A 57671-nucleotide genomic window follows, 5' to 3' on the forward strand; every position below is an offset into this window, starting at 1 on the left:
ACGCCGGTGCGACCGACGAGGAGATCGACAAGATCACCTGGCAGAACGCCTGCCGGTTCTTCAACTGGGACCCGTTCTCCGAGATCCCCAAGGAGCGCGCGACCGTCGGCGCCCGCCGTGCGATCGCGACCGACGTCGACACCGCCATCCGCTCCCGCAAGGAATGGGCCCGCCTCTTCGCGGAGAAGCACCCCGAGACCATCTGAGAACGCACGCCCTGGCCGGCTCCCGCTCCACCGGAGTCGGAGTCGGCCAGCGGCACGAAAACGAAAAGACCCGGCGCGACGCACCCACCTCGTTGTGGCTGCGCCGCGCCGGGCGTCGTTTCCGGCCCCCCCTCGGGACGTCCACCACGCCGCCCCCGCGGTGGACGTCCCGGGCCGTGCTACGGGGCGATCTCCAGGACGATCTTCCCGATGGCGTGGCCGTCGGCCACATAGCGCAGCGCCGCCGCTGTCTCGTCGAAGGTGAAGCTGGCGCCGATGTGCGGCACCGCCTTGCCCGCGGCGAACAGTTCCATGAGCTCCCGCTCGTTGCGCTGGAGCTCGTCCGGCGCGTGCGTACCCAGGTCGCGCAGCTGCATCCCGCCGATCTGGATGCCCTTGAGCAGCACCAGGTTGAGCGGGATCCGCGGGATCGAGCCCGCGGCGTAGCCCACCGTGACGAACCGGCCGCGCCAGCGCAGCGAACGCAGCGCGGGCTCGGCCAGGTCACCGCCGACGGGGTCGATGACCACGTCGGCGCCGTCCGGGAGGGTCTCCTTCAGCGCCTTGCGGAGGTCGTTCGCGCGGTGGTCGATGAGGTGGGTGGCGCCGTTGGCGGCCGCCACCTCGAGTTTGCGCGCGGACGACGCCACCGCCGTCACCGTGGCGCCCAACGCCGCCCCGAGCTGGACGGCGGCGAGGCCCACCCCGCCACCCGCGCCGAGCACGACGAGCTGCTCGCCGGGCTGCAGCCGGGCCACCGACCGGAGCATGTGGTACGAGGTGCGGTGCGCCACGCCGAAGGCGGCGGCCACGGTGTCGGCGATGCCGTCCGGCGTGCGGGTGATGCCGGCGGCCCGCGCCACCGCGACCTCGCCGAAGGCACCGACCATGCCGGTGCCGAACACCCGGTCGCCGACGGACACGCCGGTCACGTCCGCGCCGACCGTCTCGACGACACCGGCGAACTCGCTGCCGGGGACGAACGGCGGCGGCACCTTGACCTGGTACTCACCGGCGACCAGCAGGACGTCGGAGTAGTTGACCGCCGCCGCGTGGACCCGTACGCCGATCTGGTCGGGCTGCGGCTCGGGAGTGGGGAACTCCTCGACGCGGACGACCTCCGGCGGGCCGTACTCGCGGCAGACCGCGGCGCGCACCTCAGCCCACCCCGCCGCTGGTGAGCGGGCGGCGCCCGGTCACCGGCCCTTCCACTGCGGCGTGCGCTTCTGGATGAACGCCATCGCGCCCTCCTTGGCGTCCTCGCTCTTGAACACCGCCGGCGAGAGCTGCGCCATGCGCTCCTGCCCGCGCGCGGGGTCGGCCGCGGCGGCCCGGACGATCTCCTTGGTCGCGGCGACGGCGAGCGGGCCGTTGGCGGCGATGCGCTCGGCGAACGCCAGCGCCGCCTCGAGCACCTTCTCCGGTTCGGCCACCGCGTTGACCAGGCCGAGCTGCTGGGCGCGCGCGGCGTCCACGGTGTCGCCGGTGAGGGTCAGCTCCAGCGCGAGGGCGAGGGGGATCCGGCTGGCGATGGCGACCGCGCCTCCGCCGGCCGCGAGCAGGCCTCGCTTGACCTCGGGCAGGCCGAACTTCGCCGCCGAAGAGGCCACGACGACGTCGCAGGAGAGCAGCAGCTCGAAGCCGCCGCCGACCGCGGTGCCGTTCGCGGCGCCGACGAGGGGGACCTTGACGTCGCCGCTCATCAGCCGGTCGAAGGCCGCTCGGCCCTCCTTGTCCTCCGGCGCGATCTGGGAGAAGCCCCCGCCCGAGGTGAAGGCCTTCAGGTCCATCCCGACGCAGAACGCCTTCTCACCCGCGGCGGTCAGCACGGCCACCCGGATGTCGGGGTCCGACTCCGCGGTGAGGATCGCCGAGCCGATGGCGCTGAGCAGCGCGGGGGTCAGGGCGTTGCGGGCCTCGGGCCGGTTGAGGCGGATGACCAGCACTGCCCCGACCCGTTCCAGCAGGATGTCCGCGGTGCTGGTGTCCGTGTCGGTCATCGCTTGTAGTCCGTGCTCTCCGCGAGGTCGGCGGCCTCCTGCATGGCGCCGAGCACGATCGGGCCGAACGTCAACAGCTTCTCGTCGTCACCCGCGCGCTGGTAGCCCTGCTCGAGGACGATGGCGAGCTTGAACTTGCAGAGGATCAGGTAGTAGTCGTAGTCGTCGACCTGCCGGCCGGACACCTCCGCGTAGTGCGCGAGGAGCTGGGACTTCGTCGGCATCGCGTAGAGATCCGCGTAGCTCTTGCCGATCAGGTCGGTCGAGCTGGTGTCCTCGGGCCAGCTCTGCAGCATCCAGGCCAGGTCGAGCTTGGGGTCGCCGACCGTGCCCATCTCCCAGTCGACGATGGCGGCCAGCTTCGCGGGCGCCCCGTGCTGGAACATCACGTTCGCGAACTGGTAGTCGCCGTGCATGAGCCCGGGGATGTAGTCGATCGGACGGTGCGTGCGCAGCCACTGCGCGGCCACGTCGAAGCCGGGCAGCTCCCGCTTCTTGATGCGGTTCAGGAAGGCCGTCCAGCGGTCGACCTGGCGCTCGTGGAAGTCGTCGGGGCGGCCGAGGCCCTCCAGACCGCGGGCCTTCCAGTCGACCTTCGACAGCAGCGCGATGCCCTCGGCGAGCTGGTAGGACAGCCCCTTGCGGAGTTCGAGGTCGGAGTTGAACGGCTCCGGCCAGACACCGCGCTGGCTCATCGGCGACCAGCCGTCCACGAAGCCCATGATGTAGAAGGAGCGGCCGAGGACGGAGGCGTCCTCGCACATGCCGAGCGCCGCGGTGTGCGGGACGTCGGTCCCGTCCAGGGCCTCGATGATGCGCCACTCGCGCAGGATGCCGGCGTCGCGGCTGGCGGGCGCCCCCGCCGGCGGGATGCGCAGCGCTCCGTGCAGGTCACCGCGGCGGATCTCGTAGATCTCGTTCTGCGTGCCACCGGAGACGTAACGGTGCTCGATCGGCTCGCCCTTGCCGGCGAGTCCGGCCTCGTCCATCCACGTGGCGAGGCGCTCGATGTCGATCACAGGTTCCCCACTTCGAGTTCCAGGTACTCGGCGTACTTCTCACGCGCCGCGGCGAGGCGCCTGGGCAGGTGCTCGGTGGGCCACAGGTCGTCGCTGGGCTTGTAGTCGCGCAGCACCTGCTTGGCCACGGTGACCTTGTGCACCTCGGTCGGCCCGTCGGCGAGGCCCATCACGAACGAGCCCATCACCATCTGACTGAAGGGCATCTCGTTGCTCGCGCCGAGCGCGCCGTGCACCTGCAGCGCCCGCGAGGCGATGTCGTGCAGGACCGCGGGCATGACCACCTTGACCGCGGCGATGTCCTTGCGGACCTTGCGGTAGTCCTTGTGCTTGTCGATCGACCACGCCGTGTAGAGCACGAACAGCCGGAACTGCGCCAGCTGGGCGTACGAGTCGGCGATGAAGCCCTGGACGAACTGCTTGTCGGCCAGCAGGCTGCCCTGCGTGCTCCGGCTCAGCGCGCGCTCGCACATCATGTCCAGCGCCTTCTTCGCCAGGCCGATCGTGCGCATCGCGTGGTGGATCCGCCCGCCGCCCAGGCGGGTCTGCGCGATGGCGAACGCCTGGCCCTCGCCGCCGAGCAGCGCGTCGTCCGAGACGCGGACGTCCTCGTAGTGGATGAGGGCGTGGTGCCCCTCGCCCAGCGGCTCACCGGGCAGACCCACGTTCCGGACGATGTTGATGCCCGGAGTGTCCGTCGGGATCAGGAACATCGACATGCCCCGGTACCGGCTGACATCGGGGTTGGTGACCACCATGACGATGACGAACCGCGCGGTGCTGGCGTTCGAGGAGAAGAACTTCCAGCCGTTGATCACCCACCCGTCGCCGTCCTTCACCGCGCTGCAGGTGAACTGGGTCGGGTCCGAGCCCGCCTGCGGCTCGGTCATCGAGTACGACGAGAAGCACTCGCCGTCCAGCAGCGGCTGCAGGTACTGCTTCTTCTGGGCCTCGGTGCCGTAGTGCGCGATGATCTCGGCGTTGCCGGTGTCCGGCGCCTGGCACCCGAAGACGATCGGCGCCCAGCTGGAACGGCCCAGGATCTCGTTGAGCAGCGACAGCTTGAGCTGCCCGTGCCCCTGGCCACCGAGCTCCGGGCCCAGGTGGGTCGCCCACAGGCCGTGGTCCTTGACCTGCTGCCGCAGGGGGTCGACGACCCGTTGCAGCGTCTCGCCGCGTGGCACGAACTGCAGGTCGGGCCAAGCCATGTCGAGGGGCTCGACCTCCTCCCGCACGAACTTGTTAGCCCAGTCCAACTGGGCCTGGTACTCGGGTTCGGTCTCGAAGTCCCACGACATCGTCGGTCTCCTCTCGGAGTGGTCAGAATAGCGTTCTGTACACAAAGAACGCAACTTCCGGATGATCGAAATATCGATCCGACGCTGGTCCGGTGATCACGGATCGCCGGGCTGGCCTCAGGGCTGGTCCAGTCCGTTTCATCAGGTTCGGACACTTTTGGAGTGATTCCAGTTCGGGGAGGTTCAGTCGGATTCGGGCCGGCTCAGGGCAGCGGGACGTTCAGGGCGGGCCGTGCCCGCCCTGGGCCCACCAGCTCAGGGGTGTAGACGGCCGGCTCCCCGTTGCGCCTGGCCTTGGCCGCGTACATCGCCAGGTCGGCGCGGTGCAGCAGCTGCTCGGCGGTGTCCGGAACGTCCGCGTCCGGGTCCGGGTCCGGCTCCGCGGCTGGGTTCGCGCCTCGGTGCGGGGCACCCGTCCCGGTCTCCGGGTCGACGGTCACCAGGCCCACGCTGGCCGCGACGGTGAAGGTGTGGCTCGCCAGCCGCACCGGCGCCCGGACCGCGGCCGCCAGCCGACGTCCGACTGCCTCGGGATCGTCGGTGTTGGCCGAGACGAGCAGGATCGCGAACTCGTCACCGCCGAGGCGGGCCACGGTGTCCGCCGCGCGGACGCAGCCGGCGAGCCGTGCGCCGGTGATCCGCAGCAGGTCGTCGCCCGCCGCGTGGCCGAGGACGTCGTTGACCCGCTTGAAGTCGTCGAGGTCGCAGAACAGGACGGCGAAGCGCTCGGCGGGGCCCGGCTGGCGGTGCAGCACCCGCTCGAGCCGGTCGATGAACAGGCTGCGGTTCGCCAGCCCGGTCAGCGGGTCGTGGAACGCCTGGTGCCGCAGCTGCCGCTGTTTCTCCTCCACCTGGCCGAGCAGGCGGATGTTGTCCGACATCGTCATCATCTGGCGCACCAGCGCGAGTAGGAGCAGGGCGAGCAGGGCCCAGATCTCCTCCCAGTGCTCGATGCCGTCTCCGGCGATCTGGAGCACCGTCGCCGCCCCGGCCGCGGTCAGCGGGAGGTACGGCAGGATCGCGTGCCACCGGCGGAGCCTGGCCGAGGCGGCCCGCCGACCCAGGCTGGGAACAGCGGCCAGCCCCACTCCCACGTCGTCGGCGTCGGCGTCGGCGTCGGCACCGGTAGCGGCACCCGTGTCGGGACCGGTGGAGATGGCGGCCAGGCCGATGAGCAGCGCACCGATGCCAATGGGCAGGTCGGTCAGCCGCGGGACGTCGTCCAGGCTGTGGATGAGCACCGCGAGCTCCCACATGGCGGAGATCGAGGCGGCGCACATGCCCGCGAGCAGGAGCGCGTGGCCGCGGCTGTCGCGCGGCTCGCGGAACACGGCCACCAGGATCAGCACGACGAAGACCACGAGCGAGACCGCGGCGAGGATGATCGAGTAGAGCGGGCCGGGGCCGAGTGGTTCGCCGTGCCCGACCGTGCGCTTCAGCACGGTGGCCCAGACCAGCAGCGCCACCGAGCCGACCACGATCATGCCGTCCAGGATCGTGATCGCGTACCAGCGGTAGGCGTGCAGCGGCCCGCCGTCCTCGGCGTCGTCGTGCTCGACTGGGTCGGTCGGGTAGAGCAGCACACCGGCGACACCCATCGCGAGCGGAATCAGATACACCAGCGAGGCCGGGGTCAGCTGGGGGACGGGAGATCGCCCCGCCGCCGTGTCCCGGAACACCGCGGCCGACGCCACCGCCACGGCGAGAACCATCACCGCCATGAGAAGCCGCCACCACCGCTCGGCGCCATGGCGACGCAGCCCGGCGACCACGCAGGTCGTCCCGCCGAGCAGCAGAAACCCGATCACCGTCAGCCGGACGGCGGGCAGCGCCAGGCTGTCGGGGAGCACCTGGGCGAGAACCACGCAGGCGCCCGTCAGCACCGCGGCGCCGACCGCCGCGCGGCGGAAGAGCCGGTCGCGCCGACGGCTGTGCCCCATCTCCCTCCCCTACCGTTAACCGACGCAAAATACACAGATCGTTACTTTGCGTGACGACCTGGTGGGAGGTCGGAGGCGGAGCCCGGTTTCAGTGGGCGGCGGCCGGCCCCGCCTGGAGGATCGAGACGCAGAAGTCGATGAGATGGCGCTGCTCGTCCTCGGTCGGCACCGTGCAGGGCTCCACATGGCGCTGCATCGTGCCGAGGACGGCGTCCTGGATCAGCCTGGCGTCGAGATCCGGCCGCGGTCGGCCGGCCGCCGTCAGCGGCGGGACGAGCAGCTGGCCGAGCTGCTGGTCGAGGGTGGCCCGCCCCGGCACCGAATCGCTGGCCCGGGCGAGCAGCCGGTTGACGGTGGCGCCCTGCTGCGCGACCGCCGGCCGGGTGATCTGCGCGATCATGCCGTCGACCCAGGCGGTCATCTGGCCGGCAGGATCGGACTTCTTCGACATCTGATGGCGAAGGTAGGAGCGCAGGATGACGATCCCGCGCTCCAGCACCGCGTGCATGAGCTCGTTCTTGCCGGCGAAGTACCGGTAGAAGGTCTGGTTGGACGTCCCGGCCTCGGCGACGATGTCGGCGACCTTGGGATCGGCCGGCGCGACACGGACGGCGACCCGCAGGGCCGCGTCGAGGATCTGCTCGACCTCGACGAGGGCGTCCCGCTGGTGCCGGTTCAGGGCCCGGTCGACAGCGGCCCGCACCGAGGCGGGGGTGCCCTCCCATTCCACTCCAGCAGTGTCGCTCATGGTCGAGGTCCTTTGGGTACGGGATGTTGGGAGGTGCGAAACTCGGTTCTTTAGATAATAGAATTATATTCTTCGCGGGGCGGGTCGGGAGGCTGTGGGGGGCGGTCAGGGTACCGGGCTCCGGCCGGGCGGATCACCACAACCGGGTGGTTCGCGGGCCGGTCACCTGGGCGGCGAAGGCGTCCAGCCGGTTCCACAGCAGGTGCCGGGTGCCGGCGAAATTGTGCATGTGCGCCATCCTCGGCGCGACGAACCAGGCGAGGTCGGTGGCCGAACCGAAGGCGGCCAGCTCGATCAGTGGCGGACCGGTCACGTCCCGTGTCCCGGTCGCGAACAGGACCGGGACGTCGATGCTCGCCGCCGCCTCGGCCACCCCCGCGGGCAGTACCTCGGCGCCGGTGAGCCCCGGGTAGGTGGTGCTGCCCCAGACCGGGGCGGTCCGCCGGCCCGGCAGCCCCCCGGTGCTGTCGGCCCGCACGAGTGACTCCGGCACGTCCTCCCAGAAGAACGCGTAGATCCAGTCGGCTGACGCCAGGACGACCGCCATCGCCTCGTCGGGGGAGGACCCGTCGGGGATCACCGGGCCGGGCGTTCCGGGACGCCACGGAATGGTCGTCGCCGTCATGCTGCTGCCCAGGATCGCCACGCCGTCGAAGGTGCGGTGGTGGGCCTGCATGGCGGCCAGGATGTGACCGCCCATCGACTGCCCCATGCCGATCACCGCCGACACGCCGACCGGCCCGACGCCCGGCGCCAGCGTGCCGGAACGCAGGCCGTCGACGACCGCCGTCACCGCGTGGTGGCCGGCCGCGGCGACCGTCGGCAGGTCGGTGACCTCGGTCGGCGGAACGCTGCTCTCCCCGACACCGAGGTGGTCGACCATGACGACCACCGCGCCCCGGCGGACGTGGTGCTCGGCCTGGCTGTAGCCGGGTTCGGGCAGGTCGAAGTACCGCCGGGCGTACCCACCGCCAGGAAGCCCGACCAGGACGGGGACACCCGGGCCGGAGCCGCCTGCGGCTGAGCCGCCTGGTTCCAGGCCGCCTGTCTCCAAACCGTCCGTGCCGGGGCCGGCGGCGGACGGGGATGGCGGCGCGGGCAGGCAGACGGTCACCGCGATCTGCCAGCCGTCCTGGTCGGCTCCGTCGTGCTGGCTGCTCTGGTTCTGACTGCTCTGGTCGTGGCCGCGCGTGGCGGGTACCGGGATGCGCAGGTCGAGTCGCAGCACGCCGCCGTCCGGCCGGTCCGCCGGCTCGGGCCGTCGTTGCGGGCCGGGCGCGGGAACCGTTGGCTGGTGCGGCACCGGCTCCTGGAGCGAGTCCGCCGAGTCCGCCGCGTCGGGTGCGTTACGCACTGTTGCTCCCGTTCCGTGACATCGGGCCCGATGCCGGCGTTACGTGGCCGATAGCCCGCATTCGTGGCGTTGGTCGGACAAGTATCCGAGCCGGTGGCGGGAAGCGGTAGCGCCTCGTTCCGGCCCGCCCCGACCACGGACGGCAATCCGATCACGGACAGTCACCTGGTCGCGGACGGTCGCTCTCGCTGGCGTTCGACGCGCGCGCAGCGTGACCTCGGCGGACCCACCGCGTATTGGTGATCTTTCTCGACATACACTCCTGGCGATCTCCCGGTCGGAGGTGGTGTGGAGGAAGGGCGGGCATGAACATCGTCGAAGCGGTTTTTCTCGGTGCCGTCGAGGGGCTCACCGAGTTCCTCCCGGTCTCCAGTACCGGTCACCTGACGATCATCGAGAAGCTGCTCGGCTACAGCATCGACGACCCGGACATCACCGCATTCACGGCGATCATCCAGGTCGGCGCGGTGTTCGCCACGCTGCTCTACCTCCGGCATGATTTCCGGCGGATCATCGCCGCCCTGGCCAGGGGCGTGACCCGGCCGGAGTACCGCGATCACCCTGATTTCCGGTTCGGTGTGGCGGTGATCGTCGGATCCATTCCCATCGGAATAGTCGGCCTGCTCTTCAAGGACCAGATCGAGACCACGCTGCGCAGCCTGTGGTTCGTCGGCACCGCCCTGATCGGGTGGAGCGCGGTGATGGGTTACGCCGATCGCGTCGCGACCCAGAAACGGCACGAAGACGACGTGACCTGGAAGGACACGCTGGTCATCGGTGTCGTCCAGTGCATGGCGCTGATTCCGGGAATCTCGCGTTCGGGGTCGACGATGTCCGCCGGGCTGCTGCGCGGGATCGACCGGGTGACGGTCACCCGCCTGTCGTTCTTCCTTTCCATCCCGGCGCTGTTCGCGGCGGCTCTGCTGCAGGTCGTGACGGAGTCGTCCAACATCGAGCAGGGCGTCGGCTGGACCGTCACCATCACCGCGACCGTGGTGAGCTTCGTGACCGCCTACTTCGCCATCGCGTGGCTGCTCAAGTTCGTCGCCCGCCACAGCTACAGCGTCTTCATCTACTACCGGCTCGCGCTCGGCTCAGTGATCCTGTTCCTCCTCGCCACCGGGATCATCTCCGCGACCTGACGCCGGGTTCGGTGCGGGATCACGCCCCAGGATCCGCGCCGCCCGGCGCCCTTTTGTCCTTCCGTCCCGGATGCGTGTGTTAGGGCCTCACCATCGGGGAGGACCCCACCCGTCCGACGTCGAAGTCGATGGGAGGAACCATGACGAGCACCGTGCAGGAATCGATCGATGTGGCCGTCCCGGTCCGGACCGCTTACAACCAGTGGACCCAGTTCGAGTCGTTCCCGAACTTCATGGAGGGGGTCGAGTCCGTCCAGCAGACGGACGACACCCACACCCACTGGCGGATCAAGGCCGGTGGCACCGAGCGCGAGTTCGACGCCACGATCACCGAGCAACTCCCGGACGAGCGCGTCGCGTGGAAGAGCACGGAGGGGACCCGTCACGCCGGCGTGGTGACGTTCCACCGGCTGGCCGACGACGCCACCCGGGTGACAGTGCAGATGGACTGGCAGCCCGAGGGGCTCGTGGAGAAGGCCGGCTCGGTACTGGGCGCCGACGACCGCCGGGTGAAGGACGACCTCAAGCGGTTCAAGTCCTTCATCGAGGAGCGTGGCCAGGAGACCGGAGCCTGGCGGGGTGACGTATCGCGCCCGGACGCCGCCGGCCAGCCCGGCCAGCCCGGCCAGCCCGGTCAGTCCGGTCAGTCCGGTCAGTCCGGTCAGCCCGGTGAGTTCGGTCAGCCCGGTGAGTTCGGTCAGCCCGGTCAGCCCGGTGAGTTCGGTCAGCCCGGTGAGTTCGGTCAGCCCGGCCGGTTGGGTTCGTCGGAAGCCCCCGGCACGGGTGGCGCCGGTGGTCCGCAGCGGGATCAGGGGACCGGCGGGGCGACGTACTCGCAGCCCGGCGGCGGCGAGTTCTGACCTGGCGGGTCAACCCCGCGACCGGGTCGTCAACCGGCCGCACCGGCTGATTCGGCGGTCTGCGCCTCCCGCACGGCGGCGCGCAGCGCCGGGACGGCCGGCCCGGCGACCGGTTCCAGCAGCGCGAGCCGACCCTTGAGTGCCCGCCGGGCCCGGCCGCTTTTCATCGCCCCGATCTGACCGGCGGCGAGGAGCGCGGCCAGGCTCGCCGGGCCGGGGTCGGCCCGGCCGGCCGGGCCTCCGTGCAGGACCTGCTTCACTTCGCGGTGCAGCCGGCGGACCATCGCCCGGTCCCGCACGGTCACGGAGGTCGCCGGGATCATCCCCAGGATCCGGCGTCGCTCGACCCTGATCCAGCGGCCCGCCTCGAGCTGGTCGCGCACGACCCGGCCGGCGGTCCGCTGGTTTTTGTTCACCCAGTGCTTCCACGACCGGTGACGGGACGACGCGCCGACCTCGCCGATGAGCTGTGCGCACAGCTCATCGGCGGTCGGGGTCCGCCGCTGGCCCGGCGCGGCAGGCTGGCCCGGCCGCCCTTCCGCGTGCGGCCGGTGTTCCGCACGGGGCGCGACGGGCTTGACCCGGCCGTTCTCGTCGGTCAGCAGCCCAGCCCGGTAGAGCTCGGTCGCGGCGGCCGCGCGTAGCGCGCGACCCAGATGGGGCGAGCGGTACATGCGGTCCCGCTCCAGGTCGTAGGCCAGCAGGTAGAGCTGGGCCGGCAGCGACGGTGGTGGTTGCACGACGGGTCTCCTCCCAGGTGCCGATCACGGTGGTGGGGTGCGGCGGACGTCCACCGCCTTGGTCGAGGGGGCGTCCTCGGGGCCGGGCTCGGGGTCGGTGGTGGTGTCCCGCCGTGGGCGTCCGCGGCGCGGCATCGCGCCGGCCTCCCTCGGCAGCCGGCCCCGGTCCGCGAGCGCGGCCCGCAGCAGGAACTCGATCTGTGCGTTGGTGCTGCGCAGCTCGTCCGACGCCCATCGCGCCAGCGCGTCATGGACGGCCGGGTCGAGGCGCAGCAGGATCTTCTTTCGTTCGGCCACGTACCGTCACCGGCTCCCGCGGCTCAGGTGTAGAGGGATCCGGCATTGATGACCGGCTGCGTCGACTGTTCGCTGCACAGGACCACGAGCAGGTTGCTGACCATGGTTGCCTTCCGTTCCTCGTCCAGCTCGATGATGTTTTCCCGGTCGAGGCGTTCCAGCGCTGCCTCGACCATGCCCACGGCGCCCTCGACGATCCGCGAGCGGGCCGCGACGACGGCGCCCGCCTGCTGGCGCCGGAGCATCGCCTGGGCGATCTCCGGCGCGTACGCCAGCCGGGTGATGCGGGACTCGATCACGTGTACACCGGCGGAGGCGACCCGGGCCGCGATCTCCAGTGAGAGCTTCGCGGTGATCTCCTCGGCGTTGTCGCGCAGCGACATGACCTCGGGGGCCGCGTCGTAGGGGTAGCTCGTCGCGATGTGCCGCACGGCGGTCTCGGACTGGATGGCCACGAACTCGACGAAGTCGTCCACCTCGAAGACGGCCTGCGCGGTGTCCTTCACCTGCCAGACCACGACGGCCGCGATTTCGATCGGGTTTCCGTCGGCGTCGTTCACCTTCGCCACGCCGCTCTCGTGGTTGCGGATGCGGGTGGAGACCTTCTTGCGTGTGGTGAAGGGGTTCACCCAGCGCAGCCCGGTGGTGCGGATCGTCCCTACGTAGCGGCCGAACAGCGCGACGACCCGGGCCTCGCCCGGCGCGACGGCGGTCAGGCCGAACAGCGCGAAGAACGCGGCGATGAGGCCGAGCACGCCGACCACGATGAGGACGGCGCCGACGGGGGCGGAGTGGTCGGCGGCGACGACGATCCCGGCGATACCGATCACGAGGCAGGCCAGTATGCCCGACAGGCCCGCCAGCAGGGCCAACAGGCCCGAGTGGTCCTTCGCGTGGTGTTCCCGGACGCTCGGCTCGGGCATGTCGACAACGACGTGTTCGACGTCCACCTGCGGTGTCTCGGTGCTCATGTGTGCCTCCGGATGGGGAGCTGGATCTGGCGCGCCGGTCCGCTCGGCGCGTTCCGACCTGGTGTGCTGGTCGGGCCCGACTACCTCTGCGCTAGCGCTGAGGTATCAAAGTGATATCACTTTAGCTCGGTACTATGTGGTCGTCCAACAGCGGGACGTGACGCGGAGGTGGTCGATGCCGGACAGGCGGCTCGAGATCGACGATGTGCGCAAGCGGTATGGCGAGGTCGTCGCGCTCGATGGCATGACCTTCGACGTTCGCGAGGGGGAGCTGTTCGGCTTCGTCGGCAGCAACGGGGCGGGCAAGACGACGACGATGCGCATCGTGCTCGGGGTGCTCGCGGCCGATGCCGGGCAGGTCCGGTGGGCCGGCCGCCCGGTCGACCTCGCCGTCCGCCGCCGGATCGGCTACATGCCCGAGGAACGGGGCCTGTACCCGAAGATGCAGGTCCGCGACCAGCTCGTCCACCTCGCCCGGCTGCACGGGATGCCGGCCGCTGCCGCCGGCCGCTCCGCCGACGCCTGGCTCGAGCGGCTGGGCGTCGCGGCGCGGCGGGACGACGAGGTGCAGAAGCTCAGCCTCGGCAACCAGCAGCGGGTCCAGCTCGCCGCCGCGCTCGTGCACGACCCGGAGGTCCTCGTGCTGGACGAGCCGTTCTCCGGGCTCGACCCGGTCGCGGTCGACGTCATGAGCCAGGTGCTGCGGGAGAAGTGCGACGAGGGGGTTCCCGTGGTGTTCTCCAGCCACCAGCTCGAGCTCGTCGAGCGGCTCTGCGACCGGGTCGGCATCGTCGCCGCCGGGCGGATGGTCGCCGCCGGCACGGTCGACGAGCTGCGGGCGGACGGCACCGAGCGGATCGTCGTCGAGGTGCCCGGGGCCCCGCCGGGCTGGGCCGAGGACCTGCCCGGGATGACCGTCCGCGCCACCGAGGGGGCCCGTACGGTGGTCGACCTCGCTCCCGGCGCCGACGACCAGGACCTGCTGCGCCGGGCGCTGGCGGTCGGCCCGGTGCGGGAGTTCCGCCGCGGCCGGCCGTCACTCGCCGAGCTGTTCCGCTCCGCGGTGAGCACCGACGAGGGCGCCCCCGGCCTCCGCTCCCGTACCGGCTCCGGATCTGACACGGCGAGTGCGACGGACGAGGTGACGGTGGCATGAGCCCGGAATCCGATCACGAACACGGCCGAGAGGCCACGGCCGGCCTGGCCCCAGGTATCCCGACCCAGACCGGCACCGGGCCGGCCCCGGCCCCGGGTTCCGGCGGCCGGGGCGACTATCCGGCGCTGGGCTCCTGGGCGACCGTGCGGCTCGTCGCCGGTCGCGAGCTCGGCGTACGGCTGCGTTCCAAGGTCTTCCGGATCACCACCGTCGCCCTCCTCGTCCTGCTCGTCGGCGCCGCGGTCGTGATCGACCTGGTCGGCGGCGGCGATTCGACGGAGTCCGTCGGCGTGACGGCGGCGGAGTCCGCGATCACGGCGCCGCTCACCGCCGCCGCCCGGAGCCTGGACGTCGGCATCACGACCCGCGAGGTGCCCGACGAGGCCACCGGGCTGCGCCAGGTCGCCGACGGCGATCTGGACGCCCTGGTGACCGCGTCCCCGAACGGCCTGCGCGTTGCCGTCAAGGAGGACCTGAACGACGAGTGGCGCGCCGTGCTGGCTGTTGTGGCCCGCCAGCAGGTTCTCGACAACGAGATCAGCGTGCTCGGCGGCGACCCGGCCCGGGTGAACGAGGCGGTCGCCGCCACGCGGGTCGATGTCACCCAGCTCGACCCGGCGCCGGCCCACCAGGGCGAGCGGCTCGTCCTCGGGATCGCCGCCGCGTTGCTGATCTACATGGGCCTGATGCTCTACGGGCCGGCCGTCTCCCAGGGGGTGGTCGAGGAGAAGTCGAGCCGGGTGGTCGAGTTGCTGCTGTCGACGGTCCGCCCGTGGACGCTCATGGCCGGCAAGGTGTTGGGTATCGGGCTGGTAGCGCTGATCCAGATGATCGTGCTGGCCGGCGGGGGACTGGTCGCCGCGCTGGTCACCGGCGCGCTCTCACTGCCCTCCGGCGAGGCCACCGGGACGGTGATCTGGTCGGTGGTCTGGTACGTCATCGGGTTCTTCCTCTACGCCCTCCCGTTCGCCGCGGTCGGGGCGATGGTCTCCCGGCAGGAGGACGTCGGGGGCATCTCGAGCCCCATCGTGCTGGCGATCGTGGTGCCCTGGGTGCTGGGGATCTCGATCGTGCCGGGCGATCCCGACAACGGCCTGATCGCGGTGCTGTCCCTGCTGCCGATCTTCGCGCCGGTGCTGATGCCGATGCGGATCGCGCTCGGGGTGGCGCCGGTGTGGCAGTTGGTCCTCTCGGTGGTGCTCGCCTTGGCGCTGATCGGCGTGCTCATCCGGCTCACCGGGCGGATCTACCGCAACGCGGTGCTGCGGACCGGGGCGAGGGTCTCCTTCCGGGACGCCCTGCGCGAGGCCTGAGCCGCCGCGGGTCCCGGGCCCGACCCTCGGCCCCGGCTCGGGCCCGGCCGCCTCACACCTGGCGGTTCATCCCGGTGAGGACATAGCCGATCTTGCGCCAGGTGTTCGGGCCGCAGACCCCGTCCTCGGGTATGCGGCCGAACCACGGCGTCGCGTACCGCTGAAGCGAGGCCACCCGGGCGGTGGTGCGCGCGCCGTAGGCCCCGTCGGGCGCCAGGCGGTAGGGGTCACCCGTCGGCGCCTCGTGGCCGAAAATGATGTTCAGTGCGTTCTGCAGGGTGACGACCTCCGGCCCGCTCATCCCCTCCCGCAAGGTCGGCATCCCCGCGTACCGCTGCCGCGGGTCCGCGAGCGAGCCCCCGGGGGACGCCCCCAGCGCAGCCGCGAGGATGTCGCCCCGGCGGTTCGCGCGGACGTTCCCCGGGCATGAGTGACCACCCCACGCCGCGCCGCCCATGCGGTGAGTGCCGAGCCCGTAGCCGTTGGGTGAGTCCGTGACCTCGGGGCGCCAGCCGAACTCGCGCATCCCCCAGGCGAAGAGCTCGCCGAGGCGCTGTACCTGGATCGCCGTGTAGTCCTCGGAGTCGTACCCCTCGCACTCGACGCTGATCCAGAACGGGTTGCCCGCGGCCTGCGCCCAGGCCCGGCGGTCGAACGGGACGTACTGCTCGAACTCGCCCGCCTTCGACAGCCACAGGTGGGCGCTGACCTGGCTGGCCGGATTGTCGAACCAGCCGAAGAGCGAACCGGTGCCGACCTGGACGTGGGGGATCAGCCCGCGGGTCGGCTCCACCATCGTCCCGGACGTGTTGCGGACCGGGCGGTTGCGGGCCGGTGGGTAGAGGGTGACGGCCACGGTCAGCCCCGACCGTTCGTGATCGCCGCGTGCCCGGACTCCCTCGGCAGTCGGGTCCCTGCCGGCCTTCGGACCCCTGCCGGCCTTCGGACCCCTGCCGGCGCCCGGGTCCCCGCCGGTGCTCGGGTCCCTGTCTGCGCTCGACGTACCGGTTGCCGTCGGTCTGGACGAGTCACGTGTTCCTCTTCGCGTCTGTGTGGTGCCCGGGTGGCCCGCCGCGGCCCGTGGCCGCCGTCCTGGTGGCCGGCCCAGGCCGTGCTTTCAGTGTTTCGCGTGCGATCCCATGACGATCCGTACAAGACGGATTCCTACCCCTGCGCTGGGAACCTGTCACATCTGGGTCGGTCGAGCGGGCCGGCTCCGGCTCGGCGCGCCCTTCGGTGTCATGGCGCCAGTTGTCTGTGTAGTGACACTTTTGTTGTTTTCCATAGATATATGTGGTCTATAAGTGCGCGGATTGCCGAGATGGATTGACTGCCTACACTGACAAACCGTGCGCACTCCGCTGGCGTTCATCCGGTCCCATCGGTGACGCCTCCCTCTACGACTGTCGCCGGTGCTCCCGAGGACGGTCCGACTTTTGCCCTCGTCGCGGGCGTTCCGTCGGCGGCGGTGTTCGACCTGCGCCAGGAGGTCTTCGTCGGGGAGCAGGGCGTGCCCGCAGACCTGGAGCGCGACGCCCTGGACGCGAGCGCCGACCACGCTGTCCTTGTCGGCGCGGGCGGCCTGGTGCTCGCGACGGCACGGCTGATCACCCCGGAGGGTGGTCAGGAGCCGGATGTCGGGCGCGGGAGGTACGGCGTGATCGGGCGGGTCGCCGTCCGGCGCCCGTACCGCGGGCGGGGCCTCGGGCTGTTCGTCACCGAGGCCCTTGAGCGGCTGGCAGTCGAGCGGGGGCTGACCGCGATCGAACTGCACGCGCAGCAACAGGTCGAGGAGTTCTACCGGCGGGCCGGCTACCGCCCGCGGTCCGCCCGCTTCGGTCCGGTGCGCGACATCGAGGCGGGCATCGACCACATCTGGATGCGCCGCGACCTGGAGCCCGAACCCAGCCTCGACCCGGGCCGGAATCCGCCGCACGCCGGGGACCCGGCTGCCTCGGCTGCCCGGTCTGCCCGCTCCGCCGTGCCGTCGGCGGAGCGTTTCTCGGAGGCCGGGGTCGGCGAGCTGTGGGTCGGTGGTGCTTCCCCGGACGCGCTCCGCGTCGTCGCGCGTCTCGGCTACGCGCGCACGGGCCGCGAGCGTGAGCCGTGTGAGCGTTCGGGAGCGCCCGAGCTGGAGCACCGCCGTGGCACGGTCGCCGCGGTGCCGGCTGTCCCCGGGCCGGTCGTGCCATGAGCCCGGAGGTGCCGTGCCACGACGGGTGGCACGGCGGCACCGGCGCGGTGGGCGTCGCCGCGCCGCGCCGCGGTCGTGGTGGTCCCGCTGTGCCCTGTCGCCAAGCCGACAGGGCGTGTGTTGGCCACGAACTCGGCACCGATGTTCACCCGGCGTGTTTGTCTGATCGTCCGTAGAGGGAGGGTGTCACCATGACCGTCGCACGATCGTTCTCAGTGGGCCGGGCGGGGCTCGTGGCCGTTCTGATCGCCGGCACGTTCGCGATCACCGGCCAGACGGCGGCCCGAGCAGGTGGCACCCCGGGGGCCGAGTGCCCGAGCGGGCAGGAGTTCGAGGTCGCCGTCACCGGCGACGAACCGGACCCCGGCCCGCCGGTGCGGCTCGAGGCCGGCTACTACGCGCACACCGCGTCCTTCTGGCCGCCCCGGTCCGCGGTGCTGTGCCGCACGGAGTCGGGCACGGACCAGCCGTCCGCCCAGGTCACCGACACCCCAGGCCTGACATGCCCGTCCGGTGCCTCCGAGCTGGTGGTCCCTGACGTGATCCCGACCGACATCGAGACGCCCGTCGTCGCGGATTCCGGGGCGTTGCTGCCCGCCGGTTGGTACTCGCTCCCGTCGCTGGATCCCGAGTCGGCACCGGCCAGCACCCAGCCCACCGATCTGCCTGACCAGGCTGGCCAGGCTGGTCCGGTCACTCCTGTGGACCAGCCCGGCCCCGACCAGACCGCGCTCACCAGTCCCGGTGCCACCGCCCCCGAGAGCACCGGCCCCGCGACCGGGGGCGGCGTGACCGAGGCCGGCGCGTTCACCGGCGGCGGCACCGCGCCGGATGAGGACGGCGCCGGCACGGTCGTCTGGACCACCCTGTGCTGGTCCCAGACCGATCCCGGCGCCCCGGCCGCCTGAGCCCACCTGCGCCGCGGGCCGTGGGCCGTGGGCCGCGAACTCCCAGGGCGCGGCAGCCGGGCCCCAGCGACGACGAGGGCCGTCCCGATCGATCGGGACGGCCCTCGTGTTCACTGCGGCTCGGCGAGGCGAGCGCCTGTGCTCAGTAGCGGTAGTGGTCCGGCTTGTACGGGCCCTCCACCGGCACGCCGATGTAGTCGGCCTGCTGCTTCGTCAGCGTCGTGAGCTTGACGCCCAGGGCGTCCAGGTGCAGCCGGGCGACCTTCTCGTCCAGGTGCTTGGGCAGCGTGTAGACGCCGACCGGGTACTGCTCGGTCTTGGTGAACAGCTCGATCTGGGCGATCACCTGGTTGGTGAAGCTGTTCGACATCACGAAGCTCGGGTGGCCGGTGGCGCAGCCGAGGTTCATCAGCCGGCCCTCGGCAAGCACGATGATCGAGTGCCCGTCCGGGAACACCCACTCGTCGACCTGCGGCTTGATGTTGATCTTCTCGATGCCGGGGGTCCTGGTGAGGCCGGCCATGTCGATCTCGTTGTCGAAGTGCCCGATGTTCGACACGATCGCCTGGTGCTTCATCGCGGCCATGTGCTCGGCTGTGATGATGTCGTAGTTGCCGGTGGTCGTCACGAAGATGTCGGCGGTCGAGACGACGTCCTCGAGCGTGGCGACCTGGAAGCCGTCCATCGCGGCCTGCAGCGCGCAGATCGGGTCGATCTCGGTGACGATGACGCGGGCGCCCTGGCCGCGCAGCGCGTCCGCGCAGCCCTTGCCGACGTCGCCGTAGCCGGCGACGACCGCGACCTTGCCGCCGATGAGCACGTCGGTCGCCCGGTTCAGCCCGTCGATGACGGAGTGGCGGCAGCCGTACTTGTTGTCGAACTTCGACTTGGTGACCGAGTCGTTCACGTTGATGGCGGGGAAGGCGAGCGTGCCGGCCTTCGCCATCTCGTACAGCCGGTGCACACCGGTGGTGGTCTCTTCGGTGACACCCTTGACCGACGCCGCGGTCGTCGTCCAGCGGCCGGGCTTCTCGGAGATCGTGCGGCGCAGCGTCTCCAGGATGATCGCGTACTCCTCGGAGTCCGAGGCGTCGGTCGCCGGGACGGCGCCGGCCTTCTCGAACTCGGCGCCCTTGTGGACGAGGAGGGTGGCGTCACCGCCGTCGTCGAGGATCATGTTCGGCGCGCCGCCGTCCGGCCAGGACAGCGCCTGGTCGGTGCACCACCAGTACTCATCGAGGGTCTCGCCCTTCCAGGCGAAGACCGGCACGCCCTTCGGGTCGTCCTTGGAGCCGTTCGGCCCGACGACCACCGCGGCCGCGGCGTGGTCCTGCGTGGAGAAGATGTTGCAGGACACCCACCGGACGTCCGCGCCGAGGGCGGCGAGCGTCTCGATCAGGACCGCGGTCTGGATCGTCATGTGCAGGGAGCCCATGATCCGGGCGCCCTTGAGTGGCTGGCTGGCCGCGTACTCGGCGCGGGTGGCCATCAGCCCGGGCATCTCGTGCTCGGCAAGCCGGATCTCCTTGCGGCCGAACTCGGCCAGCGCGAGATCCGCGACCTTGAAGTCGAAAGTCATGCCCTCTCCTCATTGCGCTCGGTGGCTGCCGAGCCTGTACGGCGGTGTCACGTTCCGCTTCCGGGCTGCCGGCATGGCGGACAGCCGTCCGCCGCGACAGCGCGAGTCAGTCGAGCGTGCCACAGGGGTGACGAACGACGAAGACCCGGTCCGGCCGCGTCACACCGGACCGGGTCCGCCGGCCCGCCCGTAAGGGCGGAGCCGACCGCGCCGTCAGCTCTCGGGGGTGGGCCCGGCCGAGCTCCCCGCGGCGGGCGGGGTCGCGCTCCCGGCGGGTGGTGCCGAGGTGCCGGCCGACCCGGCCTGCCCGGCCGACCCGGTGCCGGCGGTCGCCGGGGTGGGCAGCGGGATCGCGCCTGCTGCGGGCCGCGGGCCGCGGTAGACCCAGCCGCGCTCGTCCGCCCACAGCAGCAACGGCGGCAGCACGACGAGCGCGGAGAGCAGGGCGACGCCCACGTTCAGGGCCACCACCAGGCCGAAGTCGCGCAGCAGCGGCAACGAGCTGAACGCCAGGACCACGATCCCGATCACCGCGGCGAGCGCGGACACCATGAAGGCACGCCCGGTGCGGGCCGCCGCCTCCTCGATGGCGGCCAGCGGGTCGCGCCCGCGGCGGCGCTCCTCGATGTGCCGCATGACGATCAGGGTCGTGAACTCCGTGCACAGGGCGATCACGAGTGGCCCGCCGACCGCCGTCAACGGGCTGAGGTCGAAGCCGGCGAGCCAGGAGACGATCGCGGTGAGCCCGACCGCGATCAGCACGGGGACCACCGACACCACCGCTCGGACGATGTTGCGGTGCCACAGCAGCAGGATCAGGAACACGCCGATGAGCGCGAAGTACGTCAGCTCGATCCGGTTCTTCTCGAAGTTCTCCAGCAGGCCGGTGCCGACGACGGCCAGGCCGGACGGCGTCGCGCGGATCCCCTCGGGCGGGTTGACCGTCGCCCGGATGTCGTCGACGACGACCGCGCGTTCCTCCAGCGCGCCCGGCCCGGTCCGGAAGATCAGGTTGAGCGCCTTGCCGTCGAGGTTGACCGTGCTCTTCTGGATCGCCTCCGGGGTAACCCGGTAGGCCCGCTCGATGTCGGCGCCGGTCGGGGCGAGCAGCGTGGTGTCGGGCACCTCCATGAGGAAGCTGATCGTCGTCACCAGGCTGGACGCCGTCACCAGCTCCCGGGGGTGCTCCTCGAGCTGCTGGTAGGTGAAGTCGTGGACGAACTTCACCGTCTCGTCGTCGAAGACGTCCCCGGACTGGATGAAGACGCCGAGCTCGCTGCTGGAGCCGGTCTGCGCCTTGAGGCTCTGGATGTCGTGCACGACCTGGGAGTCCTGGTTCACCCACTTCTCCGGGTCGGTCTGGACCTTCAGATCGCCCTCGACGACCAGACCACCGGCGAAGATCGCGACCGCGAGCACGACGAGGGGGATGGCGGTCGCCCGGGGCAGCGAGCCGAGCCCCACCACCGCGCGCCCGAGGGGGCCTCGCGAGTAGTCCTTCGGCGCGGTGGGGGAGCGGCGCTCCCGGAATCCGAGCGAGGCGGCGCTGAGCAGCACGGTCGCGACGACGATGACCGGCAGGCCGATCGCGAGCAGGACGCCGAAGTCACGGATCATCGGCACCTGGCTGAACTCCAGCGCGAGGAACGCGACGACACCGGCGACGGTGGCCACCGCCAGGGCCGGCATCAGCCGGGCCAGCGCCTCGGCGACGGGATCGCGGGCCCGGTCGAGCTGTGCCTCCTCCTCGACCCTGCTGTGCAGCTGGACCGCGAAGTCGATGCCGACCCCGAGCAGGACGGGCATGCCGGCGATGGTCACGACGGACAGCGGCACGCCCAGATAGCCCGCGAGCCCGAACGCCCAGACGAGGCCGACCGCCACCACCCCGAGCGGCAGCAGCCGCCAGCGCACGGCGAAGGCGACCAGCAGCAGCCCGGCCATGATGACCAGCGAGATGGCTCCGAGCGTGAGGAAGCCGCCGCGCAGGTAGTCGTTGATGTCACGGAGCAGCACGGCGGCGCCGGTCGTCATGACGTCGGCGTTGTCGAAGGTCAGGTCCTGCATCGCGGCCTCGGTGGCGGACGCTCCGCGGCCCTCTTCCTTGATGGACGCGTTCCCCTTCAACCGGACGATCATCTGCGCCGTCCGGTCGGTCGGGAAGAACGACTCGAGCGACTTGCGGACGGCACCGGTGTTGTCGTGCAGCAGGAAGTCCGCCCAGTCGGGATCGTCGAAGTCACGCCGATCCGCGGGTATCGCGTTGATTCGTTCCAGGGTGCGCAGCGAGTCGGCAAGCCGCCGCTTCGCGGAGTCCGGATTCGGATCGCGGCTCTGGGCATCGAGCAGGATCTGCCCCGCCGGGCTGCTGATCGGATTTCCGTCCGGGCTGGTGACCAGGTTCGCGGTGAACTGCAGCGCGGTGAGCGGGGTGATCACGCTCTCGATGCGCGGGTCCTTCTCCAGCCGCGCGGAGAGATCGCGGAACTTCTTGACATTGCCGGTGGTGAAGAGGTCGACGAGATCCGCGTCAGGCTTCGTGGTGAACAGGACGATCATCGCCTGGCCGCCGAAGAGGTTCTGGTAGGCGACGTTGTCCTTGGCGACCTGCGAGTCGGAATTGAGATAGTTGTCCTGGCCGGTGGTGAACTCCAGCTTGGTCAGGCCGAGACCGAGCACCGCGGTGATGATCAAGGTCACCACGGCCACCACGCCCGTCCGGCGGCCGACCGTGCGTCCGAGGCCCGACCAGAATCGCGCCGACCCACCAGATGGGGCGGACGGGTCGGACGGCGCTGGCGAGCTTGGCATCAGGCTGCTCCGGGGATCGAAGATGTTCGCGGGGGCCTGTGAGGTCCGTCCGTGAACGGTTTCCAAGGTGTATAGCGCACGTCACATCCGCATGCCGACCCCTTGCGCGGGAGGAAATCATCCCGAGGCCGGCATACGGCCTCGGACGGTTCCGCTCACCACCGACCAGTTGATGCTGGTAGCGGGACTTGGACCCTGGTAGGAGGAGTCCCGCCGGTACGAGCGGGTGCGCCGGGTTCGGATCGGCACTGCACGTGCGGTCTATCGATCTCCGGAAAAACGGGTGTCCGGACGAGCGTGTGCGGGCGCTCAGGAAATGTGTGGAGCGTCCGTCACGTCCGGGCGAGGTGCCCGGACGCCCGGCGAACCGGGCGGCGGGCGCCTTCGGTTGCTGTCAGGTGCTGTCAGATCAGGTGTTGTCAGGCCCTCGCGTGCTCCCGCGCCGGCCGCAGCTCGATCGTGGAATCGGCACCCGGGAAGAACAGGCCCTCATGGCCGTCATCCCAGCGGACCAGGTACGGAGGGCCACCGGCGACGCCGCGGACTTCAACGATCACCCCATGGCGCTCAGGGCACCCGACCGTCCGGCCGTGGACGACGAAGCGGTCCCCGACGGATGCGTACATGATGTGTCTCCCTTCGGCCATTGGTGCGCAACGCCGCCGACCGAGGCGACGCGCATCGCTGCGCGCCCGCCACGGCTGTGGCGGGCTCCTCCGGCGCGGCCGGCCCGGGGTGCGAGCGCCGGCGCCGCCCCGGTGGAGCGGTAGTTCCGGAGTAACACGGTTCGCGGCCACGGGCAGCTTGGAGGGGGTGGAACGCCGCGAAGGTCCGTTTCATCAATTTTGCGCGGGGGGGCGGGACGTCGGGTGGTGCCGCGGCGGCCGCGGCGGCCTCGGTCGTGAGATGACTATGTGATTTCGGCTATAGTCTTCGGCTCCGACGTCCTGGTGTGCGCCATGTCTCGCCCTGACGTGCACGGTGGGTCCAGTCCGGACATTTCGCCCACGGACCACCGAATCCGCACGTCGTTGGCATGCCGGTGCCCAAGCCGGGAACAAGTGTGGCTGACAGGTGTCGGGCATCTGACACGACGGTGGGTGAAAGTGTCCGATGTGGTGGAAATAGCCGAGGGTTGTTCGCCGTTGGTTTATCTCACTGTCACCCGTCGTGGCGACCGGCGTGTCGCATGCGTGCCGGGCTGATGGCGGACCGCAACGAGCGTGGCGACTGAGGGTCAGTGCGTGGCCGTCTCCGGGGGATGAGTTCGGGGTCACACTTCCCAGGAGCTTGCTCTACTTACCGATCGGCCGGTAGGAACGTGAGGTTAACGGGGCATGTCGGCGGGAGGGCGTGAGATGCACCGGGGCGGCTCATGGTGAGCATTCCGTTTCCTTCGCACGGGCGGGCCGGGTCCGCGACCGGGTCTGTCACGGTCGGCTCGGGGAGCGCCGGGTGGCGGGCGACCCGCACCGGTCGCGTGGCGGCCACGACGCTCTTCTTCGTCGGCCAGGTGCTGCTGCTCGCCGCGCTCTACATGATCTATCGCATGGGGCGGCAGATGGCCGTCGGCCGGGAGCCCGAGGCGCTGGCCAACGCGCGGGACGTCTGGAGCCTGGAACGCCTGCTCGACCTGCCCAACGAGTCCGCGGTCCAGCAACTCGCGCTGCACTCCACGGAGCTGCTGGAGCTGGCGAACCGCTTCTACATCGGGGTCCACTTCCCGGCGTCGATCACGTTCCTGCTGTGGGTGATGATCCGCCACCGGGACTACTGGCCCCGGGTGCGCACGGTGATCCTCGTGTCGACCGGCGCCGCGCTCATGATCCACATTCTGTACCCGCTGGCGCCGCCCCGGTTCCTGCCGCAGGAGCTGCCGCACGTCACCCTCGTCGACACCGGCGCGGTCTTCGGGCCGTCCCCGTACACCGCCGGTGACACGGTGGCCAACCAGTACGCGGCCATGCCGAGCCTGCACGTCGGCTGGTCGATCCTGGTCGCCTGGGGAGTGGTGAGCATCCTGCGCTCACGCGCGCGGTGGCTCATCATCGCGCACCCGGTGATCACAACCGTCGTCGTCGTGATCACCGCGAACCACTACTGGCTGGACGGCGCGATCGGCGGCAGCCTGGTGGCCACGGCGGTTCAGCTCACCCGGCTCGAGGTGCACACCCGGATGCGACTGTTGACCATCGCCGCCGGCCAGCGGCTGTGGGGACGGGCGGGTGAGGCCACCGCGTCGCTTGCCGGCTCGCCGTCCGGAGCCCTCGGTGGCGTGGGTGTCGGCGCGGGTGTCGGGAACACGACTGATGCGGATCCGCGGACTGGAACAGACCACGGGACGGGTACGGACCACCCGGTGGGCGTGCCCTCCTCCGTGGTCCTCGCGGCGGTGCTTCCCGCCGCGCGCGGCGGGCCTCCCCGCGCTGACCTGCCCGCACAGCGTCCGTTCCCACCGGGCCCGCTCCCATCGGGCGGCACCGAGCCGGAGGGTCGTCCGCCCACGGCGGCGCGGGCCGACGTCGCCGCGGTGGAATCCGCCGACGGCGAGAGCGGCTGACCGCCGCCGATCGTCCGCGGTCACTCCCGCCGATGCCCCGGTCGGACAGCCGTTCCCGGCACTAGGCTCGGCGGATGGCGGTGGATGATCTCGCGGGGTCACGCCCGGTGCGCGACGAGGACGCGTTCGACGTACCCGCGGTGGACGGCTGGCTTCGGCGCCGGCTGCAGGAGCGGGCCGCGGTCGGCGCGGCCGAGATGGGGGTCGCGACCGGCGCGGGGGTGCTGACCGAGCGCCCGCCGGTCGCCCGTTCCATCCCGCCGCCGGGCCGCCCGCAGGTCCGGCAGTTCTCCGGCGGCGCGTCCAATCTGACCTATCTCCTGCGCTACGAGGACCGCGACCTCGTCCTGCGGCGGCCGCCGCACGGGCGGAAGGCGTCCGGCGCCCACGACATGGCGCGGGAGTACCGGGTGCAGGCCCGGCTGCGCCCCGCGTTCCGGTACGTCCCGCGGATGGTCGCCTTCTGCGACGACCCCACGGTGATCGGCTCGGAGTTCTACATCATGGAGCGGGTGCCCGGCGTCATCCCGCGCTCGGAGTTCCCGCGCTCACTCACCTTCGACCCGGAGCGGACGCGCCGTCTCGCCTTCCACGTCGTGGATCTCCTGGTCGCCCTGCATGACATCGACCCGGTCGCCCACGGGCTGTCCGACCTGGGACGCGGTGCCGGGTATGTCGATCGGCAGCTGACCGGCTGGGCCCGGCGCTACCGGGAGGCCCGCACGCCGAACGTGCCCTCCTTCGAGGTCGTCATGCGCTGGCTCATGGAGTACGCCCCCGAGGACGTCGCGACGTGCGTCGTCCACAACGACTTCCGCATCGACAACGTGGTCTTCGACGTGGCCCGTATCGACGACGACGGCCTCCCCCGAATCAGCGGCGTCCTCGACTGGGAGATGGCCACCCTCGGCGATCCGCTGATGGACCTCGGGGGTGCCCTCGCGTACTGGGTGCAGGCTGACGACGACGACCTCTTCCGGCTCACCCGGCGCCAGCCGACCCACAGCCCGGGCATGCCCACCCGGGCGGAGATCGTCGAGTACTACGCGGCACGGCGCGGGCTGGACGTCGGCAGATGGCCCTTCTACCAGGTGTTCGGGCTGTTCCGGCTGGCTGTCATCGCGCAGCAGATCTACTTCCGCTACCACCACGGCCAGACGACCAACCCGGCGTTCCGCGAGTACTGGCAGGTCGTCACACACCTCGAGAAGCGGTGCCTGCGCGTGATGGCGGCGGCCGGCCTCTAGCGCCGCCCTCGACCTGCGGCCGCTGCTCTGGCTGGCGGAACTGTCTGTTGTCCTCTACCGACGCGCTGGTCCACCGCGGGTGGAGCGCGGATACCGTTGATCATCACGTTTCGTGTCACAGGTGTGGTCGGAGTGTGACTATTGTCGATCAAAGGGCAGTCGATCGAAGGGCAGTGGATCGAAGGGCAGTGGGCCGAAGGCGCTCCGGTCGCCGCCGCGGCGGCGGTGCTGCGCCGGGTCGCGGTGGAGAGCTCGTCGTTGCTTGCGCCGGTGATCGTCCTGGACGACGACGAGACCTGGCGGTCACCCTGGCAGCGCCGCTGCCATGGCCGCATCGACGAGTGGACGTCCGCGCTCGCGGCCGGCGCCCGTGCGGCGCGGGAGCAGGCGGTGCGTCTGGAGTTCCTTGCGGCTGGGGGCACCCGGGGGGCCGTGACGCTCGGGCCGGCGGCGGTGAGCGCCCCGCGCTCGCCCGTCTCTCATCCGGCCGTCGTGGGCGTTGCCTTCTCTCCGGAGCGGCTCGCGGAGCTGGCCCGCCGGCTCCGGCGTGCCGCGGACGACGCGGCCCGGCTCGCGGCCGAGGTTAGGCGCGTCGCGCACGCCCCGCCCGGTGACATGGGTGGTGCCCTGGTGGCGGAGGGGTGCTGTCGGGGCCTCGACCGGGTGGCGGCCGAGGCACCCGACATGGCCGGCGCCATCGACGGCAGACTGGCCTACGCCGCGTCTGGCGGGTCTGTCGCGTCTGCCGGGTTCGGCGGGTTCGGCGGGTCCGGCGGGTTTGCGACATCCGCTCCGGCCGTGGAGCGGGCGCCGGGTCCCGAGATGCAGCACGCCGCCCGGCTCACCGAACCGCGGTCGGCGGGCGCGGACACAGCGCGCACCGTGGCCGAGCTGACCGCGTCGATCGGCGCGGACCCGTTCCGCCTCGATCCGCGTGAGCTGAGCGAGCTGTCCACCCGGCTGGGCCGGCTCGGCCCGGCCGAGCTGCGGGCGGTCATCGGCGGGCTGCGGGGGCGCCCGCTGGAGGTGCTCGCCGCCGCGGTCCGTATCGCGCCGACCCGGGTGGAGCTGCGCACGCTGGGCCTCCTGCCGGCCGTCCTCTCCCTTGGTGACCTGCTCCTGCGCGGGGCGCCGGCGTCGATGGTGGCCGAGATCGCGCGGCTGTTCCCCGGTCTCGAACCGTCCATGGGCGGGCGGTACCGGCCGTGGGCGTACACCGTGGGGCATCCGCCGTCCACCGGCGACCTGACGATGCGCGACCACGGTCGCGATCCGGTCTGGGCGAGCGGTGTCACCCCGTCGGACGTCGGCCAGGGCACGGTGGGGGACTGCTACCTCCTGGCCGCGCTCATCGGTATCGCGCAGGCCGATCCGGGGCTGCTGCGCCGCAATCTGCGGGAGAACCCGAACGGGACGGTCAGCGTCACCGTCCACCTTCCTACCGGCGCGGTCCCGGTCACGGTCACCAGAAGCCTGCCTGCCCGGGCGGAGGCCGGGCAGGAGATCGCCGCGGACGCGGACAACGCCGCGGGCGAGCCGGAGCTCTGGGCCGCGCTCTACGAGAAGGCCTGTGCGCGGATGGCCGGCAGTTACGCGCGTCTCGAGGGCGGTGACCCCGCCACCGCGATGGAGTACCTGACCGGCACAACCGCGGTCCGCCGCCCGCCGTCCGCCGTGGGTGTCGACGAGCTCGCCGCCAGGCTGGCAGCCGGTGGGGTGGTGACCGTCGTGACGCGTTCGGACCCGCCGCCGGGTTGCGGGCTGGTGCCCAACCACGCCTACGCGGTACTGAAGGCGGACGCGCGGACGAGGCAGGTCCTCCTCCGCAACCCGTGGGATCAGACCGGCACCGACAACCGGCTGGACTGGCGCGACTGGGACGGCCTGAAGCCGGCGCTGGCAGGCGTCCAGTGGGCTTCGACCGGCCGCGGTCCGCCGCCTCGTTGAGCGACCTTCTCCGGGCGTCAGGCGTCAGGCGTCAGGCCCGGATGATCGCGACGGGGGCGGCGGAGTGCAGCATCGTCTGGTGGCTGACCGAGCCCAGGAGGAGCTCGGCGAATCCGCCCTTGCCCCGGGCTCCGACGACCAGCAGGTCGGCGTCGTGGCTGGCCTCGAGGAGGGCCCGGGTGGCAGAGGCGGGTATCAGCTGACGGCAGACGTCGATCTCCCCGGAGCCGGGCGCCGGAGCGGCGAGCCGGAGCACGGCGGGCTCCGTACCGCCCGGCTCGGCGGGCTTCCCTGGCTCGCCGCCGGGGATCGGGCCGAGGACCTGTTCGATGGACTCGTCCAGCACGGCCCGCGCCTGGCCTTCGAGCGCCTGCACGATCTCCCCGGACGTCTCGGCGAGCGGGAGGGGGACTGCGGCGAGCCAACTGTGGATGACATGCAGCGGTGCCCCACGCAGTGCCGCCGTGACCGCGGCCCACCGCAGCGCGGCCAGCGAGTTGGGTGAGCCGTCGACCCCGACGACCACCGGCCGCCGGTGCGGCGTGCCCTGCCCCGGTGCGCTCGTGGGGCTCAGTCGCCCGTCGGCGACCGGCCCGGCACCGGCGAGGCCGTCCGCATCGGGCTCGCCGGCATCCCCCGAACGGGGGAGTCGCGCGACGACCACTGGCACGGGGGAATGGACGGCCACGGACGTACTCACCGATCCGAGCCGCAGGCGGTGCAGGAGCCCGCGCCCGCGTGCTCCGACGACAATCATGGCGGCGTCCCGGCCGGCGGTGAGCAGGGCCTCGGCGCCAGGAGCGTCCACCACCTCCTCGAGGACCTCGAGTCCCGCGGGGATGGGGGCGGCACCGATCGTCTCATGCAGGAGGTGGCTGGCCGCGAAGGCCAAGGTGGCCTCGTCGTGCGGCCCGGCGATCGCGTCGGCGGACCTGCGTACGGCGGTGGGCTGCTCGTCGGCGCAGGACCCGAGGACGGCGCGCACCCGCAGGCCGCGCCGGCCGGCCTCGGTGACCGCCCAGGTCAACGCGGCCGCGGAGCCGGGGGATCCGTCGATCCCGACCACGATGTCGGCTGCTGTGCCCACCGTAGGTCCGCTGTGCGGCTCGGTCGCCGGCGCGCCGGTTCGTTCCGGGGTCCGGTCCGCCTGCGTGCTGGTCAGGGCGCCGTCGGTCATCGTTGTCCTCCTGCTCGGCGCGATCTGCCCGTCCCGGGTCGCGCCTCGGCGACGGCGGCGGGATGTGCCGTCGGAGCGGACCTACCCGGCTCGCCGAGCGGGAACCCGAGCTGTCTGGCGAGCAGATCGTTGTTGCCGGGTGGGGGTGGCGGGCGGCCGGACACCGCTGTGACATCAATCAGTTGTCGCTTTTTTGGGTTGAGCTCGACTCTGATGTGTGCCGATGATTGCGAATAAAGATCCTCAACGTTGTGATTCGCGAGAGGTTTTTGACCTCGGCGCAGCAGAGAAAATTCGATCGAATCATGCGCCGTGGTCGGAGCGTGGCCTCGCTGTGCGCAGTCTGGCTCGGAGCCGGCGGGCCCAACCGGGTGGTGCCGATCATTCCGGACTGTCACGGATGATTCCCTCCCCGGCCGGTGTGCGCTCTTTGTATGCTCTGCGTCCGCGCATCGAGGTCACCGCCGATGGTTGGAGCACCCGGTGACTTCGCGGTCACACGATGCGGTGAGGGGGCTGTGTTCTGGACGTGGGTGGGCGGTGGTCGGCCCCGGCGCGTCGCCGCGGGGGGCGGAGTAACGTACGTGAGCGGACGAAGGCCCGCGTATCGTTGTCTCCCCGCCGGGGTTCCGGGTGCTGCCGGAGCGGCCCGGCTCAGATGACAAAGGTGCATTCGACAACCTGCGCGCTCCGGGGGTGAGCGCCGTGCCCCCGGGAGCGCGCGCCCCGAGTTCCTGACTAAAAGCCCGATAAAGCGATCGGACAACTACGAGACCGCACAACAACGCGATCTCAGCATCACCGGACGGCCTCCACGACTGATACCAAAGACCATCGAACGCGCCAGTCGGCGGCTGCGTACCCGTGACCGGTCGGTCGCGAGCGGAGGAGCCGCGGGGGCGGCGGCCTCCGGCACCGGGAGACGCCCGCCATCTGAGGGAAGGAGGAACGTGGCTTCCGACACCATGACCCAGTTAGTCATTCCTGGCGCCCTAGTGATGGTCAGTACTCCCGATCGAGGTGTCCCGGTCGCGAGCACGGCGGACTGGCACGACGCTCTCCTGAACGTCAAGTCGGGCGTCACGCCCGCGATGAAGCTCGTCGCCTTCACGATCTGTACGCACTGCGCCCCGGCGGACCGGCCGGCGCCGAGCGGTGCCTACGTCACCTCGCCCGGCCTGTCGCTGCTCTGCGAGCAGACGAACTTCAGCCGTACCCACGTGCAGCGGCAGCTGTCGCTGCTGCGGGCGAACGGCTGGCTCGTGACGATCACCCGGCCCGCGGCTGGCCGGCCGGCGCGGTACCTGCTGAGCGTGCCCGTCGCGGTCGCGCGTGCGGGCGGCTACCGGCTTGCCGGCGAGGACGTCGAGCAGCGGGCCGAGCAGCGTGACACGGAGCTGGTTGGCGCGACCGCCGCGCCGGCCCGCCGCACCCCCGGCCTCGCCGCGGTGACGTCGTCGGATCGCATGCTCACGACCCCCCCGGCACCGGGCGGGCCGTCGGAGCCCGGCCGGGGCTTCGGGTGCCTCACCTCCGGAACCCTGGAGCGGCCGGCGCTCGTCCGCCGCCGCAAGCGCGCGACGTACAGCGCGGGCGGCCGCGGGGTTGTCCGGGTGCGGCGCAAGCCGCGCACGCTCCCCCCGTCGGCGGTCACGGACGTGATCGCGGCCGCGTCCTCGGTGGCGCCGGTGACCGTGGGAGACACAGCCTCCGCGGCCGGCCCGGAGCAGGTGGACGAGGCGCGCCCGATGGCCGTCGGCGAGACGAGCTACGTGCCGTTCGGCGGCGGCCAGATGGGCTCCGACGTCGCCGCCGGAACGGCGGGCGGCCCGGTCCGCGCGGTGTCCGACATCTCGACAGGGGCCGTCGGCGCGGCACAGTCTCCGACGGCACAGTCAGCCTCGTCCGCACAGTCGGCGTCTGCGCCTTCATCGTCTGTACCTTCTGTGACGGCGCAGTCCGCGTCCGCGCAGTCGGCGTCCGCGTCGGTCATCTCGGCATCGGCGGCCTCGGGCCGTTCGCTCGGGCCGCGGCCGATCGTCCCCGTGAGCGAGCGGGTAGCCGGTGCGGCCTGGGCGCCGGAGGCCTCCCTCCGCGGGGTCGCGACGAGCGCCGAGCCGCCGATCACATCTGCACCGCCCGTGCCCGCGCCTCAGCCGACGGCGCCCGGGCCGATCGCGCCCGCGTCTCAGCCGCCTGCGCCGACCGCGCCCGCGTCTCAGCCGACGGTGCCCGCGCCTCAGCCGCCCGCGCCCGCCCCGGCTACGACTCCGCCGGCTACGACTCCGCCGACCGCCGAGGCACCGTCGCCTGAATCGCAGCCGCAGGCCGCGGAGCCGGAACCCGAGCCGGAACCCGAGCCGGAACCGGTCGAGTCACCTGTCGTGGACGAGATCCGGATGGCAACCCGCCAGGTGATCGAAATCCTCGCGAAGATGCTGCGCTGCCAGGTCGAGGACTTCGCGGAGCTGGACAGGCGGGTCTACGAGGTTCTCTCCGAAGGCGACTGGGCTCCGGTGGAGTTGGCCACTCACCTGGTCAACTTCGTCGCCAACGGTGTCTGGGTGAACGGCGACGATGTGGCCGACAACATCCGGTGGCGGATGGACCGGCTGCCGTTGGGCGTGACCGAGTGTGGCTGCAAGTCCTGCCTGGGCTGGCGGGCCGCCCCGGAGCGTCCGCCGCGACCGGCACCGCCGTCGGAGCCTGGGCCGTCCGCGGCGGGGGCGTCCGCGAGAACATCCACCCCGGTGCGGGCCGCCGGGCCGCCACCGGCTGGTCCGGTCGCGGCGGTCACCACCGGCGCCGCGACGAAGACGGGCTCGGCGCGGCCCGGGCGTTCCCCCGCCGCGAACCCTCCGGCGCCGCCGGCCCGTCCGGCCTCGGCCTCGGCCTCGGGCATCGTGGCGAACCAGGCGAGTTCGGCTAAATCGGCTAGTCAGGTGAATCGGGCGGGCCCGGTGGAGCAGTCGCCTGCCGCGCAGCCCCCGCCGCCCCCGCCACCGGATCTCGCCGCGATCGCGGCGGCGGCGGCCGCTGGAGCGGAGGAGGCCCGACGCAACGAGGAGGCGAAGCGACTCCAGACGGCCGGTATCTCAGCGGCCGGTGACTCGGAGCCTGGTGACTCGGCGGCCGGTGACTCGGTTGCTGAGGGCTCATCGGCCCAGACCTCGCCGGGCACCGCGGGCGTGCAGAACGGTACGAGCCAGGAAGCGGAGCCGCTCACGGAAGATTGAGTAGAGCGCGATGGTCGTCCGTCACGCTCCGTTCCCGGCGCCCCGGCGCACCTGAACGCCTGGCGGCATGATGGGGCACATGGGCGGCGACGAGACCGAGCGGTCGGGCGCGGACATCGAGCCTCGGGACGACTGCGACGTCCTGGTGATCGGCAGCGGGTTCGGAGGCAGCGTGACCGCGCTCCGCCTGGCCGAGAAGGGCTACCGCGTCACGGTCGTCGAGGCCGGCCGCCGGTTCACCCCGGAGACACTGCCGAAGACGAGCTGGGACATCCGCAGGTACCTGTGGCTGCCGCGGCTCGGATGCCACGGGATCCAGAAGATCACCCTGCTCGGGCGGGTGCTGGTGCTCTCCGGAGCAGCGGTCGGCGGTGGATCGGTCGTCTACGCGAACACGCTGTACCGGCCCATGGACGGTTTCTACGACGATCCCCAGTGGGCGGACATCACCGACTGGCGTGCCGAGCTCGGGCCGTTCTACGGCCAGGCCGAGCGCATGCTCGGCTCCACCCGGAACCCGTCGATGACCATGGCGGACGAGGTCTTCCGGGACGTCGCACGGGATATGGGCGTCGGGGACACCTTCCGTCTGACCGACGTCGGCGTGTTCTTCGGCCGCGACGGCCAGCGCGAGCCGGGGGTGACGGTTCCCGATCCCTACTTCGGCGGCGCCGGCCCGGCCCGGACGGGCTGCGTCGAGTGCGGCGAGTGCATGACGGGATGCCGGCGCGGCGCGAAGAACACCCTGGACCACAACTACCTCCACCTGGCCGAAGGGCTGGGCGCCCGCATCGTGGCGGACACGACCGTGCGCTCGGTGCGCCCCGACGGGCGCGGTGGCTACGAGGTCGAGACGGTGCGCACCGGCAGCCGGCGGCGGGACGCGCGGCGCTGGACGGCCCGCCAGGTCGTGTTCGCCGCGGGCGCCCTGGGAACCCAGCGCCTCCTGCTCGGCATGCGCGAACAGGGGCACCTGCCCGGCATCTCCGACCGGGTCGGCCACCTGACCAGGACGAACTCCGAGGCGATCCTGGGCGCGACCCGGCTGCGGCCGGATGAGCGGATCACCCGGGGGGTGGCCATAACGTCGTCCTTCTACCCGAACGATCACACGCACGTGGAACCTGTCCGGTACGGCCGGGGCAGCAACCTCATGGCGTTCCTGTCGAGCGCCATGACCGACGGCGGCGGCTCCCTGCCACGCTGGGCGAAGCACCTGCTGCTGCTGGCCCGCCGCCCGTATCTCACGCTGCTCGCCCTGCCGTGGCGGTGGTCGGAGCGAACCATGATCGCTCTTGTCATGCAGTCCCGGGACAACTCGCTCACCGTCAGCCGGCGCCGCGGGCCGTTCGGGACGTCCTGGCTGACGAGCCACGCTGGCCACGGGGAGTCCAACCCGACCTGGATACCGGAGGGCAACCAGGCGGCGCGGCTGGTTGCGGAGCGGCTGGGCGGGCATCCGGGAGGCGCGATCACCGAGCTGGCCGACATCCCGCTGACGGCGCACATCCTCGGCGGGGCGGTCCTGGCCGCTGATCCCGCCCGGGGCGTGATCGACCCGTATCACCGGGTTTTCGGCCATCCCGGCCTGCACGTTGTGGACGGCTCGGCGGTACCGGCGAACCTCGGAGTGAACCCCTCGCTGACGATCACGGCGATGGCGGAGCGGGCGATGGCCTTCTGGCCGAACCGGGGTGACACCGACCCCCGCCCGCCGGTGGGCGCGGCGTACCGGCGGATCGCGCCGGCGGTACCGCGGAACCCGGCGGTGCCCGCGGACGCACCGGGACATTATGAAATAAGTGCCCTGACCAGCACGAATAAGGATCTTCCCCGGGATGCGGTAGCTGACGGTGGCCGGGAGACTCCTCGCAAGATGTGATCAGAGTCACATTTCCTGGAGTATGGCTGGCGGCAGTCTCGTGGCCGAATTCCGTCGGCGGCCCCGGTTATGTTCCCAGGCATGTCGACTCCACCCGACGCAGGAACAACACCACAGCCGCAGGTTGGCACGTCGGGGCGGTTCGGTCTCACCCTGTTGGTCATCTGTGGGGCACAGTTGATGATCGTTCTCGATGCGACGATCGTGAACGTCGCGCTGCCGAGCATGCGTGACGATCTCGGGATCAGCGAGGTCGACCTGCCCTGGGTCCTGAACGCCTACACCCTCGCGTTCGGTGGCCTGCTGATGCTCGGCGCCCGGGCGGGCGACATTCTGGGCCGCCGCCGGATGTTCGTGGTCGGTGTCCTGCTGTTCGCCCTGGCGTCGCTGGTGGGCGGGTTCGCGACGACCCCGGCCTTCCTCTACGTCGCCCGGGTCGTGCAGGGGGTCGGCGGCGCGATCGCGGCACCGGCGGCACTGTCGCTGGTGACGACCACCTTCCCGGAGGGCCAGCAACGGAACCGGGCGTTCGGCATCTACGCCGCGATGTCCGGATCGGGCGCCGCGATCGGGCTGATCCTCGGCGGCATCCTCACCGACCTGCTGTCCTGGCGCTTCGTCCTGTTCGTGAACGCGCCGATCGGCCTGCTCGTGACCCTGCTGGCGCCGCGGGTCCTGACCGAGGCACCCCGGCGGACGGGAACGTTCGACCTCCCCGGCGCGGTCGGGGTCACCGCCGGTGTGACGGTCGGCGTCTACGGCCTGACCAGGACGACCACCCACGGATGGTCGGACGCGCTGACTCTGCTCTGCCTGATCGGCGGGGTCGCGCTCCTGGGGCTCTTCCTCCTCCGGGAGGCGATGTGCCGCGAGCCGCTGGTTCCGCTGTGGCTGTTCCGGAACCGGGATCGCGGCGGCGCCAATCTGATCATTCTCGCCGTCGCCGCGGCGATGTTCGGCGTCTTCTACTTCCTCACCCTGTTCGTGCAGGGCGTGCTCGGCTACAGCCCGCTCCAGACGGGCTTCGCCTTCCTGCCCGTCAGTATCGCGATCATGGTGGCGGCGGGAGTCTCCGGCCAGGTGCTCGGCCGGTTCGGGGCGAAGCCGCTGCTGGTGATCGGCCCGCTGATCGCGGCGGGGGCGCTCTTCTGGCTCTCGACCCTGTCGGCGGACTCGTCCTACCCCACGTTGCTGCTGCCCGCGACGGTGCTGTTCGGCTTCGGGGTCGGGATCTCGTTCGTCCCGCTCACCGCCGTCGCGGTTGCCGGCGTGGACGCGGCGGACGCCGGCCTGCCCTCCGGTCTGCTGAACACCACCCAGCAGGTCGGCGGTGCCATCGGGCTGGCGGTTCTCGCCACGGTCGCCAGCACGGTGGCGAACAACCACGCGGCGGACGCGGCCAGCGCCGCCGGGTCGGCCAGGCCCTCGCCCGCCGCGATCATCGAGGCCTCGGTCGCCGGGTACGCCGACGCCCTCCTGGTCGGGGCGGGGATGTGCCTGGCAGCGATGCTCGCCGGGCTGTTCATGATCACATCGGCCGCCGGCCGGCTGGAGTCGGCTGGTGCAGCCGAGGGCGCATCCCAGCCCGTTCCCGGCCACGTCTGAACTGACGGCGTCGGACGAGCCGGCGGTATCGGAACCAGCGGGGCGTCTGAGCCGACGGCAGGCGGTGCCCGGCCCGAGGAAGGGCCGGGCAACCACGCGCCGGTCAGGTGCGCCGGCCAGCCTCGGTCATGGTGTCAACGCCGGGCATCTCCTCGAGCCCGGAGGTCACCTCCGGGCTCACACCGTCGGCGAGGTCGGAGCGCAGCGGGGTGACCGGCTCGGCCGTGATCGTCTCGGTGTCGGCGCTGGCCAGGTAGCGGCGCGCCGCGACGGCGGCGGCCGCGCCGACGCCGATGAGGAACAGCGTCACGACTCCGCGCCGCCGGCGGCGGTGCACCCGGGCGAGCTTCACCTCGGCCTTCTCCAGTCGCTTCTCCAGTAGCTCCTGAGCGCGGTCGGCCCGCTGGCGGGCCTTCGACTCGGAGCGGACGGCCTTGCGTGACCGCGACTTCTCCAACCGGAGCTCGGTCGCCATCCGCGCCCGCTCGGCCGACAGCTCCGCGCTGGAGCGGGCCTTCTCGATCCGCCGGGCCGTCCGGCCCGACACCGCCGACGCCTTGCCGACGGCGAGCCCCGCGGCCTTGCCGGCGGCCTTGCCCGCGGCCGTCCCCCCGGCGCCGGAGACGTCGGAGACCCGGTGCACGAGTGTGCTGCTGGCGTCACGGGTGGCGTGCGCCGCCGAGCCCGCGGTGCTGCCGGCCTTCAACGCGGCTTTCGAGGCCGCCGCGCCGGCGCGATCCGCCGCGTTCTTCGCCGCGCCAGGGAGCCCGCTCACCGGCGCGGCGTCCGTCACGTGCGCGAGCCTGTCCTTGAGTGTCGTGCTCATGGCATCCCTTCGCTTATTGCGTCGTGGCCTGTCGCGATCCTGGTGCCGGATCGCGCCCGGCGGCCGGCCACGGCTCCACCGGCGTGTGTTGATACGCGCCGTCAAGATCTGTGCAGTGTCCCGTACCCCGTTCGGTGGCTCCTAACAACGCGGCGGGACGTCGGGTCGTGTCACCTACCCTTGTGACACATGCCCTGTGCTGTCCCGGGTACCGACGGTTACCGGTGGTCCCGTGTGGGTGCGGACCGTGGTGCCGCTCGGGTACGGCCCGGGGTCCGGGGCGGCGTCCGGCGTGCCTGTCGGGATGTCCGGGAGCCGGCCGCGGGCGGCGCGCCAGGTTCCGGTCGGAGGTGCGGCATACGATCGGGGCCAGGACACGCCGTACGTGCCGAAAAGACGGAGAGAAGAGAGGCCCCATGGCCGAGGAGCTGTACGCGACGGTGCGCACGACTCAGGGCGACATCGAGATCAGGTTGTTCCCGGATCACGCGCCGAAGACGGTCAAGAACTTCGTCGGGCTCGCGACCGGGTCCCGGGAGTGGACCGACCCCGCGACCGGCGAGAAGAAGACCGGTGTGCCGCTGTACAGCGGGACGATCTTCCACCGGGTGATCCCGAACTTCATGATCCAGGGCGGCGACCCGCTCGGCAGCGGCCGGGGCGGCCCCGGTTACCAGTTCGTCGACGAGTTCCACCCCGACCTGCGGTTCGACCGTCCGTACCTGCTCGCGATGGCGAACGCGGGCCCGGGCACGAACGGCTCCCAGTTCTTCATCACCACGGCGGCCACCGACTGGCTGAACCGCAAGCACACGATCTTCGGCGAGGTCACCCGGGGGACGGACGTCGTCGACAAGATCGGCAAGACGCCGACCGGCGCTCAGGACCGCCCCAAGACCGACGTGGTGGTTCAGGAGATCGTCGTCGAACGCCGCCCGGCCTGAAGCGTCGATCATGAGGGCAGGGGCGGCGCGCGCGACCGACCGGGATGATCGCAGGTGCCCGGCGCGGCGGGTCCGGCGGTGACGGACTCGCCAGCGGGTGATCCGACCCGTGCGCCGGAAGGCTCTTCTGGTGCGCCCGGGGGTTCCGGTGGAGCCGGTAGTGCCGGCGAAGCCGAGATCCCGCGTCCCGCGTCCCCCCTGCCCGCCGCCGGCGAGCCGCCGCCCGCCGGCGGCCCTCCCAACGGCGGCCCTGCGTCGGGCGGCCCGCCGCACGAGCAGGTCGGATGGCGGCCGGAGACCGGCCCGCCCGCCGGCCACGCCGGGTGGACCCCACCGCCGGCGGGAGCACCGAGCCTGCCCCACTGCTATCGGCATCCCGAGCGGGAGACGTACGTCACCTGCCAGCGGTGCGGGCGTCCCATCTGCCCGGACTGCATGCGCCCGGCGGCTGTGGGCTTCCACTGCCCGGAAGAGTCCGGCGCCGGCGGTGGCGGGCGCCCCGAGCGGCGCCGAGAGCCGCGGACGGACTTCGGTGGCCGGCCGGGAGCCGGTCGCCGCGGGCTGGTCACCCAGGTTCTGATCAGCCTGTGCCTCGTCGCGTTCGTCCTGCAGGGCCTGCCCGGGCTGGCACGCGACTCCGGCTCCCTGAACCAGTTCAGCGCCGACTTCCGCCTGTACGGCGTGTCTCTCGCGTGGGACGACCAGTACTACCGGCTCCTCACCGCCGCCTTCCTGCACGTCAACTACCTGCACGTCCTGGTGAACCTGTATGCGTTGTTCGTGCTCGGCTACCAGCTCGAGGCGATTCTCGGGCGGCTTCGCCTGGTGGCCCTGTTCGTCGCCTGCGCCGTCGGTGGGAACACCCTGAGCTACCTGGTGAACGGTGTGTCCGTGAACTCGGTCGGGGCGTCCACCGCGATCTTCGGTTTTTTCGGCGCGTACTACGTGATCGCCCGGCGGCTGCGTGCCGACACGACGCAGATCCTGATCCTGATCGGGATCAACTTCGCGCTCACGTTCACGCTGTCCTTCATCGACCGCTGGGGCCACGTCGGGGGACTGGCGGCCGGGGTGCTCGTCGGCCTGCTCTACGCCTACGTCCCGCCGCGCCGAACGGTCGTGCAGGCGGCCGGGGTGCTGGCGCTTGTCGGCCTGCTCTTCGCGGCGGCCGTCATCAAGAGCGCGGACCTGACCACCGCCTTCTCCTAGCGCCCCCCTGCCGCCGTCGGGAGTCAGCCCAGGCGGAGGCGGAGTTCCTCGACGGCCTCGGCCACCCGTTCCGGGTCGGTGCCCAGCGCGCGGCGGCTGAGCAGCACGGGCCCGTCGATGGTCTCGATCTCCAGGGTTCGTAGGTGAACGAGGCGCCGTCCGTGGGTGAGGGTGCCTGACCGCGCGCCGATCACCGCGGCCCACGGCAGGTGCCGGCGCCGCATGCCCTCCATGTAGTCGATCCCGTCGGGGCCGAGCCGCAGCGTCGGCCGGGACACCGCGTCGTTGACCGCGAGCGCCACCAGGCCCAGCCCGACCAGGCCGACCAGCAGCCGTCCCGCGCCGTCGAGGGAGGCGACCCGCCAGGCGAGGTCCTCGGAGGCGGCCACAACGAGCAGCACCGCGCCGCCCGTGGCGTAGGCCACGCACCGCCAGATCGGCGGCGACCACGAGAGGTCGACCGGGGGCGTGCTCACCCGCCTCACCCAACCACAGGTGGCGCGGGCGTCCCGGCCCCCTGGTGCTCCAGCTCGGCGAGCGTGGTCAGGGCGCGGTCCACGACCTCCAGCCGGGTCAGCTGGGCGGCCTGCCGCCGGATCGCCGCGACCGCGTCCGCGCCGAGCCTGTCCCGCAGCTGCTCAACCAGGTTGTGGACCCGCTCGGCATCCGCTCCGACCACGGCGGAGGAGTCCGGGTCCGCGTCGGCGGCCGTTGAGAGCAGCAGCGCCTCGGCGTCCCGCCCCAACCGGCCGAACAGGTCCGCCACGTTGCGCAGCGTGGTCCACTGCTGCGGCCAGCTACCGGTGCGCAGCCACAGCCGGATCACCTCCGGGTAGTGGGCGGTCGCGGTCGCCAGGTCACCCGTCCGCACCGCGGATGAGGCGAGGGTGACCAGCGAGATCCCGACCGCGAAGGTGACGCCGCCGGCGCGGGCCGCGGCCAGGGCACGCTCGGCGTGCCGGCGCGCCGTAACGGGATCGTCGTGGATGTGGATCTCGGCCTGGACGTACTCGACGAACGACCAGATGATCGGCCCTCCCGACGTGCCGACGAGCTGACGTGCCCGCGTGACCAGCGCGTCCGCCCGGTCGGCATCGCCGCCGTAGGCCGCGGCCAACGCCGCGACGGCCATCTCGTTGGCGGCCAGGTCGGCGTCGAGCGCGGCCGCCGCGACGAGGTGGTCGATCGATGAGGCGAACTCGCCCGCGAAGAGGTCGGTCACGCCCAGCGCGTACCGGGCGGTCGCAACACCGGCGTCGTCCACGGCGGTGGCGAGGGCCCGGTCGGCCAGCTCGCGGGCCTTCCCGAGACTGCCGGCCCGCCAGGCCGCGTGGCTGGCCGCGGCGTACAGCAGCGGGGCCTCGGGCAGCTCGGCGAGGCCGGGGTCGTCCGCGGTCTCCAGGGCCCAGGCCCACAGCTCGGCGTTGTTGTGCCAGGCCGCGAACTCCCCGAGATCGATGCTGATCCGGGCCGCCCCGGCCAGGTCGCCGTGTTTCAGCATCCGCTCGCGGCAGGCACGCAGCACGGGCAGCGCGGTCAGGATCCGCCGGCCCCAGCGCGGCCCGTCCGGACCATGCAGGCCGCCCGCCGCCGACCGGGTGAACTCGCGGGCCCACGCCGCGATCAGGATCTGGGCGGTCTCGAGCTCCCCGGCGGCCCGAGCGGCCTCCAGGCCGAACGCGCGGATGCTGTCCAGCATGCGGAACGCGGTGCCGTCATCGGGATGGGCCGGGTCGGTGACCGTTTCCACCATCGACGCGTCGACAAGTGTGCTGAGGGCGGCGATCGGATCCTCCGCCGGCTCGGAACCCTCGGAGCAGGTGACGGCGTCGGCGACGGACTCCGCGATCGAGAGGTCGAACAGGCCGGGAACCGCCGCCAGGTGGCGGAAGAGACGCTGGGCCTGGGCGTCGAGTAGCCGGTAGGACCAGGCGATCGTGCCGCGCAGGGTGTGATGGCGGTCGTCGTCGACGGGCGGTCGCCGGCCTCGCCCGAGGTCGAGCCCGGCATCCATCCGTGCGCGCAGGTCGGCCGGGCTCAGCGCCGTCAGCCGGCTCGCGGCGAGCTCGATGGCCAGCGGCAGCCCGTCCAGGCGTCGGCAGATCGCCGCGGCGTCCTCGAGGGCCGCCGCGGGCAGATCCCGGCCGCCCCGTGCCTGGCGTGCCCGGTCGAGGAACAGCTGAACGGCGGCGGCGCCCGCGGGATCGGTGTCCGGGTCGGGTAGCGGCAGCGGCCCGAGGCGGAACACCCATTCCCCGGACGTTCCCAGCGGAGCACGACTGGTCGCGAGCACCGTGAGGTTCGGTATCCAGCGGAGCAGCTCGCCCACCAGGTCGCGGACGGCGTCCAGGAGGTGCTCGCAGTTGTCGATCACCAGGATCTGCCGGCGGGTCGCCAGATAGTCGATGACCGCGCGGAGCAGGTCCCCCCTGGTCGTGACCTCGAGGGCCTGGGCCAGCGCGAACGGCACGGTCGCCTCGTCCCGGACGGGCGCCAGCTCGACGAGGGTGGCTCCGTCCGGCCATCGCGGGGCGGCGTGGTGCACCAGGTCCAGCATCAGCCGGGTCTTTCCCACTCCGCCGGGGCCGACGACGGTGACGCAGCGGTCGGGGTGCAGCAGCTCCGCGAGTCGGTCCAGTTCCTCCGCGCGGCCCAGCAGCGGGGTGGGCGAGCGCGGGACGCGCGCCCTGGCCGGCCCGGCACCGCGGCCGTCCGGGTCATCCGGCCGCCGTGCCGGTGTCGTGACCGCGGTGACTGCTGGTCTGGCCGTGACCGGCTGGCCTGCCGTGACCGGTGGGCCGGGCTGGATGGCGCCTGGGACGGGGCCGGCGAGGTCGCCGCGGGCGACCGCGCGTTCGAGGTCGGCCAGCGCCGGCGACGCCTCCAGGCCCGTCTGGTCGGCGAGCCGGCGGCGGAAGTCACGGGCCGCCGCGAGGGCCTCGGGTGCCCGGCCGTCCAGGGCCAGCGCGCGGACCAACAGCAGCAGCGCCGACTCGCGTAACGGGTCGGCGGTGGCCGCCTGCTCGGCATCTCCGATCACCGCGCCAGCCGGGCCGCAGGCCAGTCGAGCGTCGAGCAGGCCGTCCACGAGCGTCTGCCGCAGCCGGGCGAGTCGGGCCGCCTCGGCGCCGAGCGGACCGGCGGAGCCGAACTCCGCCAGGGCGTCACCGCGCCACAGATCGAGGGCGTGCCGTAGCCGGTCCGCCGCGGCGGCCGGGTCGGTGGGGCGCAGCGCGCGGGCCTGGGCGGCGAACGCCTCGGCACGGGCGGCGTCGAGCGCGTCCGCGCCCAGGACCAGGCGGTATCCGGCGCCGTCCCGGACGAGACGGCCGGCCCGCGGCCCCAGATGGCCCCGGACGCGGGAGAGATGGCTGTGCAGCGTGCCGTCCGCCGAGGCGGGCGGGTCGGCGCCCCAGACCGCGTCGATCAACGCGCCGGCCCCGACGACCCGCGCCCGCGACATCGCCAACATGGCCAGCAACGCCCGCCGCCGTGCACCGGGGACGTCCACCTCGGCGCCGTCGACACGCAGCCGCATCGGGCCGAGCACGTCGACCTCCACGCCCGTGTCCGCGTCGTCCACGTTGTCGCCCCCCGAATCCCTCGATTTCCGCCCGCCGGGACGTTTCCGCCCACCGGGACGGCCGTGCATCCGCCGTTCGGTGGCCGTGCATCCGCTGGGACCGTCGCGCATCCCGCGTGCAGGTCCCATTCAAGTCCGTGACCGCAGTCTCAGAGGTGTTCATCACCGGGATCGTCCGGACGGGTGCCTGACACCTCGCCGGGCATCCGACACAGCGAGGAGGCAGCCATGACGAGCACGACCATCGAGACGACGGCCGGCGAGACGAGCCGAGAGGCAACGCCTGGGACCACCGACGGGACCGTCCCCGGGAGTGCCCCCGAGACGGCTGGAGCGGCGGTCGCCGAGGCTGGTCCGCCCGCGGGCCTGGACCTCGCGGAGGTCGAGCGGTTCACCTACAAGATCGCCCAGGACCAGGCGGTCGCCACCGTGGGCGCGCTGGGCTGGCTCGGCGACCGGCTCGGGCTGTGGGCGGCCCTCGCGGCCGCCGGCCCGGTCACCAGCACGGAGCTCGCGGCGGCGACCGGTCTCGCCGAGCGGTACCTGCGCGAGTGGCTCGCGTCCCAGTTCGCCGCGGGCAACCTGCGCCATGACCCGGCGAGCGGGCGGTTCCACCTGCCCGCGGAATGGGCCGCCGTGCTCGCGGACCCGAACTCGCCGGTGGCCTCGGCCGGCGGCTACGAGTCGCTCATGGGCTTCTACACGGCCGCGGACCGGCTGGTTGAGGCGTTCCGCACCGGCGGCGGCATCGGCTGGGGGACCCACGACCCGCGGCTCTACAGCGGTGTCGACCGGTTCTTCGGTCCGCTCTACCGCGCCAGCCTGGTGAGCGAGTGGCTGCCCGCGCTGGACGGGGTCGTCGAGCGGCTGCGTGCCGGCGCGAAGGTTCTCGACGTGGGCTGCGGCCACGGCACCTCCACGCTGCTCATGGCGGAGGCGTTCCCGATGTCCACCTTCCACGGCGTCGACCCGCACCCCGAGTCGATCCATGCCGCGCGGACGGCCGCCAACCGCGCCCAGGTGGCCGACTGGACGACGTTCTCGGTCGCCCCGGTAACCGGCGACATCGGCAACGGGTACGACCTCGTCTGCTTCTTCGACTCCTTCCACCACGTCCGGGACGCGGTGGCGGCCGCCGCGGCGTGCCGCCGGGCGATGGCGCCGGGCGGCACGCTGATGCTGGTCGAGCCGCGCGCGGGGGACAGCGTGCAGGAGAACACCGACGTCGTCGGGCTGACCTTCTACGCCGCCTCCACCCTGGTGTGCCTGCCGGACGCGCTGTCCCAGCACGACCACGGCCACGACCACGTCGGCGGCCACGGCCACGGCCACGACGGCGACGGCGGCGCCACGGACGCGCTCGGCGGCATGGCCGGGCCGGCGCGGCTGCGCGAGGTCCTCACGGCGGCGGGGTTCGGCTCCGTCCGGGTGGCCGCCGAGACCATGGTGAACATCGTCGTCGAGGCCCGGTCGTGACCTCCGGGCCGGTCGTGACCTCCGGGCCGGCCGCGACGGAGGCCGCCGCTCCGGTCGATCCCGAGGCGGCGGCGGTGGTCCTAGATCTCCTCACCGCGGGCCGCGCCGCGGTGGCACCCCCGGCGACCGCACGGGCGGGGGCGCCGTCCCCGGGAGCGTTGCTCGGCGTCTGGGCGCACCCGGACGACGAGACCTACCTCTCCGGGGCGCTGATGGCCACCGCCGCGCATCTCGGCGCCAGGGTCGTCTGCGTCACCGCCACCCGCGGCGAGCTGGGCGGGCCGGTCCCGCCCGGCTCGCCCCCGGGGCTGACCCTCGACCGGCTGCGGGTGGCCGAGCTGGCCGAGGCGCTGGACGTCCTCGGGGTGCGCGAGCAGGTTCTGCTCGGACTCCCCGACGGCGGCTGCGCCCAGGTCGCCCAGGCCGTCGCGGCGGGCCCGGCCGGCCCACCGGGCCCGGCCGGCCCGGTGGAGCGGATCGCGGGAATCATCCGTGAGCTCCGCCCGGCGGTCGTCGTGACGTTCGGGCCGGACGGGTTCACCGGCCATCCGGACCACCGCGCCGTCTCGGCCTGGACCACCACCGCGTTCGCGTGGGCGGCCCCGGACGGCGCCCGCCTGCTGTACGCGGCCGCGTCGACCGACCACCGTGAGCGGACGAGGGACGTCGACGAACTCCTCGGCATCGCGGTGGATGGCGCGGACCTCGACGGCGACGACGGCCCGGTCGTCCCGCCAGGCGCGCTCGCGGTACGGCTGAACCTGGCTGGACGGCTGCTGGAACGCAAGGTCGCCGCGCTGCGGGCGCACGCCTCGCAGACCGCGGGCGCGCTGGCGGCGCTGGGGCCGGACCGGTTCGCCGGTTGGGTCGCGGAGGAGGCCTTCGTCGATCATCGCGGCCGGGTGTCACCTTGACTGTCGCCTTGGCGACTCCCCGGCAGGGGGGGCTTGCGCACCACGGCCCGACGGCTACCATTCGCGTTCTTAACTTTACTTAAAGTAGCGACACGGTTGCCCTGATCCGTCGGTGACGGCGTCCGGTCGCACGCGACGGCGCCGCGTGAGCGGCGCGGGTGAAGGGGGCGCGGTGGCGCACGCACCGACGCGACGTGGCGGGGGCAGCCCGTTCCCGCCGATCGCCGAGTACGGGTTTCTCTCCGACTGCGAGACGAACTGCCTGGTGGCACCGAGTGGCAACGTCGAGTGGATGTGCGTGCCGCGCCCGGACGCGCCGAGCGTGTTCGGCGCCGTCCTGGACCGCTCGGCCGGTGGGTTCCGCTTCGGCCCGGACCGGACCTTCATCCCGGCCGGCCGGCGGTATCTGCCGGGCACCAACGTCCTGGAGACGACCTGGCAGACACCCACCGGCTGGCTGATCGTCACCGACTGCCTGGTCGTCGGCCGCTGGCACCGGACGCACCGGCGGTCCAAGACCCACCGGCGCACCCCGGGCGACTGGGACGCCGACCATGTGCTGCTGCGGCTGGCCCGCTGCGAGCACGGCGATGTGGACCTCAGCCTCGTCTGCGAGCCCAACTTCGACTACGGCCGCAGCCCGGCGTCCTGGCGCTACGAGGGTGCGGACTACTCGACCGGGATCATCACCCACGCCAGCCCCGGCGGGGACCCCGCGGACGTCTCGCTGCGGCTGCGCACCGACCTGCGGCTCGGGTTCGACGGCCGCCGCGCGCTGGCCAGGACGACCCTGCGGGAGGGTGACACTGCCTTCGTGGCCATGACCTGGCGGGCCGAGGACCCGCTGCTGCCCACCAGCTACCCAGCGGCCTGCGCCGCCGTCGAGAGCACCACCGAGTTCTGGCGGCAGTGGCTTTCGCGCGGGCGGTTCCCCGACCATCCGTGGCGCCGGCACCTGCAGCGCAGCGCACTGGCGCTCAAGGGCCTCACCTACGCCCCGACCGGGGCGCTGCTCGCCGCCGCGACCACCTCGCTGCCGGAGACGCCGCAGGGCGAGCGCAACTGGGACTACCGCTACAGCTGGATCCGGGACTCCACGTTCGCCCTGTGGGGCCTGTACACCCTCGGGCTCGACTACGAGGCCAACGACTTCTTCTCCTTCATCGCGGACGTCGCCGAGCACGCCGACGACATCCAGGTGATGTACCGGGTCGGTGGCGAGCCGAAGATCGACGAGGAGATTCTCGGGCATCTGTCCGGCTATGACGGCGCCGTCCCGGTGCGGGTCGGTAACGAGGCGGCGAAGCAGCGCCAGCATGACGTGTGGGGGGCCGTTCTCGACTCGGTCTACCTGCACACCCGGTCGCGGGACTATCTCTCGGAGCGGCTGTGGCCGGTGCTGGTCCGGCTGGTGGAGGCGGCGGCCGCGCACTGGCGGGAGACGGACCGCGGCATGTGGGAGGTCCGGGGCGAGCCGCGGCACTTCACCTCGTCGAAGATGTTCTGCTGGGTCGCGCTGGACCGGGGGCGCCGCCTCGCGCAGATGCGCGGTGACCTGCGAACCGCGGGCCGCTGGGACGACATCGCCGACGAGATCCACGCCGACGTGCTCGCGAACGGCGTCGACCACCGCGGTGTCTTCACCCAGTACTACGGCTCGACGTCGCTGGACGCCTCGGTGCTGCTGATGCCGCTGCTGGGTTTCCTGCCGTCGACGGACGACCGGGTGAAGGCGACCGTGCTCGCCATCGCCGACGAGTTGACGGTGGACGGCCTGGTGCTGCGCTACCGGACGGACGAGACCGACGACGGGGTCGAGGGTGAGGAGGGCGCTTTCCTCATCTGCTCGTTCTGGCTCGTCTCCGCGCTGGTGGAGATCGGTGAGCTCACCCGGGCCCGGCAGCTGTGCGAGCGGCTGCTGAGCCTGGCCAGCCCGCTGGACCTCTACGCCGAGGAGATCGATCCGGCCGACGGTCGGCACCTGGGCAACTTCCCGCAGGCCTTCACCCACCTGGCGCTGATCAACGCGGTCATGTACGTGATCCGGGCCGAGTCCGGGGAGTCCTTCACCCGCTCCTAGCCGCCGGGGCGCTGAGGCGCCGCCCGGCTCCGGCGCGCGGCACCGGGCACCGGGCACCGGGCACACAACCACCCGGATGGGGGTTCAGAACCCAGATATCCACATTGTGGACAACGGTTGTGGATGAATGACAGCTGTGCAAGTCCCACCCGTGTCGGGGTGCCTGAAACCGGCCGGTCAGCGCCACTGGGTGGACACGGCGAGGCCCACGACGACAAAACCGAAGCCGATCAGGATGTTCCAGCCGCCGAGGCTCTCCATTCCCAGCACGCCGCCGTTCGAGAAGTAGTACACGAGCAGGTAGGCGATGCCGATCAGGAAGAACGCCAGGATCATGCCGCCGAACCATGGCGGTGACGGCGGCCTGCGCTTCGGTGCGCGCGTGCTGGTCTGCGGGGCCGCCACCGTGGTCTTCTTCGGCTTCCGGCGTCGGGATTCGGGCACTGCGGGCTCCTCGTGACCAGGTTCTCACGGTGCGCCGACCAGGCCGCCGGGCCGGCACCGTCCAAATGTTCACCACCAGCGTAGACAGTGCACCGCCACGGACGTGGTGACGGGCGCTCCCGCCGCGCCCCGGCGCGCCGCGAGTGACCGCCCTGGCAGCGGAGCGTGGTCCGCGGCGTAGCCTGCGGCGGGGGACGATCGCGGCACCCGGGCCCTGCCCGGCGGTGGCCCGGCACGGAAGGCCGGAAGCACGACGGACGAGACGGACGAGACAGAGGGGCCGGCGTCCACGCCGGCGGCGCGGCGGCGGGCCACGGGCTGGCGGATCGCGCTGGTCGGCCTGGTCGTGGCCTGCGCCGCGCTGCTCACCGCGGCGGCCGTGCGGCCATCGGCGGGCGGGCGCGTCGGGGGCGCCGGGGTCGTCAGCGTCGCCGGGCTGGTAGCCCAGGACCGCCGCCGGGCGGACGCGGAAGTCGACCGGCTCCAGACCGAGCGCGAGGCGCTGGCGGCGAACCCGGCATCGTCGGCCGCCCCGGCCGCGCCGGCCGCGACGCCCACACTTCCCAAGCCGGAGGTGGGTGATCCGCTCGACCGTCGTGCCGCGCTCGCGGCCCAGGTGGGGCTCACCGCGATGCGCGGGCCGGCGGTCACGGTCGAGCTGGACGACGCGCCGCGGGAGAGCCGGGGCCGGTCGCTGCCCCCCGGCGTCCCCCCGCCCGGCCCGAACGACCTCGTCGTGCACCAGCAGGACGTCCAGGCGGTCGTGAACGCGCTGTGGGCCGGTGGTGCCGAGGCCATGGCCATCATGGATCACCGGGTGACCCCGCGGACGGCCGTGCGGTGCGTGGGGAACACGCTGCTGCTGGAAGGGCAGGTGTACTCACCCCCGTTCCGGATCAGCGCGATCGGTGACCCCGACGTGCTGCGGGCCGCGCTGGACACCGACCCCGGCGTCCTGCTCTACCGGGAGTACGTCGACGCCTACGGTCTGGGGTACCAGGTGACGTCCGGCACGGACGTCGTCCTGCCCGCGTACGCCGGGAGCCTGCTGGCGGGGTCCGGGGCGGTGGCCCGGCCCGCGTCCGGCACCCCGTCGGCGCCCGGCGGCCAGTGATCATCTGATCGAGTGGTCGTTTCGGTTGTCCCGTGGGGTCAGGCAGGATGGAGCCAGTACCCGAGGGCGCGCCGCGCCCGGTGTCCGGCTCCCCGCCCGGGCGGATGACCTCACCGGGTGCCGTGCTCCGGGGAGGCCCGATGCGGATCCTGGTCGTCGACAACTACGACTCGTTCGTGTTCAACCTGGTGCAGTACCTGGGCCAGCTCGACACCGAGTGTGTGGTGCGCCGCAACGACGAGGTCGACCCGGGCGACCTCGACGAGCTGGGGGCCGACGGCGTCCTGCTCTCGCCGGGGCCGGGCACCCCCGAGGCGGCCGGGGTCAGCATCGCGATGGTGCATGCCTGCGCGGCGCGCCGGCTGCCGCTGTTCGGCGTGTGCCTGGGCCACCAGGCACTCGGGGTCGCCCACGGGGCCACGGTCGACCGGGCGCCCGAGCTGCTGCACGGCAAGACCTCGGTGGTCCACCACGAGGGCGTCGGCGTGCTCGCGGACCTGCCCTCGCCGTTCACCGCCACCCGCTACCACTCGCTGGCGGTCGAGGAGAGCACGCTGCCGGCGGAGATCGAGGTGACCGCGCGCACCGACAGCGGCGTGGTCATGGCGATGCGGCACCGCGAGCTGCCGCTGGAGGGCGTCCAGTTCCACCCCGAGTCGGTGCTGACCCAGGGCGGGCACCTGATGCTCGCCCGCTGGCTGGAGACCTGCGGTGACGGGGGCGCGGCCATGCGCCTCGCCCCCGCCTTGGCGGCCGAGGTCGAGACCCTCCGCCTGGCCGCCTTCGCCTGATCCTCCCCGCCGGCCCCACCCGCCCTCGCGGCTGGCTGGGCGGGCGGGTGGCCAGCCCGTTACTCAGAGGAGCGCTATCGGTTCAGTGCTCCCCGCAGGGGCCCGGCGGCACCGGGCTGCTGGCCGTTCGTCGGCGTCCCGCCGCCGGTCGGCGGCGTGGTGGTCGCTGGCGGGGTCGTCGCCGGTGGGGTCGTCGGATCGATGATGACCGGTGGAGTATCGGTCGGCGGCGCCGTGGTGGCGGTCGCCGGCGGGGTGGTCGGCTGCTGGTTCTCCGCCGCGATGAAGATCTTCACCTGCGAGCCGCGGTTGACGGCGCCGCCGGACGGGCTCTGGTCGAAGACGGTGCCCGGCTGTTGAGAGTTGTTGACACCGGTCTCCTGGACGGGGGTGAGGCCGTACCGCTGCAGCTCGGAGATGGCCGCCGCCGCGGCCTTGCCCGTCACGTTGGGCACGTTGACCGTCGAACTGACCACCCAGATCGTGACCGTGCCGCCGGCGTCGACCGGGGACCCGGCCTCGGGGTCGGCCTTCTCGACCTTGCCCACGCCCTGGCTCGCCGCCTCGTAGTACGGCATCGCCGACACCTGTAGCCCGAGGCCGGTCAGCGCGTCCGTCGCCGCCTGCTGACTCATCCCGACGATGTTGTTCGGAACGACCTGCTGGCCCGGTGCGCTCGCCACCGTGATGGAGATCGTGCCGTCCGCCGCGATGGTCTGGCCCTCACCCGGGGAGATCTCCAGCACCGCGTCCGGGGCGACCTCCGTGCTCTCCCGGGTCTGCTTGTCGAAGTGCCCGGTGAAGCCCGAGCTCTGCAACCGGCCCACGACGGCGTCGTAGGGCTGGCCCTTCAGCCCGGACGGGATGGTGATCTCGGCCGCGGCGGTGTCGCCACCGTCGCCACCGCCGCCGAGCAGGGAGGAGGCGAGCAGCGCGACCACCACGAAGACGACGACCGCGCCGAGCCCGGCGAGGACGAACTTCAAGGTGGACGAGCCCGCGCGGTCCTCGTCGGCGCCGGAGCCGGCGCGGTGACCGGGGGGGCCGGCGTTGCCGTAGCGGTCGACCGGCCCGGTCTGGTCGAAACGGTCGTAGGACTGCCCACCGAGGCGGGTCTGCTCGCCGTAGCCCTCGTCGTACCCGTCCGGCTCGTCGTAGCCGTCGTCGTAGCGGCCCTGGTAGCCGGTGCGGCCCTCGTAGCGGTCGTCGTAGCCGCCGCGGGAGTTGCCGAGCAGCGCGGTGCCGGCCGTGCCCGCTCCCGCACCGCCGAGCATCGTCTCGTCGCCCGCGCCCATCATCATGGCGTGGACGCGGTGCCCGCTCAGCGCGCGCTCGAGGTCGTCGCGCATCTCGCCGGCGGTGGCGTACCGGTCGTCGGGGTCCTTCTCCATCGCCTTCAGGACGACCGCGTCGGCCTCGGGGGAGATCCGGGAGTCGTGGCTCGACGGCGGCGGCGGGATCTCCCGCACGTGCTGGTAGGCGACGGCGACCGGGTTGTCGCCGCGGAACGGCGGCTCGCCGGTGAGCAGCTCGTAGAGCAGCACGCCGGTGGAGTAGACGTCGCTGCGGGTGTCCACCCGGGCGCCGCGGGCCTGCTCGGGGGAGAGATACTGCGCCGTGCCGATCACGGCGGACGTCGCGGTCATGTTCGACGTCGTGGCGGTGGTGGCGCGGGCGATGCCGAAGTCCATCACCTTGGCCGAGCCGTCGGAGGCCAGCATCACGTTCGCGGGCTTGATGTCGCGGTGGATGATGCCCATCCGGTGGCTGTAGTCCAGCGCCGCGCAGACCTCCGCGGTGACCTGCATGGCGTGCCGCTCGTCGAGGGCGCCCTGCGCCTGCAGGACGTCCCGCAGGGTCTGGCCCTCGATGAACTCCATGACGATGTACGGGAGCTGGGTCCCGTTGATGACGTCCTCGCCGGTGTCGTACACCGAGACGATCGCGGGATGGTTCAGCGAGGCCGAGGACTGAGCCTCCCGGCGGAACCGGGCCAGGAAGGTCGGGTCGCGGGCGAGGTCGGCGCGCAGCGTCTTGACCGCGACCTCGCGGCCCAGCCGGATGTCGCGGCCCCGGTAGACCTCGGCCATGCCGCCGTAGCCGATGCAGCCACCGAGCTCGTAGCGCTCACCGACCAGTCTCGGCTGAGCTTCGTACCTGTCAGTTACATCCGTCACAGGTTGTCACCCGTCGTCGGCTCTGCAGCGCCGGCCACCACCGTGCCAGCCGCCTCGCCGGCCGAGCCGACGATCTCACCCTCCGCGGGTGTGAGATATAGCACATTCGACGTGGCGGCTGCCCCGTCCTTGGAGCCGCCCGCCTCGGCGACGGTGCGAGTGATCACTGCTACCACCAACACGGTGAGGATCAGCAGCGCGATGAGTACCGGCAGCGGGAGCCGCCGGCGCTGGGCCGCGGCAGCCGGCCGGCGATGTGCGACCCGGCCACCCGGCCCGTCGCCCGGCGGGCCCGACCAGGACGGCGACGGCTGGTACAGCGTGTTGGCCGGATCGCCGGCCCCGCCGTCCCGGTGCCCGCCGTCGTCCCGGCCGCCGTGCCACCCCGGGCCGTGCTCGCCGCCGGGTGGATAGTCGTTGCGGTAGTCGGGGGGATTGCGGTAGTCGGACGAGTAGTCGCTCGGCCCGTAGAGCCGTCCCGCGCCGCCGCCGCGCCCGGCGCCCGGCCCGGAGCCGCCCTGCCCCGGGGAGGGCTGCAGGGCGGTGGCCGGCATGCCGGGTGCCGCGGCGGTCGGGTCCACCGGCGGCGGCTGCTGGGTCCAGGACGCGCCGCCGGAGCGGTTCCACGACGGCGTGCGCGGGGCGGTCGGCGCCCGCGGGGGCACCGGCCCCAGGTGCGGCGGCGCGGGTGGCGCCGGATGGCGCGCGGTGGCGTCCGCGGCACCCGGGGTGCCGCTCCACCGCCCGGCGTCGGAGTTCCACAGGCTGCGCCGGATGCTGGCCGCCGAGCGGGCGAACGCGCCCGCCGAGCTCGGCCGGCGTGAGGCGTCCTTCGACATCGCCGACTCGACCAGGGCCCTGACCTGGTACGGGATGTCCGACGGAAGCGGCGGCGGCGTGTCCTGCTGGTGGGCCATGACGACGACGATGGGGTTGCGGTCGTCGAACGGCCGCCGCCCGGCCAGGCACTCGTAGGCGACCACGCCGAGCGAGTACACGTCGCTCGCGGGGGTCACCGGGCGCCCGGACGCCTGCTCCGGGGAGACGTAGTACGCCGTCCCCATCATGATCCCGGTCGCGGTCAGCGGGGCCGCGTCGACCGCGCGCGCGATGCCGAAGTCGGTCACCTTCACCGCTCCGTCCGTCCGGAGCAGCAGGTTGCCGGGCTTGACGTCGCGGTGGACGACGCCAAGGGCGTGCGCCGCCTGCAGCGCGTCGGCGGACTGGCCGAGAATGTCGAGCATCCGGTCGGGGCTCAGCCGCTTCTCCCGGTGCAGCAGCGCGGAGAGCGGCTCGCCCTCCACCAGCTCCATCACCAGGTAGGCGGTCGGGTAGTCGTCGGCGGTGGAGACCTCGCCGTAGTCGTACACGGAGGCCACACCGGGGTGGGACAGCCGCGCCGCGTGCCGGGCCTCGCCCCGGAAGCGCACCAGGAAGGACTCGTCACTGGCGTACTCGGGGCGCAGCAGCTTCACCGCGACGGGACGGCCGAGCGTCTGGTCGAGGCCACGCCAGACCTCGCCCATCCCACCGGTCGCGATGCGGCCGTCCAGGCGGTAGCGGTTGTCGAGCACGGTGTTGGGGGAGGCGGCGCCGGCGAACGGCTGCGACGGCGACGGGCTGTTGGCGGATGTGCTCATCGTTGCGTGTCCAATGCGGCCTGCATGACTTCCTTGGCAACGGGTGCTGCGACGGCGCCGCCGGTGGCGAACTCGCCGCCGCCATCCTCGACGATCACCGCCACCGCGACCTTCGGGGCACTGGCGGGAGCGAAGCCGACGAACCAGGTGTGCGGTGGCTCGCCGGTGCCGTGCTCGGCGGTGCCCGTCTTGCCGGCGACGTCCACTCCGTCGATCTGGGCCCTGCGGCCGCTGCCCGACGTCACGACACTTTCCATCATCGTCGTGAGCTTGGCGGCGACCTCGGGTGAGACGGGCTTGTTCAGTTCGGTCGGTTCGGTGTGGTCGAGCCGCTTGAGATCCGGCCCGCGCAGTTCGGAGACGAGATAGGGCTTCATCCGGACACCCCCGTTGCCGATCGCCGCCACCACCTCCGCCATCTGCAACGGGGTGACCCGAACGTCGAACTGGCCGATCGCCGACTGCGCGGTCTGCGCGCCGTCGAGGTCGGACGGGAAGACGCTGCGGGCCTGCTGGAGCGGGAAGTCCTCGATCGTCGAGTTGAAACCGAACGCCTCCGCCTGGGCACGGAGGACGTCGTCGCCCAGATCGATCCCGAGCTGGGCGAACGCTGTGTTGCAGGAGATGGTCAATGCGTGGGTCAGGGTATCGGTCCGGCCGTCCCCACAGCGTTCCCCCCCGAAGTTGGGTAGCACTGTGGTGCTCTGCGGGAGGGTGAGCTCATCCGGTGCGGCGACCCGGGTCTCCGGCTCGGTGCCGTGCGCGAGCGCCGCCGCGGCGGTGATCAGCTTGAAGGTCGAGCCGGGCGGATAGGTCTGCTGCGCGGCGCGGTTGAGTAGCGGCTGGTCGCTGTTGGTGGACAGCTGCTGGTAGGCGTCGGTCGCCGCCGACTCGTCATGGGTCGCGAGCGTGTTCGGGTCGAACGACGGGGTCGTCACCATCGCCAGGATCGCCCCGGTGGACGGGTCGAGCGCGACGACGGCGCCCCGGCGCCCGTCGAGCGCGTCCATGGCCGCCTGCTGGACGTGCGGGTCGATGGTCGTCACGACCGTGCCGCCGCGCCGCTCCTCCCCGGTGAACAGGTCGGTGACCCGGCTCGCCAGCAGCCGGTCGTCGTCGCCGGAGAGGAAGACGTCCTCGGAGCGCTCGAGGCCCGAGGCCGTGAACAGCGTGTAGTAGCCGGTCAGGTTGGCATAGAGCTGCCCGTTCGGGTACTGCCGCTGGAACTTGTACTCGTCGTCGACCGGGACGGACGTGGCCAGCACGGTCTCGCCGGCGATGATCCCGCCGCGCTGGCGCTCGAGGCGCTCGGTGATCTGGCGGGCGTTCGTCGGCTCGGTCTTGAGCCGGTCCACCTGGCCCACCTGGATCCAGTTGGCGTTCACCAGCAGCGCGGCGAACAGCACCATGCAGGCGAGGGCGACCTTGCGAACCGGGGTGTTCACGTGGTCTTCACCACCTGGGTGGGACTCTCCGCCACGGCGTTCGGGTCGAACAGCGGGGCGTCCGGGACGGGCTCCTCCAGGCGCCGCGCGGCGTCGCTGATCCGCAGCAGCAGCGCGATGATGGCGGCGTTCGCGACGATGGACGAACCGCCGTAGGAGACGAACGGAAGCGTCAGGCCGGTCAGCGGGATGAGCCGCATGACGCCTCCGACCTGCACGAACACCTGCAGCGCGACGGTCGCGGAGAGGCCGGTCGCCAGCAGCTTGCCGAACGGGTCCTTGGCGCCGAGCGCCGCCCGGATGCCGCGGGCCGCCACGAGCGCGTACAGCAGCAGGATCGCCATCACGCCGGTCAGCCCGAACTCCTCGCCCAGGCTGGCCATGACGAAGTCGGTGTTGGCGAAGGGGACCCGCTGCGGGCTGCCCTGGCCGATCCCCGTGCCGGTCAGGCCTCCGGCGGCGAATCCGTAGAGGCCCTGAACGAGCTGATACGACGTGTTCGACGGGTTGTTGCCGTCGAAGGCGTGCAGCCAGCCGTCGACGCGGACCTGGACGTGGCCGAACAGGCTGTGCGCCACCACCGCGCCGAGCATGAACAGGCACAGGCCGATCGCGACCCACGACGCGCGCTGGGTCGCCACGTACAGGATGACCAGGAACATCCCGAAGAACAGCAGGGACGAGCCGAGGTCCTTCTGCACCACCAGGACGCCCAGGCTGGCCAGCCACGCCACGAGCACCGGCCCGAGGTCACGTGCCCGCGGGACCTTCATGCCGAGGAAGGACCGCGACGCCAGGGAGAGGACGTCCCGCTTGTTCTCCAGGTAGGCGGCGAAGAAGATCATCAGGGCGATCTTCGAGACCTCGCTGGGCTGGAACGAGAACGGCCCGACCTGCAGCCACAGCCGGGCCCCGTTGATGGTGGCCCCGATGCCGGGCGCGATCGGCAGGACCAGGAAGACCAGGCCTGCCAGGCCCAGCGTGTAGGCGTAGCGGGACAGCGCCCGATGATCACGCACGACCGCCAGAACCATTACGAACACGACGATCGCCAGCAGGGTCCAGACGAGCTGGGTCTGCGCGGCGCCGGTCGGGATCGGGTTGCCGGCGCGCCGGGCGCTGTCGGCCTTCGCCAGGTCCAGCCGGTAGATCATGACCAGGCCGATCCCGTTGAGCGCTGCCACCACCGGGAGCAGCACCGGGTCGGCCGCCGGCGCGAACCGGCGGACGGCCAGGTGCCCCAGCGCCCACAGCGAGAAGAAGCCGAGACCGTAGGTGAAGACCTGGAAGCCGATCGTCCCGTCGTGGGCCAGCATCAGCGCCGCCAGCGCGCCCGTCGCCAGGACGCCGGCGTAGCCGAGCAGGAACAGCTCCCGACGGCGGTACGGCGGCAGCTCGAGCCCGCTCGGCAACGGGAACCCGGCGAACGTCGCCGTCAGGTCCGCCGACCGCGGCCGGCGTAGCGGGGGGAGGGTCATCGCGCGTCCGAGCTCACGGGGACGGCGTCACGCCCACCCCGGGGCAGCCCGGCGGCGGCGCGGCGCCGTTGACCGCGCCCAGGCACGTGGGGTCGACGCTCGGGATCGGATCCGACCTGGACGTCTTCGCGTCCGGCTCCCGGGTGGGGGGCGTGGTCGACTCGGTGTCGTCGGACGACGCGGCCGAGGCCGCCGTGGGCAGGTCGGCCGCGATGCGCTGGGCGTCGGCGAGGTCGTCGGCCTCGATGCCGTCGCGCACGGTCTCCTGGAAGGGCCCGTTGACCTCGGACAGGAGCTGGTGGCGGGAACGCACCGTCGAGAGCGAGATGCCCGCGATGCTCCCCTTCAGTCCCTGGAAGACCGCCACGTGGTCGTCGTCGACGCCCACGTAGTACTGGCCGCGCACGTACGTCCAGCCGGCTGCCGCGCCGGCGACCACCAGGACGAGCACGACCGTCGACATGAACAGGCGGCGCCGGCCGCCGTGGGCCGTGCCTCGTTCGGGGTCGTCGTCGGGATCGTCGTGGCGGTCGCCGGAGCCCCGGCGGTGGAAGCCCGGCCGACCGATGCGGGCCGCCTTCGCCGCCGCCGACTCGGAGTCGGTGTTGCGCGGGTTGGGTCCGGTGCGGGCCGCCGCCGCCCCGGGGACCACGCGCTTCTCCGCGGCCGCGCCCGCCACGAGCGGGGCGTCGTCGTCGAGGTCGTCGTCGATGACGTCCGCGACCACCACCGTGATGTTGTCCGGGCCGCCGCCCTTGAGGGCGAGCTCGACCAGGCGGTCCACCACATCCTGCGGCGCCGGAAGCAGCAGCGCCTCCAGGATCGTCTCCTCGCTGACCACCCCGGACAGGCCGTCGGTGCACAGGAGGTAGCGGTCCCCGTCGACGGCCTGGCGCATCGAGACGTCCGGCTCGACCTCGCGGCCGTCGAGCGCCCGCATCAGCAGCGACCGCTGCGGATGGGTGTTCGCCTGCTCCGGGGTGATCCGACCCTGGTCGACCAGGTCCTGGACGAGGGTGTGGTCATGGGTGATCTGCGTCAGCACGCCGTCGCGCAACAGGTACGCGCGGGAGTCGCCCACGTGCAGCAGACCGAGATGCTCCCCGGAGGACAGCATCGCGGTCACCGTGGTGCCCATCCCGTCCAGGGAGCTGTTCTCCATCGCCATGTCGCGCAGGCGACGGTTGGCGTCCCGGACGGCGTCGGACAGCTCCTCGAGCAGGTCTGTCGCGTCGAGGTGCTCGTCGAGTTCGGCCAGCCGGGAGATGACGGTCGAGCTCGCGACCTCCCCGGCGGCATGGCCGCCCATGCCGTCGGCCACGGCGAGCAGGCGGGCTCCCGCGTAGGCGGAGTCCTCGTT

Annotated in this window: 43 protein-coding genes and 1 pseudogene (1 of these 44 running past the window's edge); 20 read left to right on the forward strand and 24 right to left on the reverse strand. The window is 72.2% G+C overall.

Annotation, left to right across the window (positions count from 1 at the left end):
* A pseudogene (locus MXD62_RS38240) lies at nucleotides 1-206 on the forward strand (amidohydrolase); the annotation flags it as partial.
* Nucleotides 207-385: 179 nt separating this feature from the next.
* Here the strand turns inward: MXD62_RS38240 and MXD62_RS38245 are convergent.
* The 7 genes from MXD62_RS38245 to MXD62_RS38275 all read right to left on the reverse strand — a co-directional run bounded on the left by MXD62_RS38245 (nucleotide 386) and on the right by MXD62_RS38275 (nucleotide 8565).
* Complete coding sequence (locus MXD62_RS38245) at nucleotides 386-1363, reverse strand: NADPH:quinone oxidoreductase family protein (RefSeq protein WP_248834181.1); 978 nt, start codon at nucleotides 1361-1363, stop codon at nucleotides 386-388.
* Between the two features lie 39 nt (nucleotides 1364-1402).
* The gene (locus tag MXD62_RS38250) at nucleotides 1403-2206 is read right to left on the reverse strand and encodes an enoyl-CoA hydratase-related protein (RefSeq protein WP_248834182.1); all 804 of its coding nucleotides are present in this window, start codon (nucleotides 2204-2206) and stop codon (nucleotides 1403-1405) included.
* Nucleotides 2203-3225, reverse strand: coding sequence for a phosphotransferase family protein (locus tag MXD62_RS38255; protein ID WP_248834183.1), 1023 nt, complete (start codon nucleotides 3223-3225; stop codon nucleotides 2203-2205). The genes MXD62_RS38250 and MXD62_RS38255 overlap by 4 nt, the downstream gene beginning before the upstream one ends.
* Nucleotides 3222-4523 carry an acyl-CoA dehydrogenase family protein gene (locus MXD62_RS38260; RefSeq protein ID WP_248834184.1) on the reverse strand — a complete coding sequence of 434 codons (1302 nt, stop codon included), beginning with the start codon at nucleotides 4521-4523 and terminating at the stop codon, nucleotides 3222-3224. The genes MXD62_RS38255 and MXD62_RS38260 overlap by 4 nt, the downstream gene beginning before the upstream one ends.
* A gap of 203 nt (nucleotides 4524-4726) precedes the next feature.
* Nucleotides 4727-6463: a GGDEF domain-containing protein gene (locus tag MXD62_RS38265; RefSeq protein WP_248834185.1), complete on the reverse strand. Its 1737-nt coding sequence runs from the start codon at nucleotides 6461-6463 to the stop codon at nucleotides 4727-4729.
* An 88-nt stretch (nucleotides 6464-6551) separates the two neighbouring features.
* Nucleotides 6552-7211, reverse strand: a complete 660-nt coding sequence (locus MXD62_RS38270; RefSeq protein WP_012157544.1) for a TetR/AcrR family transcriptional regulator — start codon at nucleotides 7209-7211, stop codon at nucleotides 6552-6554.
* 133 nt (nucleotides 7212-7344) lie between these two features.
* Nucleotides 7345-8565 carry an alpha/beta hydrolase gene (locus tag MXD62_RS38275; RefSeq protein ID WP_248834186.1) on the reverse strand — a complete coding sequence of 407 codons (1221 nt, stop codon included), beginning with the start codon at nucleotides 8563-8565 and terminating at the stop codon, nucleotides 7345-7347.
* A gap of 305 nt (nucleotides 8566-8870) precedes the next feature.
* Here MXD62_RS38275 and MXD62_RS38280 point away from each other — a divergent pair, with 305 nt between their 5' ends.
* Entirely contained in the window at nucleotides 8871-9707 is an 837-nt protein-coding gene (locus MXD62_RS38280) for an undecaprenyl-diphosphate phosphatase (protein ID WP_012157546.1), read from the forward strand.
* A 140-nt stretch (nucleotides 9708-9847) separates the two neighbouring features.
* Nucleotides 9848-10567, forward strand: coding sequence for an SRPBCC family protein (locus tag MXD62_RS38285; RefSeq protein WP_248834187.1), 720 nt, complete (start codon nucleotides 9848-9850; stop codon nucleotides 10565-10567).
* A 29-nt stretch (nucleotides 10568-10596) separates the two neighbouring features.
* On the opposite strand, the gene MXD62_RS38290 is transcribed toward MXD62_RS38285, so the two are convergent.
* From MXD62_RS38290 to MXD62_RS38300, 3 genes are read right to left on the reverse strand one after another with little or no spacing between them, the layout of a single operon-like run.
* Entirely contained in the window at nucleotides 10597-11307 is a 711-nt protein-coding gene (locus tag MXD62_RS38290; protein WP_248834188.1) for a GPP34 family phosphoprotein, read from the reverse strand.
* 24 nt (nucleotides 11308-11331) lie between these two features.
* The gene (locus MXD62_RS38295; protein ID WP_248834189.1) at nucleotides 11332-11604 is read right to left on the reverse strand and encodes a hypothetical protein; all 273 of its coding nucleotides are present in this window, start codon (nucleotides 11602-11604) and stop codon (nucleotides 11332-11334) included.
* 23 nt (nucleotides 11605-11627) lie between these two features.
* Nucleotides 11628-12575 (reverse strand): SPFH domain-containing protein, encoded by a 948-nt coding sequence (locus tag MXD62_RS38300; protein ID WP_248834190.1) that lies wholly within the window; start codon nucleotides 12573-12575, stop codon nucleotides 11628-11630.
* 175 nt (nucleotides 12576-12750) lie between these two features.
* Here MXD62_RS38300 and MXD62_RS38305 point away from each other — a divergent pair, with 175 nt between their 5' ends.
* Both MXD62_RS38305 and MXD62_RS38310 read left to right on the forward strand, forming a co-directional pair.
* Nucleotides 12751-13731, forward strand: coding sequence for an ATP-binding cassette domain-containing protein (locus tag MXD62_RS38305; protein ID WP_248834191.1), 981 nt, complete (start codon nucleotides 12751-12753; stop codon nucleotides 13729-13731).
* Nucleotides 13728-15044 carry an ABC transporter permease gene (locus tag MXD62_RS38310; RefSeq protein WP_248834192.1) on the forward strand — a complete coding sequence of 439 codons (1317 nt, stop codon included), beginning with the start codon at nucleotides 13728-13730 and terminating at the stop codon, nucleotides 15042-15044. The genes MXD62_RS38305 and MXD62_RS38310 overlap by 4 nt, the downstream gene beginning before the upstream one ends.
* Before the next feature lie 52 nt (nucleotides 15045-15096).
* On the opposite strand, the gene MXD62_RS38315 is transcribed toward MXD62_RS38310, so the two are convergent.
* Nucleotides 15097-15900 carry an N-acetylmuramoyl-L-alanine amidase gene (locus MXD62_RS38315; protein ID WP_248834193.1) on the reverse strand — a complete coding sequence of 268 codons (804 nt, stop codon included), beginning with the start codon at nucleotides 15898-15900 and terminating at the stop codon, nucleotides 15097-15099.
* A gap of 528 nt (nucleotides 15901-16428) precedes the next feature.
* Between MXD62_RS38315 and MXD62_RS38320 the strand changes: the two genes are divergently transcribed.
* Together MXD62_RS38320 and MXD62_RS38325 are read left to right on the forward strand one after the other, a co-directional pair.
* On the forward strand, nucleotides 16429-17238 hold the full coding sequence (locus MXD62_RS38320) for a GNAT family N-acetyltransferase (RefSeq protein WP_248834194.1): 810 nt from the start codon (nucleotides 16429-16431) through the stop codon (nucleotides 17236-17238).
* Between the two features lie 191 nt (nucleotides 17239-17429).
* Entirely contained in the window at nucleotides 17430-18146 is a 717-nt protein-coding gene (locus MXD62_RS38325; protein ID WP_248834195.1) for a hypothetical protein, read from the forward strand.
* A 142-nt stretch (nucleotides 18147-18288) separates the two neighbouring features.
* On the opposite strand, the gene ahcY is transcribed toward MXD62_RS38325, so the two are convergent.
* From ahcY to MXD62_RS38340, 3 genes are all read right to left on the reverse strand, one after another.
* Nucleotides 18289-19725 carry an adenosylhomocysteinase gene (gene ahcY, locus MXD62_RS38330; RefSeq protein ID WP_248834196.1) on the reverse strand — a complete coding sequence of 479 codons (1437 nt, stop codon included), beginning with the start codon at nucleotides 19723-19725 and terminating at the stop codon, nucleotides 18289-18291.
* Between the two features lie 213 nt (nucleotides 19726-19938).
* The gene (locus MXD62_RS38335) at nucleotides 19939-22536 is read right to left on the reverse strand and encodes an MMPL family transporter (protein WP_248834197.1); all 2598 of its coding nucleotides are present in this window, start codon (nucleotides 22534-22536) and stop codon (nucleotides 19939-19941) included.
* Between the two features lie 419 nt (nucleotides 22537-22955).
* Nucleotides 22956-23162, reverse strand: a complete 207-nt coding sequence (locus MXD62_RS38340; protein ID WP_248834198.1) for a DUF1918 domain-containing protein — start codon at nucleotides 23160-23162, stop codon at nucleotides 22956-22958.
* A gap of 749 nt (nucleotides 23163-23911) precedes the next feature.
* Between MXD62_RS38340 and MXD62_RS38345 the strand changes: the two genes are divergently transcribed.
* From MXD62_RS38345 to MXD62_RS38355, 3 genes are all read left to right on the forward strand, one after another.
* The gene (locus tag MXD62_RS38345) at nucleotides 23912-25096 is read left to right on the forward strand and encodes a phosphatase PAP2 family protein (protein ID WP_248834199.1); all 1185 of its coding nucleotides are present in this window, start codon (nucleotides 23912-23914) and stop codon (nucleotides 25094-25096) included.
* 74 nt (nucleotides 25097-25170) lie between these two features.
* Nucleotides 25171-26343, forward strand: coding sequence for a phosphotransferase family protein (locus MXD62_RS38350; protein ID WP_248834200.1), 1173 nt, complete (start codon nucleotides 25171-25173; stop codon nucleotides 26341-26343).
* Between the two features lie 141 nt (nucleotides 26344-26484).
* The gene (locus MXD62_RS38355; RefSeq protein WP_248834201.1) at nucleotides 26485-28290 is read left to right on the forward strand and encodes a C2 family cysteine protease; all 1806 of its coding nucleotides are present in this window, start codon (nucleotides 26485-26487) and stop codon (nucleotides 28288-28290) included.
* Between the two features lie 31 nt (nucleotides 28291-28321).
* Here the strand turns inward: MXD62_RS38355 and MXD62_RS38360 are convergent, their stop codons facing one another.
* Nucleotides 28322-29467 carry a universal stress protein gene (locus MXD62_RS38360; RefSeq protein WP_248834202.1) on the reverse strand — a complete coding sequence of 382 codons (1146 nt, stop codon included), beginning with the start codon at nucleotides 29465-29467 and terminating at the stop codon, nucleotides 28322-28324.
* 950 nt (nucleotides 29468-30417) lie between these two features.
* Here MXD62_RS38360 and MXD62_RS38365 point away from each other — a divergent pair.
* The 3 genes from MXD62_RS38365 to MXD62_RS38375 all read left to right on the forward strand — a co-directional run bounded on the left by MXD62_RS38365 (nucleotide 30418) and on the right by MXD62_RS38375 (nucleotide 36190).
* Nucleotides 30418-32703: a hypothetical protein gene (locus tag MXD62_RS38365; protein ID WP_248834203.1), complete on the forward strand. Its 2286-nt coding sequence runs from the start codon at nucleotides 30418-30420 to the stop codon at nucleotides 32701-32703.
* 79 nt (nucleotides 32704-32782) lie between these two features.
* On the forward strand, nucleotides 32783-34585 hold the full coding sequence (locus tag MXD62_RS38370; protein ID WP_248834249.1) for a GMC family oxidoreductase: 1803 nt from the start codon (nucleotides 32783-32785) through the stop codon (nucleotides 34583-34585).
* 81 nt (nucleotides 34586-34666) lie between these two features.
* Nucleotides 34667-36190 (forward strand): DHA2 family efflux MFS transporter permease subunit, encoded by a 1524-nt coding sequence (locus tag MXD62_RS38375; RefSeq protein ID WP_285224323.1) that lies wholly within the window; start codon nucleotides 34667-34669, stop codon nucleotides 36188-36190.
* A 103-nt stretch (nucleotides 36191-36293) separates the two neighbouring features.
* Here MXD62_RS38375 and MXD62_RS38380 read toward each other — a convergent pair whose 3' ends face one another.
* A complete protein-coding gene (locus MXD62_RS38380; RefSeq protein WP_071063995.1) occupies nucleotides 36294-37016 on the reverse strand; it encodes a hypothetical protein in 723 nt (240 codons plus the stop codon).
* 416 nt (nucleotides 37017-37432) lie between these two features.
* Between MXD62_RS38380 and MXD62_RS38385 the strand changes: the two genes are divergently transcribed.
* Both MXD62_RS38385 and MXD62_RS38390 read left to right on the forward strand, forming a co-directional pair.
* Nucleotides 37433-37960 (forward strand): peptidylprolyl isomerase, encoded by a 528-nt coding sequence (locus tag MXD62_RS38385; RefSeq protein ID WP_012157568.1) that lies wholly within the window; start codon nucleotides 37433-37435, stop codon nucleotides 37958-37960.
* A 78-nt stretch (nucleotides 37961-38038) separates the two neighbouring features.
* Nucleotides 38039-39169, forward strand: coding sequence for a rhomboid family intramembrane serine protease (locus MXD62_RS38390; RefSeq protein WP_248834205.1), 1131 nt, complete (start codon nucleotides 38039-38041; stop codon nucleotides 39167-39169).
* Between the two features lie 23 nt (nucleotides 39170-39192).
* On the opposite strand, the gene MXD62_RS38395 is transcribed toward MXD62_RS38390, so the two are convergent.
* Nucleotides 39193-39645 carry a PH domain-containing protein gene (locus MXD62_RS38395; RefSeq protein WP_248834206.1) on the reverse strand — a complete coding sequence of 151 codons (453 nt, stop codon included), beginning with the start codon at nucleotides 39643-39645 and terminating at the stop codon, nucleotides 39193-39195.
* A 5-nt stretch (nucleotides 39646-39650) separates the two neighbouring features.
* Complete coding sequence (locus MXD62_RS38400) at nucleotides 39651-42752, reverse strand: BTAD domain-containing putative transcriptional regulator (protein WP_248834207.1); 3102 nt, start codon at nucleotides 42750-42752, stop codon at nucleotides 39651-39653.
* A gap of 228 nt (nucleotides 42753-42980) precedes the next feature.
* Here MXD62_RS38400 and MXD62_RS38405 point away from each other — a divergent pair, with 228 nt between their 5' ends.
* The 3 genes from MXD62_RS38405 (at nucleotide 42981) to MXD62_RS38415 (ending at nucleotide 47222) form a co-directional block, all read left to right on the forward strand.
* Nucleotides 42981-44228 carry a class I SAM-dependent methyltransferase gene (locus tag MXD62_RS38405; RefSeq protein WP_248834208.1) on the forward strand — a complete coding sequence of 416 codons (1248 nt, stop codon included), beginning with the start codon at nucleotides 42981-42983 and terminating at the stop codon, nucleotides 44226-44228.
* Nucleotides 44225-45142 carry a PIG-L deacetylase family protein gene (locus tag MXD62_RS38410; RefSeq protein ID WP_248834209.1) on the forward strand — a complete coding sequence of 306 codons (918 nt, stop codon included), beginning with the start codon at nucleotides 44225-44227 and terminating at the stop codon, nucleotides 45140-45142. Before MXD62_RS38405 ends, MXD62_RS38410 begins: the two co-directional genes overlap by 4 nt.
* A gap of 172 nt (nucleotides 45143-45314) precedes the next feature.
* Entirely contained in the window at nucleotides 45315-47222 is a 1908-nt protein-coding gene (locus tag MXD62_RS38415; RefSeq protein ID WP_248834210.1) for a glycoside hydrolase family 15 protein, read from the forward strand.
* Between the two features lie 177 nt (nucleotides 47223-47399).
* Here the strand turns inward: MXD62_RS38415 and MXD62_RS38420 are convergent, their stop codons facing one another.
* Entirely contained in the window at nucleotides 47400-47666 is a 267-nt protein-coding gene (locus MXD62_RS38420) for a cell division protein CrgA (protein ID WP_012157575.1), read from the reverse strand.
* Nucleotides 47667-48006: 340 nt separating this feature from the next.
* Between MXD62_RS38420 and MXD62_RS38425 the strand changes: the two genes are divergently transcribed.
* Nucleotides 48007-48780, forward strand: coding sequence for a DUF881 domain-containing protein (locus MXD62_RS38425; protein WP_248834250.1), 774 nt, complete (start codon nucleotides 48007-48009; stop codon nucleotides 48778-48780).
* Between the two features lie 140 nt (nucleotides 48781-48920).
* The gene (locus MXD62_RS38430) at nucleotides 48921-49571 is read left to right on the forward strand and encodes an aminodeoxychorismate/anthranilate synthase component II (protein WP_248834251.1); all 651 of its coding nucleotides are present in this window, start codon (nucleotides 48921-48923) and stop codon (nucleotides 49569-49571) included.
* A gap of 74 nt (nucleotides 49572-49645) precedes the next feature.
* Here the strand turns inward: MXD62_RS38430 and pknB are convergent, their stop codons facing one another.
* The 5 genes in view from pknB to MXD62_RS38455 are tightly spaced (at most 13 nt apart) and all read right to left on the reverse strand, a layout consistent with a single transcriptional unit that may run on beyond the window.
* Nucleotides 49646-51748, reverse strand: coding sequence for a Stk1 family PASTA domain-containing Ser/Thr kinase (gene pknB, locus MXD62_RS38435; RefSeq protein WP_248834212.1), 2103 nt, complete (start codon nucleotides 51746-51748; stop codon nucleotides 49646-49648).
* Complete coding sequence (locus MXD62_RS38440; RefSeq protein ID WP_248834213.1) at nucleotides 51745-53388, reverse strand: serine/threonine-protein kinase; 1644 nt, start codon at nucleotides 53386-53388, stop codon at nucleotides 51745-51747. Before MXD62_RS38440 ends, pknB begins: the two co-directional genes overlap by 4 nt.
* The gene (locus MXD62_RS38445) at nucleotides 53385-54833 is read right to left on the reverse strand and encodes a penicillin-binding protein 2 (protein ID WP_112108763.1); all 1449 of its coding nucleotides are present in this window, start codon (nucleotides 54831-54833) and stop codon (nucleotides 53385-53387) included. Before MXD62_RS38445 ends, MXD62_RS38440 begins: the two co-directional genes overlap by 4 nt.
* Nucleotides 54830-56311: an FtsW/RodA/SpoVE family cell cycle protein gene (locus MXD62_RS38450; RefSeq protein ID WP_248834214.1), complete on the reverse strand. Its 1482-nt coding sequence runs from the start codon at nucleotides 56309-56311 to the stop codon at nucleotides 54830-54832. Before MXD62_RS38450 ends, MXD62_RS38445 begins: the two co-directional genes overlap by 4 nt.
* Nucleotides 56312-56324: 13 nt before the next feature.
* Nucleotides 56325-57671 carry the 3' portion of a PP2C family serine/threonine-protein phosphatase gene (locus tag MXD62_RS38455; protein ID WP_248834215.1) on the reverse strand. It continues 57 nt past the right edge of the window, so 1347 of the gene's 1404 nt are visible here — the last part of the coding sequence; its start codon lies beyond the right edge, outside the window; its stop codon occupies nucleotides 56325-56327.

The organism is Frankia sp. Mgl5 (assembly GCF_023242985.1).
GTDB classification, from domain to species: Bacteria; Actinomycetota; Actinomycetes; order Frankiales; family Frankiaceae; genus Parafrankia; species Parafrankia soli.

Excerpts from the sequence above, each read along its gene's own strand:
- MXD62_RS38250 (WP_248834182.1), bottom strand. The coding sequence starts at position 2,206 with ATGACCGACACGGACACCAGCACCGCGGACATCCTGCTGGAACGGGTC.
- MXD62_RS38260 (WP_248834184.1), bottom strand. The coding sequence starts at position 4,523 with ATGTCGTGGGACTTCGAGACCGAACCCGAGTACCAGGCCCAGTTGGAC.
- MXD62_RS38265 (WP_248834185.1), bottom strand. The coding sequence starts at position 6,463 with ATGGGGCACAGCCGTCGGCGCGACCGGCTCTTCCGCCGCGCGGCGGTC.
- MXD62_RS38270 (WP_012157544.1), bottom strand. The coding sequence starts at position 7,211 with ATGAGCGACACTGCTGGAGTGGAATGGGAGGGCACCCCCGCCTCGGTG.
- MXD62_RS38280 (WP_012157546.1), top strand. The coding sequence starts at position 8,871 with ATGAACATCGTCGAAGCGGTTTTTCTCGGTGCCGTCGAGGGGCTCACC.
- MXD62_RS38285 (WP_248834187.1), top strand. The coding sequence starts at position 9,848 with ATGACGAGCACCGTGCAGGAATCGATCGATGTGGCCGTCCCGGTCCGG.
- MXD62_RS38300 (WP_248834190.1), bottom strand. The coding sequence starts at position 12,575 with ATGAGCACCGAGACACCGCAGGTGGACGTCGAACACGTCGTTGTCGAC.
- MXD62_RS38305 (WP_248834191.1), top strand. The coding sequence starts at position 12,751 with ATGCCGGACAGGCGGCTCGAGATCGACGATGTGCGCAAGCGGTATGGC.
- MXD62_RS38310 (WP_248834192.1), top strand. The coding sequence starts at position 13,728 with ATGAGCCCGGAATCCGATCACGAACACGGCCGAGAGGCCACGGCCGGC.
- MXD62_RS38325 (WP_248834195.1), top strand. The coding sequence starts at position 17,430 with ATGACCGTCGCACGATCGTTCTCAGTGGGCCGGGCGGGGCTCGTGGCC.
- ahcY (WP_248834196.1), bottom strand. The coding sequence starts at position 19,725 with ATGACTTTCGACTTCAAGGTCGCGGATCTCGCGCTGGCCGAGTTCGGC.
- MXD62_RS38335 (WP_248834197.1), bottom strand. The coding sequence starts at position 22,536 with ATGCCAAGCTCGCCAGCGCCGTCCGACCCGTCCGCCCCATCTGGTGGG.
- MXD62_RS38340 (WP_248834198.1), bottom strand. The coding sequence starts at position 23,162 with ATGTACGCATCCGTCGGGGACCGCTTCGTCGTCCACGGCCGGACGGTC.
- MXD62_RS38345 (WP_248834199.1), top strand. The coding sequence starts at position 23,912 with ATGGTGAGCATTCCGTTTCCTTCGCACGGGCGGGCCGGGTCCGCGACC.
- MXD62_RS38350 (WP_248834200.1), top strand. The coding sequence starts at position 25,171 with ATGGCGGTGGATGATCTCGCGGGGTCACGCCCGGTGCGCGACGAGGAC.
- MXD62_RS38360 (WP_248834202.1), bottom strand. The coding sequence starts at position 29,467 with ATGACCGACGGCGCCCTGACCAGCACGCAGGCGGACCGGACCCCGGAA.
- MXD62_RS38370 (WP_248834249.1), top strand. The coding sequence starts at position 32,783 with ATGGGCGGCGACGAGACCGAGCGGTCGGGCGCGGACATCGAGCCTCGG.
- MXD62_RS38375 (WP_285224323.1), top strand. The coding sequence starts at position 34,667 with ATGTCGACTCCACCCGACGCAGGAACAACACCACAGCCGCAGGTTGGC.
- MXD62_RS38380 (WP_071063995.1), bottom strand. The coding sequence starts at position 37,016 with ATGAGCACGACACTCAAGGACAGGCTCGCGCACGTGACGGACGCCGCG.
- MXD62_RS38385 (WP_012157568.1), top strand. The coding sequence starts at position 37,433 with ATGGCCGAGGAGCTGTACGCGACGGTGCGCACGACTCAGGGCGACATC.
- MXD62_RS38405 (WP_248834208.1), top strand. The coding sequence starts at position 42,981 with ATGACGAGCACGACCATCGAGACGACGGCCGGCGAGACGAGCCGAGAG.
- MXD62_RS38430 (WP_248834251.1), top strand. The coding sequence starts at position 48,921 with ATGCGGATCCTGGTCGTCGACAACTACGACTCGTTCGTGTTCAACCTG.
- MXD62_RS38440 (WP_248834213.1), bottom strand. The coding sequence starts at position 53,388 with ATGAGCACATCCGCCAACAGCCCGTCGCCGTCGCAGCCGTTCGCCGGC.
- MXD62_RS38450 (WP_248834214.1), bottom strand. The coding sequence starts at position 56,311 with ATGACCCTCCCCCCGCTACGCCGGCCGCGGTCGGCGGACCTGACGGCG.